General features: G+C 69.9%; 43 protein-coding genes and 3 pseudogenes (1 of these 46 cut by a window edge). 25 read left to right on the forward strand and 21 right to left on the reverse strand.

What is annotated here, in order from left to right:
* Nucleotides 1-330, reverse strand: the 5' end (the start) of a protein-coding gene (locus DLJ49_RS03040) for a tyrosine-protein phosphatase (RefSeq protein ID WP_115392039.1). Its footprint begins 417 nt before the window's first position; only the first 330 of its 747 coding nucleotides appear in the window; its start codon is at nt 328-330; its stop codon lies beyond the left edge, outside the window.
* A 126-nt stretch (nt 331-456) separates the two neighbouring features.
* Here DLJ49_RS03040 and DLJ49_RS03045 point away from each other — a divergent pair, with 126 nt between their 5' ends.
* On the forward strand, nt 457-1683 hold the full coding sequence (locus DLJ49_RS03045) for a pyridoxal-phosphate-dependent aminotransferase family protein (protein ID WP_115392040.1): 1227 nt from the start codon (nt 457-459) through the stop codon (nt 1681-1683).
* Here the strand turns inward: DLJ49_RS03045 and DLJ49_RS03050 are convergent.
* The 3 genes from DLJ49_RS03050 to DLJ49_RS03060 all read right to left on the reverse strand — a co-directional run bounded on the left by DLJ49_RS03050 (nt 1680) and on the right by DLJ49_RS03060 (nt 3322).
* Nucleotides 1680-1877 carry a hypothetical protein gene (locus DLJ49_RS03050; protein WP_115392041.1) on the reverse strand — a complete coding sequence of 66 codons (198 nt, stop codon included), beginning with the start codon at nt 1875-1877 and terminating at the stop codon, nt 1680-1682. The two genes, DLJ49_RS03045 and DLJ49_RS03050, sit on opposite strands and share 4 nt — an antisense overlap.
* A gap of 67 nt (nt 1878-1944) precedes the next feature.
* Nucleotides 1945-2130, reverse strand: a complete 186-nt coding sequence (locus tag DLJ49_RS03055) for a hypothetical protein (protein ID WP_115392042.1) — start codon at nt 2128-2130, stop codon at nt 1945-1947.
* 55 nt (nt 2131-2185) lie between these two features.
* On the reverse strand, nt 2186-3322 hold the full coding sequence (locus DLJ49_RS03060) for a pyridoxal phosphate-dependent aminotransferase (protein WP_115392043.1): 1137 nt from the start codon (nt 3320-3322) through the stop codon (nt 2186-2188).
* 91 nt (nt 3323-3413) lie between these two features.
* On the opposite strand from DLJ49_RS03060, the gene DLJ49_RS03065 reads away from it, so the two are divergent.
* The 3 genes from DLJ49_RS03065 to DLJ49_RS03075 all read left to right on the forward strand — a co-directional run bounded on the left by DLJ49_RS03065 (nt 3414) and on the right by DLJ49_RS03075 (nt 6142).
* Complete coding sequence (locus DLJ49_RS03065; protein ID WP_115392044.1) at nt 3414-4169, forward strand: alpha/beta fold hydrolase; 756 nt, start codon at nt 3414-3416, stop codon at nt 4167-4169.
* On the forward strand, nt 4166-5146 hold the full coding sequence (locus DLJ49_RS03070) for an alpha/beta hydrolase (protein WP_115392045.1): 981 nt from the start codon (nt 4166-4168) through the stop codon (nt 5144-5146). Before DLJ49_RS03065 ends, DLJ49_RS03070 begins: the two co-directional genes overlap by 4 nt.
* Before the next feature lie 285 nt (nt 5147-5431).
* The gene (locus DLJ49_RS03075) at nt 5432-6142 is read left to right on the forward strand and encodes an alpha/beta fold hydrolase (RefSeq protein ID WP_115392046.1); all 711 of its coding nucleotides are present in this window, start codon (nt 5432-5434) and stop codon (nt 6140-6142) included.
* Between the two features lie 6 nt (nt 6143-6148).
* Here DLJ49_RS03075 and DLJ49_RS22710 read toward each other — a convergent pair whose 3' ends face one another.
* The 5 genes from DLJ49_RS22710 to DLJ49_RS03095 form a co-directional block, all read right to left on the reverse strand.
* Nucleotides 6149-6271: a cupin domain-containing protein gene (locus DLJ49_RS22710; protein ID WP_255566529.1), complete on the reverse strand. Its 123-nt coding sequence runs from the start codon at nt 6269-6271 to the stop codon at nt 6149-6151.
* Between the two features lie 19 nt (nt 6272-6290).
* Entirely contained in the window at nt 6291-6482 is a 192-nt protein-coding gene (locus DLJ49_RS22300; RefSeq protein WP_233488650.1) for a hypothetical protein, read from the reverse strand.
* A 13-nt stretch (nt 6483-6495) separates the two neighbouring features.
* A complete protein-coding gene (gene phaR, locus DLJ49_RS03085) occupies nt 6496-7047 on the reverse strand; it encodes a polyhydroxyalkanoate synthesis repressor PhaR (RefSeq protein WP_115392094.1) in 552 nt (183 codons plus the stop codon).
* A gap of 220 nt (nt 7048-7267) precedes the next feature.
* On the reverse strand, nt 7268-7711 hold the full coding sequence (locus DLJ49_RS03090) for a phasin family protein (RefSeq protein WP_115392047.1): 444 nt from the start codon (nt 7709-7711) through the stop codon (nt 7268-7270).
* Nucleotides 7712-7982: 271 nt separating this feature from the next.
* Nucleotides 7983-9788 carry a PHA/PHB synthase family protein gene (locus DLJ49_RS03095; RefSeq protein ID WP_115392048.1) on the reverse strand — a complete coding sequence of 602 codons (1806 nt, stop codon included), beginning with the start codon at nt 9786-9788 and terminating at the stop codon, nt 7983-7985.
* A gap of 115 nt (nt 9789-9903) precedes the next feature.
* On the opposite strand from DLJ49_RS03095, the gene phaZ reads away from it, so the two are divergent.
* On the forward strand, nt 9904-11166 hold the full coding sequence (gene phaZ, locus DLJ49_RS03100; protein ID WP_115392049.1) for a polyhydroxyalkanoate depolymerase: 1263 nt from the start codon (nt 9904-9906) through the stop codon (nt 11164-11166).
* Nucleotides 11167-11193: 27 nt separating this feature from the next.
* Nucleotides 11194-12147, forward strand: coding sequence for a LysR family transcriptional regulator (locus DLJ49_RS03105; protein WP_115392050.1), 954 nt, complete (start codon nt 11194-11196; stop codon nt 12145-12147).
* Nucleotides 12148-12251: 104 nt separating this feature from the next.
* Here the strand turns inward: DLJ49_RS03105 and DLJ49_RS03110 are convergent, their stop codons facing one another.
* The 3 genes from DLJ49_RS03110 to DLJ49_RS03120 form a co-directional block, all read right to left on the reverse strand.
* Entirely contained in the window at nt 12252-13478 is a 1227-nt protein-coding gene (locus tag DLJ49_RS03110) for a DegT/DnrJ/EryC1/StrS family aminotransferase (protein WP_115392051.1), read from the reverse strand.
* A gap of 78 nt (nt 13479-13556) precedes the next feature.
* Nucleotides 13557-14603, reverse strand: coding sequence for a tRNA 2-selenouridine(34) synthase MnmH (mnmH, locus tag DLJ49_RS03115; RefSeq protein ID WP_115392052.1), 1047 nt, complete (start codon nt 14601-14603; stop codon nt 13557-13559).
* Between the two features lie 37 nt (nt 14604-14640).
* On the reverse strand, nt 14641-15048 hold the full coding sequence (locus DLJ49_RS03120; RefSeq protein ID WP_115392053.1) for a DUF4149 domain-containing protein: 408 nt from the start codon (nt 15046-15048) through the stop codon (nt 14641-14643).
* A 93-nt stretch (nt 15049-15141) separates the two neighbouring features.
* On the opposite strand from DLJ49_RS03120, the gene DLJ49_RS03125 reads away from it, so the two are divergent.
* On the forward strand, nt 15142-15777 hold the full coding sequence (locus DLJ49_RS03125; RefSeq protein WP_115392054.1) for a hypothetical protein: 636 nt from the start codon (nt 15142-15144) through the stop codon (nt 15775-15777).
* A 158-nt stretch (nt 15778-15935) separates the two neighbouring features.
* On the opposite strand, the gene DLJ49_RS03130 is transcribed toward DLJ49_RS03125, so the two are convergent.
* Entirely contained in the window at nt 15936-16337 is a 402-nt protein-coding gene (locus tag DLJ49_RS03130; RefSeq protein WP_115392055.1) for a RidA family protein, read from the reverse strand.
* 229 nt (nt 16338-16566) lie between these two features.
* On the opposite strand from DLJ49_RS03130, the gene DLJ49_RS03135 reads away from it, so the two are divergent.
* From DLJ49_RS03135 to DLJ49_RS03175, 9 genes are all read left to right on the forward strand, one after another.
* Nucleotides 16567-17577: an ABC transporter substrate-binding protein gene (locus DLJ49_RS03135; protein WP_115392056.1), complete on the forward strand. Its 1011-nt coding sequence runs from the start codon at nt 16567-16569 to the stop codon at nt 17575-17577.
* A gap of 90 nt (nt 17578-17667) precedes the next feature.
* Entirely contained in the window at nt 17668-18483 is an 816-nt protein-coding gene (locus DLJ49_RS03140; protein WP_369932448.1) for an ABC transporter ATP-binding protein, read from the forward strand.
* A 250-nt stretch (nt 18484-18733) separates the two neighbouring features.
* On the forward strand, nt 18734-19612 hold the full coding sequence (locus tag DLJ49_RS03145) for an ABC transporter permease (protein ID WP_115392057.1): 879 nt from the start codon (nt 18734-18736) through the stop codon (nt 19610-19612).
* Entirely contained in the window at nt 19612-20904 is a 1293-nt protein-coding gene (locus tag DLJ49_RS03150) for a cytosine deaminase (RefSeq protein WP_115392058.1), read from the forward strand. Before DLJ49_RS03145 ends, DLJ49_RS03150 begins: the two co-directional genes overlap by 1 nt.
* The gene (locus tag DLJ49_RS03155; protein ID WP_115392059.1) at nt 20901-22319 is read left to right on the forward strand and encodes an FAD-binding oxidoreductase; all 1419 of its coding nucleotides are present in this window, start codon (nt 20901-20903) and stop codon (nt 22317-22319) included. Before DLJ49_RS03150 ends, DLJ49_RS03155 begins: the two co-directional genes overlap by 4 nt.
* Nucleotides 22320-22658: 339 nt before the next feature.
* Complete coding sequence (locus DLJ49_RS03160; protein ID WP_115392060.1) at nt 22659-23240, forward strand: NAD(P)H-dependent oxidoreductase; 582 nt, start codon at nt 22659-22661, stop codon at nt 23238-23240.
* 3 nt (nt 23241-23243) lie between these two features.
* On the forward strand, nt 23244-23882 hold the full coding sequence (locus DLJ49_RS03165; protein WP_115392061.1) for an NAD(P)H-dependent oxidoreductase: 639 nt from the start codon (nt 23244-23246) through the stop codon (nt 23880-23882).
* Nucleotides 23879-24829, forward strand: coding sequence for an isopenicillin N synthase family dioxygenase (locus tag DLJ49_RS03170; protein ID WP_115392062.1), 951 nt, complete (start codon nt 23879-23881; stop codon nt 24827-24829). The genes DLJ49_RS03165 and DLJ49_RS03170 overlap by 4 nt, the downstream gene beginning before the upstream one ends.
* Nucleotides 24826-25617: a creatininase family protein gene (locus DLJ49_RS03175; protein WP_115392063.1), complete on the forward strand. Its 792-nt coding sequence runs from the start codon at nt 24826-24828 to the stop codon at nt 25615-25617. The genes DLJ49_RS03170 and DLJ49_RS03175 overlap by 4 nt, the downstream gene beginning before the upstream one ends.
* Nucleotides 25618-25889: 272 nt before the next feature.
* Here DLJ49_RS03175 and DLJ49_RS03180 read toward each other — a convergent pair whose 3' ends face one another.
* The 4 genes from DLJ49_RS03180 to DLJ49_RS03195 form a co-directional block, all read right to left on the reverse strand.
* On the reverse strand, nt 25890-26387 hold the full coding sequence (locus DLJ49_RS03180) for an NUDIX domain-containing protein (RefSeq protein WP_115392064.1): 498 nt from the start codon (nt 26385-26387) through the stop codon (nt 25890-25892).
* Between the two features lie 8 nt (nt 26388-26395).
* On the reverse strand, nt 26396-26635 hold the full coding sequence (locus DLJ49_RS03185) for a hypothetical protein (RefSeq protein WP_115392065.1): 240 nt from the start codon (nt 26633-26635) through the stop codon (nt 26396-26398).
* Between the two features lie 70 nt (nt 26636-26705).
* On the reverse strand, nt 26706-27887 hold the full coding sequence (argE, locus tag DLJ49_RS03190; protein ID WP_115392066.1) for an acetylornithine deacetylase: 1182 nt from the start codon (nt 27885-27887) through the stop codon (nt 26706-26708).
* The gene (locus DLJ49_RS03195; protein WP_115392067.1) at nt 27884-29068 is read right to left on the reverse strand and encodes a M24 family metallopeptidase; all 1185 of its coding nucleotides are present in this window, start codon (nt 29066-29068) and stop codon (nt 27884-27886) included. The genes argE and DLJ49_RS03195 overlap by 4 nt, the downstream gene beginning before the upstream one ends.
* 236 nt (nt 29069-29304) lie before the next feature.
* Here DLJ49_RS03195 and DLJ49_RS03200 point away from each other — a divergent pair, with 236 nt between their 5' ends.
* From DLJ49_RS03200 to DLJ49_RS03235, 8 genes and pseudogenes are all read left to right on the forward strand, one after another.
* Nucleotides 29305-30678, forward strand: coding sequence for an aminotransferase class III-fold pyridoxal phosphate-dependent enzyme (locus DLJ49_RS03200; protein ID WP_115392068.1), 1374 nt, complete (start codon nt 29305-29307; stop codon nt 30676-30678).
* 255 nt (nt 30679-30933) lie between these two features.
* The gene (locus DLJ49_RS03205; protein WP_115392069.1) at nt 30934-32040 is read left to right on the forward strand and encodes an ABC transporter ATP-binding protein; all 1107 of its coding nucleotides are present in this window, start codon (nt 30934-30936) and stop codon (nt 32038-32040) included.
* Between the two features lie 86 nt (nt 32041-32126).
* Nucleotides 32127-33236: an extracellular solute-binding protein gene (locus DLJ49_RS03210; protein WP_115392070.1), complete on the forward strand. Its 1110-nt coding sequence runs from the start codon at nt 32127-32129 to the stop codon at nt 33234-33236.
* A 119-nt stretch (nt 33237-33355) separates the two neighbouring features.
* Nucleotides 33356-35014 (forward strand): ABC transporter permease, encoded by a 1659-nt coding sequence (locus DLJ49_RS03215; protein WP_115392071.1) that lies wholly within the window; start codon nt 33356-33358, stop codon nt 35012-35014.
* A gap of 59 nt (nt 35015-35073) precedes the next feature.
* Nucleotides 35074-35889 (forward strand): annotated as a pseudogene (locus DLJ49_RS03220) (ABC transporter permease); the annotation flags it as partial.
* A gap of 532 nt (nt 35890-36421) precedes the next feature.
* Nucleotides 36422-37393 (forward strand): TAXI family TRAP transporter solute-binding subunit, encoded by a 972-nt coding sequence (locus DLJ49_RS03225; RefSeq protein ID WP_369932455.1) that lies wholly within the window; start codon nt 36422-36424, stop codon nt 37391-37393.
* 84 nt (nt 37394-37477) lie between these two features.
* Nucleotides 37478-40132: a TRAP transporter permease gene (locus DLJ49_RS03230; protein ID WP_115392073.1), complete on the forward strand. Its 2655-nt coding sequence runs from the start codon at nt 37478-37480 to the stop codon at nt 40130-40132.
* Between the two features lie 13 nt (nt 40133-40145).
* Nucleotides 40146-40577 (forward strand): universal stress protein, encoded by a 432-nt coding sequence (locus DLJ49_RS03235; RefSeq protein ID WP_115392074.1) that lies wholly within the window; start codon nt 40146-40148, stop codon nt 40575-40577.
* A 119-nt stretch (nt 40578-40696) separates the two neighbouring features.
* Here the strand turns inward: DLJ49_RS03235 and DLJ49_RS03240 are convergent, their stop codons facing one another.
* From DLJ49_RS03240 to DLJ49_RS22305, 4 genes and pseudogenes are all read right to left on the reverse strand, one after another.
* On the reverse strand, nt 40697-43165 hold the full coding sequence (locus tag DLJ49_RS03240; protein ID WP_115392075.1) for a methyl-accepting chemotaxis protein: 2469 nt from the start codon (nt 43163-43165) through the stop codon (nt 40697-40699).
* 109 nt (nt 43166-43274) lie between these two features.
* Nucleotides 43275-44594 carry an MFS transporter gene (locus DLJ49_RS03245; protein WP_115392076.1) on the reverse strand — a complete coding sequence of 440 codons (1320 nt, stop codon included), beginning with the start codon at nt 44592-44594 and terminating at the stop codon, nt 43275-43277.
* A 367-nt stretch (nt 44595-44961) separates the two neighbouring features.
* A complete protein-coding gene (locus DLJ49_RS03250) occupies nt 44962-45378 on the reverse strand; it encodes an integrase core domain-containing protein (protein WP_115392077.1) in 417 nt (138 codons plus the stop codon).
* Nucleotides 45320-45673, reverse strand: a pseudogene (locus DLJ49_RS22305) (IS21 family transposase); the annotation flags it as partial. The gene DLJ49_RS03250 and the pseudogene DLJ49_RS22305, both read right to left, overlap by 59 nt.
* 1 nt (nt 45674) lies before the next feature.
* Here DLJ49_RS22305 and DLJ49_RS03255 point away from each other — a divergent pair.
* A pseudogene (locus DLJ49_RS03255) lies at nt 45675-45998 on the forward strand (hypothetical protein); the annotation flags it as partial.
* Nucleotides 45999-46071: the final 73 nt, after the last annotated feature.

Consider the following 46071-nt stretch of genomic DNA (forward strand, 5'->3'; position numbering starts at 1 on the left):
GCGGCACGCCTCCTCCTCGAAGAGCCATGGCGCGTAGCCGTCGTCGCCACGCAGGTTCAGCACGGCGCGAATGCCCATGCGCTTGTAGCGCGCCAGCCGCCTCGGGCCGGGGTGGTTGGAGCGATAGACACCCTCGGCCACCTTGTCGAAATTGGTCCACGGGCCGCGCAGCCAGGCATGGTCGAACAGGTGGAAGTGCAGCCACGACAAGGCCCGCGCGGCGGGCGTGCTGATGTCGCGCCCGAAGGAGCGGCGCGCGCGCTTCTCGGCCGATTTCAGCGCGCCGTGCAGACGCTCGCCCAGGGGCTCTTTGACCGTGTCTCTGGCCATCCTCTCCTTCCGGTGCAGGCTCGGCAGGTCAGTGCCCCAGGCGACGCGGCGGCGCAAGGGCGCGGCGATTGACGGCCCCGCCGACCGGGCCTAAGCCGCCCACGCCCCAACCGCAGGAGACGCCCGATGTCGCTCGCCGCCGGCACCCATTACCTTGCCATACCCGGGCCCTCGGTGATCCCCGACGCGGTGCTCCGGGCGATGCACCGGCCGGCGCCCAACATCTACACGGGCGAGCTGCGCGAGGTGGTCGACAGCCTCCTGCCCGACCTGCGCTGGGTCGCCCGCACCCGGCATCATGTGGCGATCTACATCGCCAACGGCCATGGCGCGTGGGAGGCCGCTCTCGCCAACGTGTTCTCCCGCGGCGAGCGGGCGCTGTCGCTCTCGACCGGCGTCTTCGCCGATGGCTGGGCCGACATGGCCGAGGCGATGGGCATCGCGGTCGACCGGCTCGACTTCGGCAAGCGCGCGGCGATCGACCTCGCCCGCGTCGAGGAGCGGCTGGCGGCCGACACCGCCCACGAGATCCGCGCGGTGATGTGCGTGCAGGTCGACACGGCGAGCTCGGTGAAGAACGACATCGCGGGCCTGCGCGCGGCGCTCGACCGGGTGGGACACCCCGCGCTGCTGATGGTCGATTGCATCGCCTGTCTCGGCGTCGACCCGTTCGAGATGGACGATTGGGGCGTCGACGTGATGGTGACAGGCAGCCAGAAGGGGCTGATGACGCCGCCGGGCCTGTCCTTCGTGTTCTTCAACGGCAAGGCGGATGCGGCGCGCGATCGGGCCGACTGCGTGACCCGCTACTGGGACTGGCGGCCGCGCGTCGAGCCGCAGGGCTTCTACCAGTTTTTCTGCGGGACCGCGCCCACGCACCACATCTACGGCCTGCGCGCCGCGCTCGACCTGATGAAGGCCGAAGGGCTCGAGCGGATCTGGGAGCGCCACGCCATTCTCGCCAGCGCGGTCTGGGCGGCGGTGGATGCCTGGGGCGCGGCCGGTCCGCTGGAGCTGAACATTCGCGAGGCGCGCCTGCGCAGCCACGCGGTGACGGCGCTGCGTATCGGGGCGCCGCACGGAACGGCCCTGCGCAACTGGGTGAGCGAGAACGCGGGCGTGACGCTCGGCATCGGCCTCGGCATGGCGAGCCCCGACGACCCCAATTCCGACGGGTTCTTCCGGATCGGCCACATGGGCCACGTCAATGCGCAGATGGTGATGGGCGCGCTCGGCTCGATCGGCGCCGGCCTCGCGGCGCTCGACATTCCTCATGGGCGGGGGGCGCTCGACGCGGCGGCAGAGGTGCTCGCCGGCGGCGCACAGGGCGGTAGGGGAGGCGCTCGCGCCTAGCGGCGGAAGATGCGGCGCAGAATCGGCCACTGCCGCAGCGGGCGGGGGCCGCCGCGTGTGACCTGCAGGCCGCCGTAGATCATCATGGCGAGGCCGATGACACCGATCAGCCCCGCGGCCATCCAGAGCACGAAGACCGTGTAGGTCAGGCCGAGGCCGGCGCCGGTGCGCACGAGAAGGGGGACAAGCCACATCGGGGTGACATAGGGCCGCAGAAAGGGCCGCGCAACCCCACCCGCGGCCCGTCGGCCGGCGGCAAGCTCAGCCCCGCCCCCGCCGCGCCGCGAGGCGGCCGATGGCGAGGTTGAGCACGAGGCCCGCCGCCGGCACCGCCCAGAAGCCGAACACCGCCCAGAGGACGAAGAACAGGTAGATCAGCAGCATCAGCCCCGTGACGAGCGTCGTGTCGGTGTAGTCCGGGGCTTTCTTCCGCTCTCTTTCGTGCATGGCCGCCCGCCCTCCACGCTGTCAACATATCGCGGACACGGCAACGGTGAAGGGGTCAGGCGCCTGCGTCGGCGCCTTCCCGCGCGGCGTCGAGTGCCTCGGGCAGGGCGCGGGCGAAGGCGGCGAGGTCGGCCTCCGGCCCGGCAGAGACACGGATGCAGCGGTCGAGCGGCGCGACGCCGGGCATCCGCACGAAGACATCCCGTGACACCAGTTCACGCAGGAGCGCGTGGGCGAAACCGCCGTCGGCCCCGCAATCGATGGCGACGAAGTTGGTCGCCGAGGGCAGGGCGCTCAGCCCGTGCGCCGCCGCGATGCGGCCGAGCTCGGCCTTGGCCGCGTCGATCTTCGCCACGGTCGCGGCGAGGTGCTCGGGGTCGGAGAGGCTGGCGAGGGCGGCCGTCTGCGACAGGCGGCACATGCCGAAATGGTTGCGCACCTTGTGGAACGCCGCGATCAGGTCGGGGTGGCCGATGGCGTAGCCCACGCGCATGCCGGCCAGCCCGTGCGCCTTGGAGAAGGTGCGCATGCGGATCACCCGCCGGTCGGCCGGGTCGACCGGGGGAATGGCCGCGGCCGGCGCGAAATCGGCATAGGCCTCGTCGAGCACCATGAGCGCGCGGGCCGGCAGCGCGTCGAGCGCCGCCGCGATCTGCCCGGCCTCGTGCCAGCTGCCCATCGGGTTGTCGGGGTTGGCGAGGTAGACGAGCTTCGCCCCCGTCTGCGCCGCCGCCGCCACGAGCGCCTCGGTGTCTTCGAAGTCGCCCCTGTAGGGAACGGCATGCAGGGCGCCGCCGTAGCCCGCGACGTGATAAGCGAAGGTCGGGTAGGCGCCGGCCGAGGTCACGACCGTCTCGCCCGGTGCCACGAGCAGCCGCACGAGATAGCCCAGCAGGCCGTCGATCCCCTCGCCGACGATCACGCTCTCCATCGGCACGCCGTGATGGGCGGCGAGCGCCTGGCGCAGCTCCCAGCTTTCGGCGTCGCCGTACATCCACGCCTCGGGCGCGGCGGCGCGCAGGGCCTCGATCACCCGCGGCGAGGGGCCGAAGCCGCATTCGTTGGCGCCAAGGCGCGCGGCGAAGGGGCGACCGCGGGCACGCACCTGCGTTTCGGGCCCGACGAAGGGCACCGCGAAGGGCAGCGAGGCGGCGAGCGGGGTCAGGCGGGGGTCGTTCTGCGGCTCGGACATGATCGCGGGCCTAGCCCGTTCGCCCCGTCTCCGGCAAGGGTTGCAGGGGCTGCCGCGCCCGCTAGGCTGCGCGCGACCGAGGGGAGGGAGCATGGCAGAGCCGCAGTATCTCGACACGCCGCAGGGCCGCCGCATCGCCTATCACCGGACGGAGGGCGCCGGCCCGATGGTGGTTTTCCTCGGCGGCCTGCGGTCGGACATGGACGGGACCAAGGCGCTCCACCTCGAGGCGTGGGCGCGCGAGACGGGGCGCGCCTTCCTGCGGTTCGACTATTCCGGGCACGGGCAGAGCTCGGGCACCTTCGAGGAGGGGGCGATAGGCGACTGGGCAGAGGATGCCGGCGCCGTGCTGGCGTCGCTCACACGCGGCCCTCTGGTGCTCGTCGGGTCGTCGATGGGCGGCTGGCAGGCGCTTCTGGCCGCGCGCGCGCAGCCCGACCGGCTGTCGGGCCTGGTGACCATCGCCGCCGCGCCCGACTTCACCGAGGACGGGATGTGGGGCACCTTCACCGAGGCGCAGAAGCGCGAGGTGACGGAGGCGGGGCGCACGGCGCTGCCCTCGGACTACGGAGCACCGATGCTGGTGACGCGCCGGCTGATCGAGGACGGGCGGCGGCATCTCGTGCTGCGCACGCGGCTTTCTCTGCCGATGCCAGTGCGGATGCTGCAGGGCACCGACGACGCCGATGTCGACATGTCGGTGGCGCTGCGCCTGCTGGCCCATGCCGAGGGGCCAGATATCCGCCTGACGCTGGTCAAGGGGGCCGATCACCGCTTCTCGACGCCCTGCTGCCTCGCCATGATTGTCGCGGCGGTCGAGGAGGTGTTGGGCGAGGCCATGGCATGAGGGCGCTCGCCCGCGCGCTCGCCGCCTTGGCGCTGGTGCTGGTGGCCGGCGCGGCGCTCGCCCTCGCCTTCGGCCCGCGCGAGGTGGTCGGGGGGCCGGGCGCCTTCGATGCCGCTGACCTGCCGGACGACCTCGACGCCTGGATCGCTGGCCGCGAGGCGGCGGTGCCCGACCTGCGCCCGGGGGCCGAGGCGCGGATCGTCTGGGCCGGTGCGGCGGGCGAGCGCACACCGCTCTCGATCGTCTACCTGCATGGCTTCTCGGCCTCGCCCGAGGAAATCCGGCCGGTGCCTGACAGGGTGGCCGAGGCGCTGGGCGCGAACCTGCATTTCGCGCGGCTCACCGGGCACGGGCGCGACGGGGCCGCGATGGCGCAGGCGAGTGCCGATCACTGGATCGCGGACGTGGCCGAGGCGCTCGCCATCGGCCGGCGGATCGGCGAGCGGGTGGTGGTGATCGGCACCTCGACGGGCGGGACGCTTGCCAAGTTCGCCGCGCACGACCCCGCGCTCTCCGACCGGCTGTCGGGGATCGTGTTCGTCGCGCCGAACTTCGCGATCAACAACCCGGCCGCGCCCCTCCTGACGCTGCCCTGGGCGCGGGCGTGGCTGCCGGCCGTGATGGGCGAAGAGCGGGGGTTCGTGCCGCGGAACGACGAGCACGCCGCGCACTGGACGATCCGTTATCCTACCGTTGCCTTGCTGCCGATGGCGACGCTGGTGGCGCATGTCCGCGGCCTCGACCCCGCCCGCGCCGAGGTGCCCGCGCTGTTTCTCTGGTCGGAGCACGACCGCGTCGTCTCGCCCGCCGCGGTGGCGCGGGTGGCGCGCGGCTGGGGCGGGCCGGCCGTGCTGCGGCCCGTCGTCGTGGGGCCGGGCGACGACCCGGCGTCGCATGTCATCGCCGGCGACATCCTGAGCCCCGGCATGACCGCGCCGGTGACCCGCATGATCGTCGACTGGGCCTCGGGCCTCTGAGCCGGCGCCGCTGGCGGGCGGATGACGGGTGGCGCCCGCCCGAAAGCCCGCCCGCTCACCCGCGTCGGCCGGGCGCCGCTCGTCACCGACGCTTGTCCGCCGGCGGAAACCGGCTGACGGTGCCGTGGCGCTCTTCTGGTGCTGGACGCGGGCGCGCCGATCTGGAAACGTCCGGCTCAGACGGGGCAAACCCGCGCAGCAAGAGGCAGAGTGCAGGATGACGGCGATCCGATCGGGCGGCCGGGCGCAGGCGATTAACGCGATCCCGCAGGGCCTGGGCTAGCGATGGCCGAACCGCTCGTGCTGCTGCCGGGGCTGATGTGCGACGCCCGGCTGTGGTCGCACCCCTTCCTCGCGCTCAACGACATGCGCGCGATCATGGTCGCACCCTTGACCGGGGCGACCTCTGTCGGCGCTCTGGCACAGGCGGTGCTCGAGGCTGCGCCGCGGCGCTTCGCGCTCGCGGGCCATGCGCTCGGTGGGGTGGTGGCGATGGAGATGCTGTCGCGCGCGCCCGACCGGGTGACGCGGATCGCGCTTCTCGACACGTCGCCGCTGGCCGAGACCCCGCAGGATGCCGCAGCCCGCGAGCCGCGCATCATCGGCGCGCAGAACGGACGGCTCGACGAGGTGCTGCGAGAAGAGATCCCGCCCGCCGCGCTCGCGCCGGGCCCCGGTCGGATCGAGGTGGGCCAGACGGTGCTCGACATGGGCCGGTCGCTCGGGGCGGACACCTTCGTCGCGCAGTCGCGCGCCATGCAGCGTCGGCCCGACCAGCAGAAGACGTTGCGCGACTGCAGGGTGCCGGCCCTGGTGCTCTGCGGCGCGCACGATTCCGTCTTTCCGGTCCGGCGTCACGAGACGATGGCCGAGCTGATACCGGGGGCCGTGCTGAAGGTGATCGAGGATGCGGGCCACCTGCCGCCGCTCGAACAGCCCGACGCGACCACAGAGGCCCTGCGCGAGTGGCTCGCCGCGCCGCTGGTGCTGCGCTAGCGCCGCTCAGGCGCGGACCGGGTAGCGATCGGCCTCTTCGAAGACATCGAGCACGACCGGTCCGGCGGCGACACGCGCGGAATGCACGACACCCGCCGCGATCACGGAGCTCTCGCCGGGGCGGAACACACGCTCCCCCCGTCGCGGGTCAGCGCAACCTGCCCGGCGAGCACGGCGCCTCCCGCGCGCCGTGGCTGTGCGCGGGCAGTTCGACATCCTCGTGAAAGGTGAAGAACACGGCGAGGCCCTGCCCGGTCTGCATGGCGTTGGCGCTGACGGCGGTGTCGGGGAGCGGCAGGTCGAGGGCGGGGAAGGCGCGGATGAAGGCGGGCAAATCCAACGCCGAGGCCGTCCTACTTCTGCATCTTGTCGAGCTTGGCCTGCAGTTCGGCGAGCTGGCTCTTGATCTCGTGCAGGTCGTCGCCGCCCTTTTCGTCGTCGCGGTCGGGCGCCTTCCAGTTGCCCATCCCGCCCATGCCGCCCGTCATCGCCTTGAGGAACGCCTCCTGCTGGGCACGCATCGCGTCGTAACCCGGCATGGCGGTCATCGGGTTCATCTTTTCCATGTTCTCCATCATCTTCGACTGCCCGTCGCGGAGCATCTCGAAGGACATGGCGAGGAACTGGGGCACGACCGACTGCGCGGAAGTCGTGTAGGTGCGCACGAGGTCGGTCAGCACGTTGATGGGCAGCACGTTCTCGCCCTTGCTCTCGTGCTCGGCAATGATCTGCAGCAGGTATTGCCGGGTCAGGTCGTCGCCCGACTTGAGATCGACGATCTGCACCTCGCGGCCCGCGCGGATGAAGCCCGCTATATCCTCGAGCGTGACGTAGTCGGAGGTCTCGGTGTTGTAGAGCCGCCGCGACGCGTAGCGCTTGATGAGAAGGGGAGAGGTCTCGGCCACGGGCTGCCCTTTCGTCTTGCGGCGCAGCAGAGCGTAGAACACGGGTTTGCAAAAAGAAAGGGCAGGTTGGAAACGGCGCGGCACGTCTTGCGCGCCGGCGCCATGCCGTGCCGCGCATGCCCCGCGCCCCTGACGGAAAAAGGGCGGGCCGCGCTGCGACCCGCCCGATGATCCGCGCCGGCAGGGAGGAGGAGGCCGGCGCGAAACTCGTGATTCTGCCTTACTTGGCGGCGGCGGCCTTCTTGGCGGCCGTGGTCACCTCGGTGGTCGCCTTCTTGACGGCGGCCGAGGCGTCTTCGGAGAAGTCCTTGCCGGCGGCGAGCATCAGCTCGACCGTTTCCATCTGCACCTTCTTGGCGACCTCGGCGTAGGCGGCCATCATCTCGGCCGCCATCTCGGCCTGGGCCGACGCATAGTCGGTCATCGCCTTGGTGTAGTCGGTGGGCTCGTCCTTGACCTTGGTCATCTCGCCCATCTTCGACAGGGTGTCCTTCGTCCACTTGGCCGAGATCTCGTTCGACTTGTCGGCGGCCTCGAGGAACACCTTCGACATCTTCTCGCCGAGGGCGGCCTGGGTCTTGAAGGCGTCCTGCATCGCCGAGGCGTCCATCGGGAAGGCAGCCATCATGTCCTGCATCATCTTGCTGTAGTCGGTCGTGGTCATGGTCTCTCTCCTAGAGTTTTATGCCCAGGAGCCGGCTGTTTCCGTTACTGGGCGCCCCGTTGCCGATTGCAGGGGAGAGATACATGCTGCAGTGCAGCAATTCAACCCCTCATGCTGCGGCGCAGCAAAAAATCTGACTGTGCGGTAGCCACGGTCGGCCGCCCGCGTCGGGCGGAAAGACGCGGGACTCACTCCCCTTGCGAGCCGCATCGGAGCGCGCGGAACGACAAGGGCGCCGCGCCACAACCCGGCCACGGCGTCGCGCGTCGCTTCAGAGATCGCTGTCGCCGTGAACGTAGGTGCCGGGCGCGGGCACCAGCGGCGGGTGCGCCGCGTTGCCGGGCGTGCGCGCCTTGACCAGTGGGCCGGAGCGCTTCCTGAGCCACTCGTGCCAGCGCGGCCACCACGAGCCCTCGTTGAAGGTCGCGCTCTCGCGCCATTGCTCGGGGGTGCCCGACAGGTCGTCGTTGGTGTAGTGGCCGTATTTCTTCTTCGAGGGCGGGTTGATGATGCCCGCGATGTGCCCCGACTGCGAGAGCACGAAGGTCTTGCTCCGGCTGCCCATCTTCTGGATGCCGCGATAACTCGACCGCCACGCGGCGATGTGGTCGGTCTCGCAGGCCACGGCGAACACGGGCAGGTCGATGTCCTTCAGGGCCGCCGTCGTGCCGCAAAGGGGGAACGCGCCCTGCGCGAGCTGGTCGCCCTGGCAGAGGCCGCGCAGGTATTCCACCGCCATGCGCGCGGGCAGGTTGGTGCCGTCGCCGTTCCAGTAGAGCAGGTCGAAGGCGGGCGGCGCCTGCCCCATCATGTAGCTCTTGATCGCGGGGCCATAGATCAGGTCGTTCGACCGAAGGTAGGAGAACGTCGCCGACATGTAGAACTTGTCGAGGATGCCCTCGCGCGTCACCTCCTCCTCGATCGCGTCGACGAAGTCGTCCTCGAGGAAGACGCCCACCTCGCCCTGGTCGGAGAAGTCGGTGAGGGTGGTGAAGAACGTCGCAGACTTGACCGAAGTGTCGCCCCGCTGCTTGAGCACCGAGAGCGTCGCGGCGAGCGTCGTGCCGGCGATGCAGTAGCCCACCGCGTTGACCTGGGCCTCGCCGGTGATCGCCTTCACCTGCTCGAGCGCCGCGAGGTAGCCTTCCTCCACGTAGTCGTCCATGCCGGTGTCGCGGTAGGAGGAGTCCGGGTTGACCCAGCTCACGACGAACAGGGTGTAGCCCTGGTCGACGATGTACTTGATCAGCGAGTTCTGCGGCTTGAGATCGAGGATGTAGAACTTGTTGATCCAGGGCGGGAAGATCACGAGCGGCGTCTTGCGCACCTTCTCGGTGGTCGGCGTGTACTGGATCAGCTCGATCATCCGGTTGCGATAGACGACCTGGCCCGCGGTCGTGGCGAGGTTCTCGCCCACGCGGAAAGCGTCGCGGTCGGCCAGCGTGACGACGAGATCGCCCTCGTTCGCCTCGAGGTCGCGCACCAGATTCTCCAGGCCGTCGACGAGGCTCTGCCCGTCTGTCTCGACCGCCCGGCTCAGCGCATCCGGGTTGGTGCCGAGGAAGTTCGCGGGGCTGAACATGTCGACGATCTGCTTGGAGAAGTAGCGCAGGCGCTGCTTGTCCTTGGGGCTGAGGTGGTCGACGTCCTCGACGGCCTGCTCCACCGCCTCGGAGGCGAGCAGGTACTGCTGCTTGATCCAGTTGAAGTAGGGATGCGTCTGCCACAGCTCGTGGGCGAAGCGGCGGTCGCGCGGCGTGTGGTCCTCTGGCGCGACGAGCTTGCCGCTCGCCAGCGCCTGCTGCGCCTCGACGTAGTGCTTGAGCGTCTTGCCCCAGTAGCTGACCTGGTGCTCGATGATCTTCGCGGGGTTCTGCATCATCTCGGTGACCATCGCCGTGGCCGCCTTGACGTAGAGATCCTGACCCGGCCCCTGCAGGCCGGGGTCGATGTCGCGCTTGTGCGAAAGGGCGGCGACGAGGCGCTGGGTGAGCTCCTCGATGCGGTGGAGGTTGGCGTTCAGCTTCTCCAGGTCGCCGCCGGTGGGCTTTTCGTCGCTGTCGGGTTCCATTGCCATGCTGACTGCGCCCCCCTAACCTGCCGCCTCACTAAGTTGCCTGTCCGGGGGGAGCAAGCGACGAAGTGTCCGGGCCACGGCCCGGTTCGGCCGCCGAAGACGGGGAAGCGCGCACATGAAATACATGATGACCTACGACATGATGGAGTCGATCCGGGTGACCAACGAGTGGCTCGGCTCCACCGCCAAGGCGGCGTTTTCCTACCCGGTGTTCGGCCTCGCGGCCAACCCCGTCGTGCAGTGGACGGCCGCCTGGGGCGAGGTGACCGAGCGCAGCTTCGCCCGGATGGTGGCCAAGCCCGACTGGGGGATCGCCCATGTCGTCGGCGAGGATGGCCGCGACCACCTCGTCAATATCGAGACGGTCCTGGAGAAGCCCTTCGGCGATCTCGTCCACTTCCAGGTGCAGGGCCGCCACGAGCTGCCGCGCAAGGTGCTGCTGGTGGCGCCCATGTCGGGCCACTACGCGACGCTCCTGCGCTCGACCGTCACGAGCCTCCTGCCCGACTGCGAGGTCTACATCACCGACTGGCACAACGCCCGCGACATCCCCGTCTCGGTCGGCAAGTTCGACGTGGAGGACTATACCCTCTATCTCGTCGACTTCATGCGCCATCTCGGCCCCGACACCCACGTGATCGCGGTCTGCCAGCCCGCGCCGCTGGCGCTGGCCGCCACCGCCTATCTCGCCGCCGAGGATCCGGCCGCGCAGCCCAACTCGCTGACGCTGATCGGCGGCCCGATCGACCCCGACGCCGCGCCGACCGAGGTGACCGATTTCGGCAGCCGCGTCACGATGGGCCAGCTCGAGCGGCACGTCCTTCAGCGCGTCGGCTTCAAGTACAAGGGCGCGGGGCGGATGGTCTATCCGGGCCTGCAGCAGCTCGCCAGCTTCATGGCGATGAACGCCGAGACCCACGCCACCGCCTTCAAGAACCAGATCCTTGCCGTGGCCAAGGGCGAGGCCGGCGACCACGACCGGCACAACCGCTTCTACGACGAGTATCTCGCGGTCATGGACATGACGGCCGAGTTCTACCTCTCGACGGTCGAGCGGGTGTTCAAGGAGCGCGAGATCGCCCGCAACGCCTTCACGGTGGGCGGCACGTGGGTCGACATCTCGGCCATCACCGACGTCGCCGTGAAGACGGTCGAGGGCGCCGAGGACGACATCTCTGCCCCCGGCCAGTGCGTCGCCGCGCTCGACCTGCTCACCGGCCTGCCCGACAGCAGGAAGGCGAGCCATGTCGAGCCCGGCGCCGGTCATTACGGCATCTTCGCCGGCCGGTCGTGGCGCAACAACATCCGCCCGCTGGTGCTCGACTTCATCGACGCCAACATGACCCACGAACGCCGCACCATGCGCCGCAGCGCCTGAGGGCGGGTGCGGCGCGCGGGGCGGGACATGGGCGAACAGGCGGGCCGGATCTCTCTCTGGGGGATCGAGGTGTTCCTCGCCTGCGCCGAGGAGGGCTCCGTTTCGGCCGCGGCGCGGCGGCTCGGCGTTTCGGTCTCGTCGGTCAGCCAGCAACTCACCAACCTCGAGGCGGCGCTCGGGGCCGAGTTGATCGACCGCGCCCAGCGGCCGGCCCGCCTGACGCCCGCCGGCGAGACGTTCCGCCGCCGTGCCGCCCGGATCGCGCAGGAGGCGGCCGAGGCCAGGGCCGAGCTCGCCGCGCCCGACCTTTCCGCGCTTACCCGCCTGCGCCTCGGCATGATCGAGGATTTCGACGCCGACGTGACGCCGCGCCTGCTCTCGGCCATGTCGGCCGAGCTCGCCCGTTGCCAGTTCCTGCTCGAGACGGGCGCCTCGCACCGCCTGCTCGACCAGCTCGACAACCGCGCGCTCGACGTGGTCGTGGCCGCCGAGACGGGAGAGCCGCGCGCCGACTGGATGGAGGTGCACCCGCTGATGGACGAGCCGTTCGTCGCCGCTGTCGCCCGCGGCACGCCCGCGGGCGCCGACCTGCCGGCGCTGCCGCTCATCCAGTATACCGAGCGGCACCTGATGGGGCGCCAGATCACGGCGCATCTCGCCCGCCACGACCTGCGCCTCGCCCATCGCTTCGAGCTCGACAGCTACCACGCGATCCTCGCCATGGTGGCCGGCGGCGCGGGCTGGACGATCCTCACCCCGCTCGGCTACCTGCGCGCCCGACGCTTCCGCGACGAGGTGGAGTTGCGCCCCCTCCCCGTTGCGCCCTTCTCGCGCCGCATCGGCCTGACCGCGCGCCGCGGCGGTCTGCGCGACATGCCCGAGCGGCTGACGGGCATGCTCAAGCCGCTGCTGCAGGAACTCATCGTGGCACCGGCCACCGCCCGCATGCCGTGGCTCGCGGGCGATCTCCGGGTGCTCTGACGCCTGCTCGAGCGGCGCCCGCCCCTTCTTCTTGCTCGAAATATCCTGCGGGGGTCCGGGGGTGCAAAACCCCCGGCGGCGCGTCGGTGGCAGCGGCGCGACGGTCAGGTGCCGTAGGCGCGCTCCTCCTCCATGGCCTGCGCGGCAGCGCCCACCAGCGCGTCGGCGATGAAGTCGAGCTCGGCCTCGGTCAGCCGCGCGGGCAGACGCACGTCGCAGGCGCGCATCAGCATGGCGCGGGTCTGCGGCAGGTCGGCCGGGGCCGCCCCGTGCTCGCCATCGATGAATCGCCAGTTCCAGAAGGCGCGGGCGTTGTCGCGCGACCGGCCGAAGACCTGCACCTTCACCCCGCCCGCCTCGGCGGCCGCCGTGAAGGCGTCGACTTCGGCATCCGACATGCCGACGAGGTTGAACTGGATCGAATCGGGCGCGCGCAGCTCGGGGGCGAGCGGCGGCGGCACCTCGAGCCAGGGCGAGGCGTTCAGCCGCTCCGCCACCCGGTCGTGGCCCGCGCGGCCGTCGCGCACCCGTCGGTCGATCTCGCCGATCTGCGACCGGACGATGGCGGCCGACAGGTTGTTCATCCGCATGTTGTAGAGCGGAAGCCGGTTCTGCCAGCGCTCGAAGGCGGCGGTCAGCGTGCCGTTATGGCCGTCGTGCTTCTTCCAGTTGTGCTCGTAGGCGCCCGACATGATGACGGCGCGGGCGGCCACCTCCTCGTCGTCGGTGATCAGGATGCCGCCCTCGCCCGCGTTCACCAGCTTGTAGGACTGGAACGAGAAGCAGCCCACCTTGCCGATCGTGCCGATCCTGCGGCCCGCCCAGGTGGTGCCGAGCGAATGCGCGGCATCCTCGATCACGGGGATGCCGGCGCGGTCGGCGGCCGCCATGATCGCGTCCATGTCGGAGGTGTGGCCGCGCATGTGGCTGATCATGACCGCGTCGGCGCCCTGCGCCAGCTTTGCCTCGAAGTCGGCCAGGTCGATGCGATAGTCCGCTCCGACCTCGACCAGCACGGGCTGGCAATCGGCGTGGACGATGGCCGAGGGCACGGCAGCGAAGGTGAAGGCGGGGATCAGCACGCGCGCCCCGCGAGGCAGGCCGAGCGCCTTGAGCGACAGGAACAGAGCCGCCGAGCACGACGAGACGGCCAGCGCGTATTTCGCGCCCATCAGCGCGGCGAAGTCGCGCTCGAGCAGGGCCACGGGGGCATCCTGCGGGGCGGTGTAGCGGAAAAGGTCGCCGCTCGAGAGAAGACGCTCGATCTCGGCACGGGCGGCCTCGGGGATCGGCTCGGCATCGTAGACATTGGGCGGCGTGGTGACGGTCATGGGCCCTGCTCCCGCTTACTTTCGGGATTTCCGTAACACACCTTCGGATTTTCCGATAGCCCTAATCGACCGGGGCGATCAAAGGTGGTTCAGGTGGTGCATCAGCGTGTCGGCGGCACGCGCCAGCCCGCCCGGGTCGAGCGTCAGCGGGATCTCGGCGGCGGGCGCCTCCTTGCCTTCGCGGTGCTTGGCATACCGGCTGTCGTAGTGGCGGCCGATCAGGTCTCGCACCAGCGTCTCGAAGTCGCCCGCCTCTGCCAGCGCGTGCCATTCGTCGATCTTCGCCCTGCCCTGCTGCGGGGTCAGCAGCGCGAGCTGCCGCTTGAACAGCGGCAGGTCGGCGAAGAGGTCGGCATAGGTCTGGCAGAGGTAACGGGCGCGATCCTCGGCTCGCGCCGTGACCCGCAAGCGGGGCGCGGCGCGCATCGCCTTCCACAGCGCCGGCGGCACGAGTCGCTCGCCCACCTTGCTGCTCTCGGCCTCGACCAGCACAGGCCGGGTCGGGTCGAGCGCGGCGAGGGCGGCCGAGACCCGCGTCTCGAAGCCCTTCTGGCTGGGCTGTCCGCCGGGGCGCAGGCCGAGCACCGAGCCGCGGTGGTTGGCCATCCCCTCGAGGTCGAGCATCTGGCCTCCCCGCTCGGCCACCAGCGCAAGCAGCTCGGTCTTTGCAGTGCCGGTGTTGCCGTCGAGCAGGACGACACGGTGCGGCAGCGCCCCCTCGTAGAGCTGGCGCACGACGGCCCGGCGATAGCTCCGGTAGCCGCCTTCGAGGGTGCGCACCCGCCAGCCCACCTCGCGCAGCCACAGCCCGAAGGCGCCCGAGCGCTGCCCGCCCCGCCAGCAATAGACCAGCGGCTGCCAGCCGCCCTCCTTGTCGGCGAGCGGCCCCTGCAGGTGGCGGGCGATGTTCTGCGCCACCAGCGCGCCACCGATCTTGCGCGCCGTGAACGGGCTCTGCTGCACGTAGATCGTGCCGACACGCGCGCGCTCCTCGTTCGAGAGCACCGGCAGGTTGATCGCGCCGGGGATGTGGTCCTCGGCGTATTCCGCCGGCGAGCGGGTGTCGATGATCGTGTCGAAGGGCAGGCGCGGCAGGTCGGCCAGCGGGGGCAGGGGGAACTTCATGGCGTCCGCCTAGCCGAAGGCGCCCGGCAGAGGAAGGTCAGAGGAAGCGCACCAGCACCCAGCCGATCAACCCGAGCTGGACGAAGTTTATCGCCACAGACACCCCGTGCAGCGCGGCGAAGCGCGACCGTGCCACCGTCTCGCCCGCCAGCTCGGCGTCGCGTGCCGCGTTGATCTGCGGCATCAGCACCTGCCGCGACAGCACGCCGAGCGCGGCGACCCACCCCATCAGCGCGACGGCGCGGGTATCGACCGCCGTCAGCACGAGCCCTGCCGCCAGCGCGCCCATGATCACGAACAGGTAGTAATGCGGAAAGGCCGCCCGGATCAGCGGGCCCGCCTGCGCGGGCGAGAGTTCGCGGAACAGGAACGGCGCGAAGCCGAACGAGTAGAGCACCATGCCGCCGAACAGCGTGGCGGTGAGCAGAAGGGCCGCGATCTCCATGTCCGTCCTCCCCGTTTCGACGTGGGGGAGGATAGCGCGCCAGGGCGGCAGGCAAGGCGGAACAGGGCCGCGCCTCACGGGCTTGAGAGAGCGATGCTCGCGTGGCTCAGCGAATACTCCGGCGCCCTTCAGGTCGTTCTGTCCGCCCTGACGGCTGTGGTCTGGCTCGCCTACCTGCAACTCCTGCTGACGAACCTGCGCCACCAGCGCCGGCCCGTGCTGCTGATCAACACCGGCGCCGGGCGGGGCCTGCGGCAATCGTGTTTCCTGTCCAACCTCGGGATGGAGCCGATCTACGTCATGGACGTGGCGATCCGTGTCGAGGCAGGTGATCGCGTCGCCGTGGCGGCAATCACCGACGTCGAGCCGGAACACACCAGCGACGACACCGACGCGCTTCGTGCGACGAACCAGGGACCGCTCGAGAGCGGGGCGATCCAGAACCTGGGAACCTTCGACACTCTGATCCGCCGCGCCCTCGGTCGCGATAGCGGGATCGGGATCGAAGAGGTCGACCGCTTCGACCTCGTGGCGATCTTCGCCGTGGCCGCGCGCAACAAGATCTGCGCCTCCCGGCGCGGGTTCTCGATCGACCCGGACCATCCCCGCCTGATGGTGCCCGAGAGCGTCCGCGCGAGGCAGGTGACGGGATGGCGTCGGCGCCGCGCGCTCAACCGCTGGCTCGAGGCGCGCCGGCAGGGGCGCGCCGCCGACGGCGAATTGCCGTAGGCGGGGGCGGTCGTGCCCGGTCCGGCCCCTGTTCGGCCGGCGACCGAGGGGCGGGCCGGGAGGGGCCGACACATGAAGCTCGCGCGGGCCGCAGGCGCCGCGTGCTGCCCGTCCGAGGGAGGCCGCCGGTCGAGCCGGCGCCCGATCCAGGGGCCGTGCTAGGGCGCCGCCGCCGTCACCTCGACCTCGACGAGGAACTCCGGGCGGGTGAAGCCTGCCACGATCACCAGCGTCGACGCGGGAAGGGCGTCGTCGGGGCGGGTCGACAGCCAGCGGTCGCGCGCCGCCATGTAGCCCGCCATATGTGCCCGGTCGGTGACGAAGGCGTTTATCCGGATGACATCGCCCGGCCCCATCCCCGCCTCGGCGAGGATCGCGCCGCAGGCGGCGAAGCAGAGATCCGCCTGCGCCTCGGCGCCCTCGGGTATCGTGTCGTCGCTGGCGATCCCGAGCTGGCCGGAGGCGACCACCAGACGCTGGCCCGCCGGCACCTCGACGCCATGGGCGTAGCGCGCAAAGGGCGGCCGAATCGCGGAGGGCGCGAGCATCCTGTGGGGCATCGTTCGGGCCTCCTTCCTTCCCGCCCTGTCTGCCGCGCACCGCCGCCCGGCGCCAGACCCTCCCCCCTTGCCGAGGTCGGATGCCTGGAAATTCGGCAGAGGGGCACATTTCTGCTGTCCTGTTACGCAATTTGCCGTAGCCTTTCGGCCGGGCCGGGCCTCCTCCCTGCGCGCGGGCGGGCCGCCCGCTAGCTTGTCGGCCAAGATCGACGCCAATGGGGAGACGACGATGAAAACGACCACCTCCGCGGCCGCGCTGCTCGCCGCGGCCCTTGTCACCGCGACCGCCGCTCAGGCGCAGGACGACCTGACGCCGGTGGTGTTCGGCACGAACTGGCTGGCGCAGGCCGAGCACGGCGGCTTCTACCAGTCGGTGGCCGACGGCACCTATGCCGCGTGCGGCCTCGACGTCGAGATCATCTCGGGCGGCCCGCAGGTGAACAATCGCGCGCTGATGCTCGCCGGGCGGATCGACTTCCACATGGGCGGCGACATGCTGCAGGCCTTCAACGCGGTGAAGGAAGACATTCCCGTCGTCGCCGTCGCCGCCATCTTCCAGAAGCACCCGCAGGTGATCCTTGCCCATCCCGGCGAGGCCGACAGCTGGGAAGAGCTGAAGGACCTGACGTTGCTCATCGGCGACAACGGCTTCACCAGCTACTACCAGTGGATGATCGCCGCCCACGGCTTCACCGAAGAGCAGCGCGAGCCCTACACGTTCAACCCCGCCCCGTTCATCGCCGACCCGCGCAAGGGCATGCAGGGCTATCTCTCGTCCGAGCCCTACGCCGTCGAGAAAGAGACGGGCTGGGCGCCCAACGTCTTCCTCATCGCCGACAACGGCTATTCCTCCTACGCCACGACGATCGAGACGATGCAGGCCACGATCGACGAGCGCCCCGAGGTGGTCGAGTGCTTCGTCGACGGCTCGCTGACGGGCTGGTACAACTACCTTTACGGCGACAGCGCCGCGGCCGACGAGCTGATCAAGGAAGCCAACCCCGACATGACGCAGGACAAGATCGACTTCGCCAAGAACATGATGCGCGAGCAGGGCATCGTGGACTCGGGCGACGCGATGGAGCTTGGCGTCGGCGCCATGACCGACGCGGTGATCGGCGACTTCTACCAGAAGATGGTCGATGCCGGCGTGATCGAGGACGGTCTCGACTGGCAGGCCGCCTACACGCTCGACTTCACCAACAAGCAGGTCGGCATGGACCTGCGCCCGACCAACTGACGGAGAGCGCCTTCGTCGAGGCGGGCGCCCGCGCGGCGCCTGCCTTCCCCTCTTCTCCCGCCGCGCGCCCCCAGCCCCCGAAGCAGTGCGATGACAGCCCAGCCCGCGCCCCATTCGAGACCGCAGCACGCCGCCCGGGCCGTCTCCGGCCGCTCCCGCGTTCTGACCATGTCGGGCGTCGACAAGGTGTTCGGCGCCGACGTGGTGGCGCTCGAGGGCATGGAGCTCGAGGTGCGCGAGGGCGATTTCATCTCGCTCCTCGGTCCGTCGGGCTGCGGCAAGTCCACCGCGCTGCGCCTGATCGCCGACCTGATGCCGCCCACCGCGGGCCGGATCGAGTGGCAGGGCGGCTTTCACCCCGGCGACCTCGGCGTGGTCTTCCAGGAGCCGACGCTGATGCCCTGGGCGACCGTGGCCCAGAACGTCTGGCTGCCCTTCCGCCTTCGCGGCAAGTCCTTCGCCGCGGCCAGGGACGAGGTGAAGGAGGCGCTCGACCTCGTCGGCCTCGGGCGTTTCATGAACGCCTACCCGCGCGAGCTGTCGGGCGGCATGAAGATGCGCGTGTCGATCGCGCGGGCGATGGTCACCCATCCCCGCCTGATCCTCATGGACGAGCCCTTCGCCGCGCTCGACGAGATCACCCGCTTTAAGCTCAACAACGACCTCCTGCAGCTGAAGGCCAGGATCGGCTGCACGGTGATCTTTGTCACCCATTCCGTCTTCGAGTCGGTCTTCCTCTCGGACCGGATCGTGGTGATGGCCGCGCGCCCGGGCCGGGTGATCCGCGAGCTCGGGGTCGACGAGCCCTATCCCCGAGACGAGGACTTCCGGACATCGGCCGACTACGCCGCCCATTGCCGCGCCGCCTCGGCGGCGCTGCACGAGGCGATGGGAGACGCCGCATGATGCGCGCCGACCCGCCCGCCGGGGGCGCTCCCGCCTCCGCTCGGCGCCGTCCGGCGCCTCGCGTCGTTGGGCCCGGCGCGCACCCCGCCAGGGCGGGGCGCGCGCGGCCGCGCCCGGCGGCGCCCGACCGCGCTCCGACCCAACCACCGCAGCCGTTCTCCGCGGGCCTCGGTCCCGTCCGCCTCGCGCCCCCGGCTTCTTTCTGTTCCAAATACGCACGGCTCCACGCGCGCCACCGGAGGGCGGCCCCATGAGCATTGCCGAAGACGCCCGCCACGTGCCCGACGGCAATGCCCCCCCGGCGCAGATCGATGCCGAGGAAGCCCGCCGCGCCCGCACCCGACGCATCGAGAGGATCGCGCGGTGGACGCTGCCGGCGCTCGTCATGGTCCTGGCGATCTGGGGATGGCACCGGGTCGTGACCGTCAACGAGATCCCGCACTACATCCTGCCCGGCCCGGGCCTCGTGTGGGAGAGCCTGGTCAACGACCGGGCGATGCTGATGGATGCGGCGTGGCTCACCTTCCGCATCACCTTCATGGCGCTGATCCTCGCCGTGCTGGGGGGCGCGGGGCTGGCGATCCTGTTCAACCAGTCTCGGATGCTCGAGATGAGCTTCTACCCCTACGCGGTGATCCTGCAGGTGACGCCCGTCGTCGCCATCGCGCCGCTGATCTTCATCTATGTCGAGAGCAAGATCGCCGGCATGCTGATCTGCGCCTGGATCGTGGCGTTCTTTCCGGTGCTGTCGTCGACCACGCTGGGGCTGAACTCGGTCGACCACAACCTGCGCGACCTATTCAAGATCTACCGAGCGAGCCGGTGGCAGCGGCTCGTCCACCTGCAGCTCCCCTCGGCGTTGCCCTACTTCCTCGGCGGCCTGCGCATCGCGGGCGGCCTGTCGCTGATCGGCGCGGTGGTGGCAGAGCTCGTGGCCGGCACGGGCGGAATCGGCTCGGGCCTCGCCTTCCGCATCCAGGAGGCGGGCTACCGGCTCAACATCGCGCGGATGTTCGCGGCCCTCTCCCTCGTCGCGGCGATGGGCGTGTTCATCTTCGCCGCGCTGTCGCTCGTCTCGCACCTCCTGCTGCGCAAGTGGCACGAGAGCGCCGTCAAGCGCGAGACGTGATGGCCCCCTTCCGCACCCTCCCCGACGGCCCGCTGCGGCTGACCAACCTGACCGTGCCCGCCTGCCTGCTCGGCCAGCCGGGCGGGCTGACCCGCATCGACCTGTCGATCGCGGGCGGCCGGATCGCCGAGGGAGGGGGCGCCGAGGTCGACATGGGCGGCGCGATGGTCTTTCCGGCCTTCGTCGACATGCACACCCATCTCGACAAGGGCCATATCTGGGGCCGCGCACCCAACCCCGACGGCACCTTCATGGGCGCGCTCGAGACGGTGCGCGCGGATACCGAGGCCAACTGGTCGGCCGACGACGTCGCCCGCCGCGCCGACTTCTCCCTCCGTTGCGCCCATGCCCACGGCACGCGTGCCATCCGCACCCATATCGACTCGCGCGCCCCGCAGGACGACATCTCGTGGCCCGTCTTCCGCGACCTGCGTGCCGAGTGGGCCGGGCGGATCGAGCTGCAGGGCGTCTGCCTGATCGGGATCGACAGCTTCTCCGAGCACGGCGCCTTCGCGCACACTGCCGACCTCGTGGCGGCGGCGGGCGGCGTGCTCGGCATGGTCACCTACCCGGTGCCGGGCCTGCGCGATTCGCTCCGCGCCTTCTTCCGCATGGCCGAGGCCCGGGGGCTGTCGGCCGATTTCCACGTCGACGAGACGATGGACCCCGGCTCCGAGACCCTGCGCGCCATCGCCGAGACGGTGCTCGAGACCGGCTTCGCTGCGCCCGTGGTGGTGGGCCATTGCTGCTCGCTCTCCGCGCAGGACGAGGCGCGCGCGATGGACACGCTCGACCTCGTGGCCGAGGCGGGGCTGCACGTCGTCTCGCTGCCCATGTGCAACCTCTACCTGCAGGACAGGCAGGCCGGCCGCACCCCGCGCAACAGGGGCATCACGCTCGTCCACGAGATGCGGGCGCGCGGCATCCCCGTCGCCTTCGCCTCGGACAACACGCGCGATCCGTTCTACGCCTACGGCGACATGGACATGCTGGAGGTGATGCGTCAGGCGACCCGCATCGGCCATCTCGACCACGCGCGCGACGACTGGCCCGAGGCGTTCCTGGCCGCTCCCGCCCGCGCCTGCGGCGTCGACGCGCCCTCTCTCGCCCCCGGCGCACCGGCCGACCTCGTGATCTGCCGCGCGCGCGAGTGGACCGAGCTCTTCGCCCGCCCGCAGGCCGACCGGATCGTGCTGCGCGCGGGCCGCGCCATCGACACGACCCTGCCCGACTATTCCGAACTGGACGACCTGATGCAGAAGAAGACCCACGTGACGGAGACCGCCCGATGAGCCCGCTCGACCTGTCCCCGAACGTCGCCGCGGCGAAGGCCGCGCTGTCGCATCTCGAGATCGACGAGAACCCGACCTCGGTGAAGGCCAAGAGCCGCGACTTCTTCTGGTACTCCCCCGTGCTGAAGGACCGGCTCGATCACGTCGCGGGGGATTTCGCCGTGGCGCCCCGCTCCGAGGCCGAGGTCATCGAGGTGCTCAAGGTCTGCTACGCTCACGACGTGCCGGTCACGACGCGCGGGGCAGGCACCGGCAATTACGGGCAGGCCATGCCGCTGGCAGGCGGCTGCATCCTGCACCTCAAGAACATGGACAGGGTGAAGGAGGTCGCGCCGGGCCGCGTGATCTGCGAGCCCGGCATCCTGCTGAGGGATCTCGACGCCCACTGCATCGCCGACTCGGGGCAGGAGCTGCGCATGTTCTCCTCCACCTGGGCCACGGCCACGATCGGCGGCTTCATCGCCGGCGGCTCGGGCGGTGTCGGCTCCTGCACGTGGGGATCCTTGCGCGATCTCGGCAACATCATCCGCCTGCGGGTGGTGACGATGGAGGAAGAGCCGCGCGTGCTCGAGTTCCGCGGCGAGGAGCTGGCGCGCGTCTCCCACGCCTACGGCACGAACGGGATCATCACCGAGATCGAGATGCCGCTCGCGCCCGCCTACGACTGGACGGGGCTGTTCGTGGCCTTCGACGACTTCCCTGCGGGGGCGAAGTTCGCCCAGGACGTGGCGAACGAGGACGGCATCCTGATCAAGCTCGCCACCGTCTTCGAGGCGCCCGTGGCGCACGACTACTTCCAGCGCGTCCGCCCGCACGTGGGCGAGGGCACCCACCTTGTGGCGCTGATGGCCGCCCCGCACTCGATGGATGGCTTCCTCACCTTCCTCGGCCGCCGGCCCGAGGCGCGGCTGATCTATCGCTCGGATGACGAGACGGGCTGGGCGAAGTCGCCCGGCCCGGTCTTCGAATACGGCTGGAACCACACGACCCTGCGCGCGCTCAAGGTCGATCCCTCGATCACCTATCTGCAGGTGCGCTACGGTTACCCGACCCATCTGGAGAAGGTCGAGGAAATCCGCCGCCGGTTCTCGCCCGAACTCCTTCAGCACCTCGAGGTGATCCGCGAGGGCGGCAAGTGCATGTTCGCCGGGCTGACGCTGGTCAGGTTCACCACCGAGGAGCGGCTCGACGAGATCGTGCGCGCCCACGAGGAGGCCGGCGCGATGATCTTCAACCCGCACCGCTACACGCTCGAGGAGGGCGGGCGCCAGACGGTCGACGACCGCCAGCTCGCCTTCAAGCGCGAGGCCGATCCCAAGGGCCTGCTCAACCCCGGCAAGATGATCGCCTGGGACGACCCGGATTGGGATTTCGCCCGCATGTATGCCTATCCCCGAATGCAGGCGGCGCAATGAGCGTCAGCCGTCGCCGGGGGGCCGTCTGCCCCCCGTCGCCCGTTCCGGGCGACTCCCCCGAGAATATTTCGGCCAAGATGATGGAAGGGGGGCGCCCCGGCCCCGAGGGGGTGGTCGCTCGGCGCTGCCCGAGGGGGCCGGAGCGCGGCATGTCCGGCCGGGGGCTGCCCTGTGCCGGTCCATCACCTTGGGCGGTCATCGGCTCTCCAGCCTGTACCGCGCTGGCGAAAATGGCGACTGTTGGTTAAGGAAACCTTGCGCGAGCTCCATCATCTTGGCCCAAATACTCCCGCCGGAGGCGTCCGCCCTCGCGGCCCGGGCAGCGGCCGGGGGCGGGGCATGACGCGGGCGCTCGTGCTCTTCGCCCATCCCTGTCCGGAGAGCTTTTCGGCGGCGCTGCACGGGCGGGTGGTCGAGACGCTCGCGGGGCGCGGCTGGGAGGTGGACGATTGCGATCTGAACGCCGAAGGTTTCCAGCCGGTGCTGACCGAGGCGGAGCGGCGGGGCTATCACGAGGTGGGGCCGAACATCGCGCCCGTGGCCGGGTATGTCGAGCGCCTGCGGGCGGCCGAGGCGCTGGTGATGGTGTTTCCGGTGTGGAACTTCGGCTATCCGGCGATCCTCAAGGGGTTCCTCGACCGGGTGTTCCTGCCCGGGGTGTCGTTCCGGCTGGAAGACGGCAGGGTGCGGCCGAACCTGACGCATATCCGTCGGCTTGCGGCGGTCACGACCTATGGCGGCACGCGGGTCAGGGCGCTGCTTGCGGGCGACCCGCCCCGGCATTGCGTCACCCGGGCGGTCTGGCATGTTTGCCGCCCGCGCAAGATGCGATATCTCGCGCTCTACGACATGAACCGGGCGAGCACGGCGCGGCGGGCCGCCTTTCTCGACCGGGTCGGGCGGGAGATGGAGGTATTCTGAGACATGCGCGCGCTGGTCGTCCATTGTCACCCGCGGGAGGGCAGCTTCACCGCTGCGGTGCGCGACACCGTCGTGGCGCGGCTCGAGGCGGCGGGCGCCGAGGTACGGGTGAGTGACCTGTACGCGCGCGGCTTCGCGCCCGTCCTGACGGGTGCGGAGTGGGAGGCATATCTCGACAGCCCCGCCAATGCCGAGGCCGTGGCGCGCGACGTGGCCGACCTGCGCTGGTGCGACACGCTGGTGTTCGTCTACCCCACCTGGTGGTATGGTCTGCCCGCGGCGCTCAAGGGCTGGCTCGATCGCGTGCTTCTGCCCGATGTCGCCTTCCTGATGCCCGACGAGAGCCATCGCGACATCCGGCCCGCGCTCACCCACATCCGCCGGCTCGGCGTCTTCACCACCTGCGGGGCGAGCTGGTGGCTGACGCGCTGGGTAGGGGCGCCGGGGCGCCAGACGCTCCTGCGCGGGGTGGGCCTGCTTTGCGCCAAGCCTCTGCGCACGGCCTTCGCCGCGCATTACTCGATGGACAGCTCGACGCCCGAGAGCCGGGCGCGGCACCTTGCGCGGGTCGGCCGCGCGGTGGACCGGCTGGCACGGCGCGGCCGGCGCGCGGGGGTGCGGCGGCAGGAGGTGCCGGCATGAGCGGCGGCGCGGCGGCGATCTCGCCGATTCCGGTGCTCGACTGGCGCCGCTTCGCCGGGGGGGACGACCCGTGGGGGTTCGTCGCCGACCTGTCGGCCGCCTGCCGCGGAACCGGCTTCTTCCTGTTGCGCCATCACGGGATAGACCACGGGCTGATCGCCGACGTCTTTGCCCATGCCGACGACTTCTTCGGCATGGCCGAGGCGGACAAGGCGAAGCTGTCGATCGCCACCAACCCGCACAACCGCGGCTGGGCGGCCATGGGTTCGGAGCGGCTCGACGAGACGAGCGGGCAGGTCGACCGCAAGGAGGCGTTCAACATCGGGTTCGACCTGGCACCGCGCGACCCGCGGGTGCTGGCGGGCGAGCCCTTTCGCGGCGTGAACCTCTGGCCTCCCATCCCGGGGTTTCGCGACGTGATGCTGCGCTATTACCAGTCGGTGCAGAACCTCGGGGTGGTGCTGCACAAGGCGCTCGCGATCGACCTCGGGCTCGAGGAGACGTTCTTCGACGACAAGTTCACGGCGCCCATGGCGACCCTGCGCCTGTTGCACTACCCGCCCGCACGGGGCGAGGCGGGCGAGATCGGCGCCGGGGCGCATACCGATTACGGCTCGGTCACGCTGCTGCTGACCGACGGGGAGCCGGGGCTGCAGGTGCGCCTGCGCGGCGGCGACTGGGTGGACGTGCCGCATGTCGAGGATGCCTACGTGGTCAACATCGGCGACTGTCTGATGCGCTGGTCGAACGACACCTACATCTCGACGCCCCACCGCGTGTTGCCGCCCGCGCGGCGGCGCCGGTCGGTCGCCTTCTTCCTCGACCCCAATCCGGACGCGCTGATCGCGGCCCTGCCGGGCACGGGGACGCCGAAATACCAGGCGGTCACAGGGGCCGACTACCTGCGCTCGCGGCTCGAGGCGACCTATGCGGAGGGGCAGGGGTGAGGCGGCTGGACTGGGCCGAGTATCGCCGGACGGAGTTCGCGGGGCTCGACCCCGAGCGAGTGATCGCGGTGCTGCCCACCGCGGCGATCGAGCAGCACGGGCCGCACCTGCCGGTGGGGGTCGACACGATGATCGCGCACGGCATGCTGGGCGAGGTCCGGCGGGTCTGCCCCGACGATCTCGACCTGCGCATCCTGCCGGTGCAGGCGGTGGGCAAGTCGAACGAGCATCTCGACGCGGCGGGCACGCTGACGCTCGACGCGCCCACGGCGCTCGCGGCGTGGACGCAGATCGGGCTGTCGGTCGCGCGGGCGGGCGTGCGCAAGATCGTGATCGTCAATTCGCACGGGGGGAACCTCGACCTCGTGTCGATCCTCTCGCGCGAGCTCCGGGTGCGGGCGGGGATGCTGGCGGTGAAGTGCCAGTGGGGGGCGTTCGGACACCCGGAGGGGATGTATTCGGAGCGCGAGACGACCTACGGAATTCATGGCGGCGACGTGGAGACGTCGCTGATGCTTCATTTCCGGCCCCACCTCGTGGACATGGCGGCGGCCGCGGATTTCCGCTCGGCGGCGGAGGGGGCGGCGATCTCTCCCGTCGGGCCGATTTCGCATGGCTGGATGGCGCGCGACCTCAACCCCGAGGGCACCGTGGGCGACGCGCATCTGGCGACCGCCGAGAAGGGCGCGGCGACCTGCGCCCACCATGTGGCGGGGTTCGTCGAGTTGCTGCGCAAGGTGCGTGACATGCCGCTTGACCGGTTCGCGCCGGTCGTCCCGCCGGTCTGAGGAGCCAGGAGCCAGGAGCCAGGAGCCAGGAGCCAGGAGCCAGGAGCCAGGGGTCTGGGCCAACCGGGTGCGCCCGGCCGCTCGGTGCCGGTGCCCCTCGGTTCCGTCGGGCCTGGCGCTGCCGCAGGTGCGAGCGGGCACCCCCCCCTCCTGCGGCCGTGGCGTGACCGTCAACGAGGCCACTCTGCCCTCGCCGGCCGCGATGCGGCGGGTCGGGACAGCGCCGGACCCGGGCCGGGCTCGCCGCGAAGGCGGGCACGCTGGCGCGCGGGTCATTCTTGCAGCAGTTCGAGCGGATCGTAGCCGACCCCCGCGCCGAAGGCGATCTCGGCAAGGCTGTCGGGCTTGTGGCGCAGGCGCGCCAGCTCGGCGCGGCTCGCCCAGCGTGCGCGGTCGACCACGCCTTCGGGGTCGCGCCAGCCCGACGGGAGTGACGTGCTGCCCGCAAGGCGGCAGCGGAAGAAGATCTCTACCTGGTGGAAGCCGCTGGCGGGGTCGTGGAACTCGTTCACGAGGCACGGCGCGTCGACCACGATGTCGAGCCCCGTCTCCTCGTGCACCTCGCGGGCGAGATTGTCGGGCAGCGCCGCGCCCGCCTCGACACCGCCGCCCGGCGCGCACCACAGGTCGCTCTGGCCGCCGGGCCATGCGTTGACGATCAGAAGCCGCCCGCATGACACGATCACGGCCCGCACCGCGAGCCGTGGCCCGGGGCGCCGGTCGATCCCGGTGGGATGCGACAGGCCCTGTCCTCCTGTCTCCCCGCTCATGCTGCCGCTCAGCGGCGCGCGGGGCGCAGGCGATAGACGCCTTCGGGCAGGTTCATGGCCGCGCGCAGATCCTGCAGCTGGCGCATCGACAGCGTGACTTTCTGCACCCGGTCGGTGCGCGGGTCGAGCTGCTCGACCGTCACGCATTCCTCGAAGGCGTGGATCGTCACGTCCTCGCCCAGGGGCGCTGACCCCTCGTCGACCAGGGTGATCACGGTCGCGTCGAATTCGTGCTCTATCGTGAACATGGCCGCAGCCTAGCGGCCCGCCCGCGCGCTGTCATACCCCTTTTGCAGGAGGCCCCGGCGCTGCCGGTCGTCACACCTTGGCCGCGATGCCGTGCAGCAGGCTCAGCGCCCGCTCCAGCTCGCTCACCGCGATCCATTCGTCGGGCTTGTGGGCCTGTTCGATCGACCCCGGGCCGCAGACCACCGCGTCGAGCCCGATCTCCTGGAACAGGCCTGCCTCCGTGCCGAAGGAGACGAGCTCGGTTCCGTTCGCGCCGAGCACGCTCGCCACGAGGTCGCGCGCGCCGTTGGCCTCGCGCGGTTCCAGCGCCGCGACCTCGCCGATCACGTCGGTTTCGATGCCGGCCGCGGGGGTGACGGCCTGCATCTCGGGCAGAAGCTCCTCGGCGCAGTAGCGCTCCAGCACCGTCTTGACGCGGACCGCGTCATCCCAGGCCACCGGGCGCATCTCCCAGTCCACCTGCGCGTGGCCTGGGATGACATTGTGCGCGACGCCCCCCGTCAGCGCGCCCACGCTGATCGTGGTGTGCGGCGGCAGGAAGGCCGAGCCGGCGGGCGGGCTTGCCGCCAGCTCGGCCCGCAGCGCCATCAGGCGGGCGACGTAGCGCGCGGCGTATTCCACCGCGTTGACGCCCAGCTCGGGGCGCGAGCCGTGCCCCTCGGCGCCGTTGAATCGCGTGGTGTATTCGCAGCAGCCCTTGTGCCCGTCGACGATGTGCATGAGCGTCGGCTCGCCGATCAGCGCCATGCCGGGTTGCGCGCCGACCGCCCTGAGATGCTCGACAAGGTGCCGCGCGCCGACGCATCCGACCTCCTCGTCGTAGGTGAAGGCGAAGTGGATCGGGGTGCGCCGCTCGCCCGACGCGAAGGCGGGCAGCGCGGCGATGCAGGCGGCGATGAAGCCCTTCATGTCGCAGGTGCCGCGCCCGTAGAGGCGCCCGCTCTCCTCCCGCAGGATGAACGGGTCCGACGACCAGTCCTGGTCGTCGACCGGCACCACGTCGGTATGGCCCGAAAGCACGAGGCCGCCCGGTTCGTCGGGGCCGAGCGTGGCCCAGAGATTGGCCTTGGCGGCCGAGGCGTCGGACAGGATCTCGACGCGCGCGCCCGCCTCCTGCAACAGCTCGGCGAGATAGGCGATCAGCGCGTAGTTGGAGTCGGCCGATACGGTGGGGTAGGCGACCAGACGCTCCAGCGTGGCGATGCAGACCTCGAGCGGCGCCGCCCCCTCGCGCGGGTGGGGCCAGCTCATGCCGACCCCTTGACGAAGAGCTGCCGGGGCATCGAGCAGAAGGTCTCGGCCGGTCCGTCCTCGCGGATCAGGATGCTCTCGGTGATCTCGAGGCCCCAATCCTCGACCCAGAGACCGGGCATGAAGTGAAAGGTCATGCCAGCCTCGAGCACCGTCTCGTCCTCGGGGCGCAGCGAGATGGTGCGCTCGCCCCAGTCGGGCGGATAGGACAGCCCGATGGGATAGCCGCAGCGCGCGGCGCGCTCGATGCCGGCACGCTCGAGCTCGGCGCCCAGCGCGTTGGCCACGTCGTAGGCGCGGTTGCCGGCCCGGGCGGCGTCGATCCCGGCCTCCATGCCGGCGAGCAGCGCCTCCTCGGCTCGTCGGAAATGGTCGGGCGGATCGCCGAGGAAGACGGTGCGCGCGATCGGCACGTGGTAGCGGCGGTAGCAGCCGGCGAGTTCGAAGAACGTCGCCTCGCCCTCGCGCATCGGGTCGCCGTTCCAGGTCAGGTGCGGCGCGGCGGCGTCCGAGCCCGAGGGCATCAGCGGCACGATGGCGGGGTAGTCGCCCCAGTCCTCGCCGACGCCGAGCAGGCCGGCGCGGGTCACCTCGGCGGCGACTTCGTTCTTGGCGATCCCGGGAGCGGCCATGTCGATGGCCACCTGGCAGACCCGCTCGGCGATGCGCGCGGCGCGGCGCATGAAGTCGAGCTCCTCGTCGGATTTCACGGCGCGGCACCAGTTCACGAGGCCCGTGCCGTCGACGAGGGTGGCGGCGGGCAGCGTCTCGAAAAGGACCTGTTGCGCCTTGGCGGAGAAGTAGTAATTGTCCATCTCCACCCCGATGCGGCCGCCGCCGAGGCCGAGATCGGCCAGGGTGCCGGAGAGGTGCTGCATCGGGTGGCGCTCGGTCGACTGCACGTAGTGGTCGGCGTAGCCCACGATGCCGGTGCGCTCGATGTCCACAGTACGGCGGGCGCCGCCGGTATCCTGCATCCGGCCCCACCAGACCGGCTGGCCCTCGGCCGGCAGGATCACCGCCTGGTGCACGTAGAACGACCAGCCGTCGTAGCCGGTCAGCCAGGCCTGGTTGGAGGGATCGGTGACGATCATGGCCTCGAGGTCGCGCTCGTGCATGGCGGCGCGGGCGGCTGCGAGGCGGCGGTCGTACTCGGCGGACGAGAAGGGCGGAATCTGCATGCAGGGCCTTTCGAGGGGTGGCCTGTCGACCGGTAGCGGCGTGCGCCCGCGCCGGCAAGACGGGCAACGCCGTTGGAACGGCGTTGAACGCGCGGTGCCGCGCGTTTAAGGCGTTTGCAAACGCCTTGTGCCCGGCCTGCGGCCGGCCCGCCCCTCGAACGTGTCGCATCGCAGCTCTGCGCGGGGGCGGTTAGGGCAGGGCCGACATATCTACACAGCCGGACAGGGACCCCGCCATGCTCGACAACGACATTCTCGACGCCTGGGACCGCGAAAGCTTGTTCCACCCCTCGACGCATCTGGGCAAGCATACCCGTGGCGAGGGCACGGGGCGGATCATGGTCGGCGGCGAGGGCGCGTTCGTCACCGACCGCGACGGCACCCGCCTGCTCGACGCCTTCGCGGGCCTCTACTGCGTCAATGTCGGCTACGGGCGCACGCAGATCGCCGAGGCCATCGCCGCGCAGGCGCGCGAACTGGCCTACTACCACGCCTATGTCGGCCACGGCACCGAGGCCTCGATCACGCTGGCCCACATGGTGATGGAGCGCGCGCCCGATCACATGGCGCGGGTCTATTTCGGGCTCGGCGGGTCCGACGCGAACGACACCAACGTCAAGTTGCTGTGGTATTACAACAACATCCGCGGCCTGCCCGAGAAGAAGAAGATCATCACGCGCGAGCGGGCCTATCACGGCTCGGGCCTGATGTCGGGCTCGCTGACGGGGCTGAAGGCGTTCCACGCCAAGTTCGACCTGCCGCTCGAGCGGGTGCTGCGGACCGAGGCGCCCTACTACTACCGCCGGGCCGAGCGCGACATGACCGAGGCCGAGTTCACCGCCCATTGCGCGGCCGAGCTCGAGGCGCTGATCGCCCGCGAGGGGGGCGACACCATCGCCGCCTTCATCGCCGAGCCGGTGCTGGGCACGGGCGGCATCGTGCCGCCGCCCGAGGGCTACTGGGAGGCGATCGCGCCGATCCTCAAGCGCCACGACATCATGCTGATCGCCGACGAGGTGGTGACGGGCTTCGGCCGGCTGGGGAGCATGTTCGCCTCGCCCGCGTTCGGGCTTGAGCCAGACTTCATCACCATCGCCAAGGGCCTGACCTCGGCCTATGCGCCGCTGTCGGGCTCGATCGTCTCGCAGCGGGTGTGGGACGTGCTGGTGCAGGGCAACGACGAGTTCGGGCCGCTCGGGCATGGCTGGACCTATTCCGCCCATCCCATCGGCGCGGCGGCGGGCGTGGCGAATCTGAATCTCGTGGACGAGCTGGGGCTGGTGGCCAACGCTGCCGAGGTGGGGCCGTACCTGACCGCGCGGATGGAGGAGGCGCTGGGCGCGCACCCCCATGTCGGCGAGGTGCGCGGCATCGGCATGCTGACGGCCGTCGAACTGGTGCAGGACCGGACGGGGCCGGTCTTTTTCGAGAAGGTCGGCGCGGCGGCGGGCGAGGTGATCGCCGCGATGGGCCGGCGCGGCGTGATCGCGCGCGCCATGCCGCAGGGCGACATCCTCGGCTTCGCGCCGCCGCTCTGCCTGACGCGCCAGGAGGCCGATACCGTGGTCGAGGCGACCGCTGGCGCGGTGCGCGAGGTGCTCGGCGGCTGAGCGCCGCCAAGCCGCCTTTCGCCCGAGCGGCGAGCTCTCGCACAGGCTGCATTCGGACAGCCCCGCTCCCGCCAAGGTAGTCGAGCGCGCGCGGCCCAAAGCGGCGGTGTGCCCAGAATTTAATCGCGCGCTCAATGAGTTGGCTTGGCACCCGGTCAGCGGGCTTGAAACCCTGACCGAGCCTGATACGGTCTTTTGCCAACAAAGGAGGGTGCGCCGACCCCGGCAGCGCCCCGCTCCAACAGGGAGACATGCGTGGCGCTTGACGCAGGCAACCGCAAGACGGACTTCGTCGTCTTCGACCGGGTCCAGAAAAGCTACGACGGCGAGACGCTTGTCGTGAAGGATCTCAACCTCGACATCGCTCAGGGCGAGTTCCTGACGATGCTGGGGCCGTCGGGATCGGGCAAGACCACCTGCCTGATGATGCTGGCGGGGTTCGAGACGGCGACCCACGGCGACATCCGCCTCGACGGCAAGCCGATCAACAACATCCCGCCCCACAAGCGCGGTATCGGGATGGTGTTCCAGAACTACGCGCTGTTCCCGCACATGACGGTGGAGGAGAACCTCGCCTTCCCGCTCGAGGTGCGCAAGATCGGCAAGGACGAGCGCGAAGCCAAGGTCCGGCGTGCGCTCGACATGGTGCAGATGGCCGATTTCGGCGGTCGCCGCCCCGCCCAGCTTTCAGGCGGCCAGCAGCAGCGTATCGCCCTCGCCCGGGCGCTCGTGTTCGAGCCCGAACTCGTGCTCATGGACGAGCCGCTGGGCGCGCTCGACAAGCAGTTGCGCGAGCGGATGCAGTTCGAGATCACGCGCCTCGCCCACGAGATCGGCATCACGGTGGTCTACGTCACGCACGACCAGACCGAGGCGCTGACGATGTCCGACCGGGTGGCGGTGTTCAACGACGGCAAGATCCAGCAGCTGGCCGAGCCGGACGTGCTCTACGAGAAGCCCGAGAACAGCTTCGTCGCCCAGTTCATCGGCGAGAACAACACGCTCCAGGGGACTGTCCAGGACATCGACGGCAAGGTTGCCACGGTCCGCCTCGACGACGGCGAGATCATCGACTGCACGCCGGTCAATGTCAGCCAGCCTGGCGAGCGCACGCAGGTCTCCATCCGGCCCGAACGGGTGGAGTACAACCGAGAGCGGCTGTCGCCCGACGCGCACACGATCCACGCCGAGGTGCTGGAGTTCATCTACATGGGCGACATCTTCCGCACGCGGCTGCGCGTGGCGGGCAACGAGGATTTCGTCATCAAGACCCGCAATGCGCCCGACCAGCGGCGCCTGCAGCGGGGCGAGAAGATCGAGATCGGGTGGCTGCCGGAGGATTGCCGGGCGCTCGACGCCTGAACCTCGGCGCGCCCGCACATCCGCGCGCCTTGCCCGGGGGCGCGGAGATCACCCTAAGGGCATCAAGGAAAACAGGAAGGTAACCCATGAAGCTGAAGACAGTGCTGCTTTCGACCGGTGCCGCCCTGGCCATCGCGCCAGCGGCGATCGCGCAGGAGATGGCCGACTCCATGACGCTCGTCTCGTGGGGTGGCGCTTATCAGGCCAGCCAGGTCAACGCCTATGCCTCGCCGTATCAGGCGATGCACCCCGACGTGGAGATCACGTGGGACGAGTCGTCGCCCGAGGCCGTGGCCAAGCTGCGTGCCCAGAACGAGGCCGGCAACATCGCGTGGGATCTCGTCGACGTGGTCGCGGCCGACGCGATGCGCCTCTGCGACGAAGGCCTCGCGATGGAGGTCGATCACGACGAGATCCTCGCGCCCGCGCCCGACGGCACCCCCGCCTCGGACGATTTCGGCGACCTGATCGTGTCGGATTGCTACATCCCGCAGATCGTCTATTCGACGACGCTCGCCTACCGCAACGACGTCGAGGACTGGACCGGCACGCCCGACACGGTCTGCGCGCTGTTCGACACCGAGAACTTCCCCGGCACCCGCACGCTGGAGCGGCGCCCGATCAACAACCTCGAATGGGCCCTCTACTGCGACGGCGTCGCCAAGGAAGACATCTACGACGTGCTCGAGACCGAGGAAGGGCAGGACCGCGCCTTCGCCAAGCTCGACACGATCAAGGACCAGACGATCTGGTGGTCGGCCGCCGCCGAGCCGCCGCAGCTGCTGGCCGACGGCGAGGCCGTGCTCGGCTCGTCCTACAACGGCCGCTGGTTCTCGGCGATCGAGGAACAGGATCAGCCGATCTCGATGCTCTGGGACATGCAGGTCTTCGATCTCGACGGCTGGATCATCCCCGCGGGCCTGCCCGAGGATCGCCTGGCCCGCGTGAAGGACTTCGTCTACTTCGCGACCGACACGCAGCGCCTTGCCGACCAGGCCAAGTGGATCAGCTACGGCCCGGCGCGCGAGAGCTCGGCGCCGCTCGTCTCGACCCATGCCGAGCTCGGCATCGAGATGGGGCCGCACATGCCGACCGACCCCGAGAACGCGGCGAACACGCTTCTCTACAACTACGAGTGGTGGGCGGATTACCGCGACGACCTGGACGCCAAGTTCCAGGCCTGGCTCGCCCAGTGATCTGATGTCCGGGCGCGCGGCCCCCGTCGCGCGCCCGGATCCGCGCCTCTTGCGGGGAGGCGACCGCAAGGCGGCCGGCCGCACGGCACCGCCCCCAAGCGCAGCGGGAGACGATCCAGATGACCGATGCCGCCGCCGACGCGCCGATCCCCAAGCCCGACGCGGGCGACCGGGCCCGGCCCGAACGGCAGGAGCCCCTCCTCGCCGCCGACGGAAGTCCGCTCAAGAAGTCTCTGCAACGCTCGCTGCGCCGGCAGAAGCTGCGCGCCTTCGGTCTCGTGGCGCCGCTGCTGCTTTTCGTGCTCGTCACGTTCATTGCCCCGATCGCGGACATGCTGTTCCGCTCGGTCGAGAACCAGATCGTCTCCGAGACGCTGCCGCGAACGGTCGTGGCGCTGGAGCAGTGGGATCCCGAGCAGGACGAACTGCCCTCGGAGGATACGTTCCTCGCGATGGCCTACGACCTCGTCGAGGCGCAGGAACTGAAGATTCATACCCGTCTGGGCACGCGGCTGAACTACGAGACGACGGGCATCTCGTCGCTCTTTCGCCGCACGGGGCGGGGGGTCGACGACTTCGGCGAGATCTATCTCGACCAGTTCGAGGACCTGAACCCCAACTGGGACGAGGCCGGCCCCTGGGTGGACCTCGTGGCGGACGAAGGGTGGGAGCACCCTGCGCCCTTCGAGCCGTCCGAACGCTTCGCCGCGCTGATGTCCGAGACGGCTGCCGCCTATGCCTCGTTCGCCCGCGCCATCCAGCAGGGCAGCGACGATAATCCGCGCGAGGAAGAGCCGTGGGCGCCCGTGCACATGGCGCTCTATCACGACCTGATGCGGACCGACCCCGGCGCCATCGCCGCCTACGAGGGGCCTCGGGCCGAGATGCTGCGCGAGGCGCGCGCGGCCGTGGAGGGGTTCGAAAGTCAGCCGGTCCGCGAGATGTTCGTCGCCGAGGAGGAAGACTGGCTCGACCCGGAGGTTTGGGCCACGATCAAGACCTTCTCGCCCCCCTACACTCCAGGCTACTTCCTGACATCCGTCGACCTGAAGCTTTCGCCCGACGGTGAGGTTGTCGCCCAGGACGAGGACCAGCGCATCTACATGCTGCTGTTCCAGCGCACCCTGTTCATGTCGCTCATGATCATGGGCTGCACGATCCTGCTGGGCTATCCCATCGCCTACCTCATCTCCAACCTGCCCCTGCGCACGGCCAACCTGCTGCTCATCCTCGTGCTGCTGCCGTTCTGGACATCGCTTCTGGTGCGCACGAGCGCGTGGAAGGTGCTGTTGCAGCAGCAGGGGGTCATCAACGACACGCTCGTCTGGATCGGGCTCGTGGCCGACGACGCACGCCTGACCATGATCAACAACCAGTTCGGCACGATCGTGGCGATGACGCACATCCTGCTGCCGTTCATGATCCTGCCGCTCTACTCGGTGATGAAGACGATACCGCCGTCCTACGTGCGGGCCGCCAAGTCGCTTGGCGCGACCAACTGGACAGCCTTCTGGCGGGTGTATTTCCCGCAATCGGTGCCGGGGATCGGGGCGGGCTGCATCCTCGTCTTCATCCTGTCGATCGGCTACTACATCACGCCGGAACTCGTCGGCGGCACGACCGGGACGTTCATCTCGAACCGGATCGCCTTCCACATCTCGTCGTCGCTCAACTGGGGCCTCGCGGCCGCGCTCGGGACGATCCTGCTCGTGGTCGTGCTGGTGCTCTACTGGGTCTACGACCGGATCGTGGGCATCGACAACGTGAGCCTCGGATAGGGGCGGGGGAGAGCAGAGCCATGTCTGGACCGCCGATCTACGCCACTACACCGCAGCGCATCTGGTACTACGGCTTCCGCGTGCTGTGCGGGGTTATCTTCTTCTTCCTGATCGCCCCGATCCTGATCATCATCCCGCTCAGCTTCAACGCCGAGAACTTCTTCACCTTCACGCCCGAGATGCTGAGGTTCGACCCCGAGGGCTACTCGCTGAAGCACTACCGGGATTTCTTCACCAATCCCGACTGGCAACAGGCGCTGTGGAACTCGGTGCGCATCGCGCCGGCGGCGACGCTCCTCGCGGTGACGCTCGGCACGCTGGCGGCCATCGGCCTCAGCCAGCCGCACGTGCCCTATCGGCGGGCGATCATGGCGATCCTGATCTCGCCCATGATCGTGCCGCTCATCATCTCGGCAGCGGGGATGTATTTCTTCTACTCCCGCATCGGTCTGCAGGGCACCTATGTGGGCGTGGTTCTGGCCCATGCCGCGCTTGGCATCCCGTTTGTCATCATCACGGTCACGGCGACGCTGGTGGGCTTCGACAGGTCGCTGACGCGGGCCTCGGCGTCGCTCGGGGCCGACCCGGTCACGACCTTCTTCAAGGTGCAGATGCCGCTGATCCTGCCCGGCGTGATCTCGGGCGGCCTGTTCGCCTTCATCACGTCGTTCGACGAGGTGGTGGTCGTGATCTTCGTCGGCTCCGCCAACCAGCAGACGCTGCCGTGGCAGATGTTCACCGGCCTGCGCGAGCAGATCTCGCCGACGATCCTCGCGGTCGCGACGATCCTGGTCGCGATCTCGATCCTTTTGCTGATGACGGTCGAGTTGCTGCGCCGCCGCTCGGAGCGGTTGCGCGGCATGTCGCCCGGCTGAGACGCCGCAACCGAATTGATCGCCTTGGTGACGCGGATCGCCTGCGGCAGCACGACGATGCGCATCGTGTCACCCTGTGAGAGCCCCGGCGCGACGGCGGTCGCGCGCTGGGTGTGGTGGATCGAGTAGATGCCGGACCGGATCAGCCCGGAACGCGCCGAAGATGGCGACGTCGAGCCGGAAGGCCGGCAACAGGCCCCCGGTAGGCCGGCCCGAAGACCTCGCCGTCAATCAAGCTGAGCTGCCCTGCCTCGCCGCCCGACGCCATGGGGGCAGGGCGCCCAGCGCGAGGTTGACCGCAGCCGTCGAGGCGCCCGCCGGGGCGAGCGAGCGGCGCCGTTGCCGCGCCCTCGTGGGGCGCGCTCGGGCTCGAAGTGCCGGCTCAGCATCGGCACGGCGCATCCGCGTCGGCGCCGCGATTGTCCAGTGCCCGGCGCGCCGCCGGCAGAGGGTTGACCATCTGCGCGAACCGGGCGCACCTTTGCGCGTCTGCCGCGACCCGACGCGGCGACCACCGATAGGGAGCACTACCATGAACATGCGTATCACCGCTGCCGTCGCGGCGCTGTCTGCGGCCGTGGCCGCGGCGCCGGCCGCGGCGCAGGAGGAAACCTTCATCACCATCGGCACCGGCGGCGTGACCGGCGTCTACTACCCGACAGGCGGCGCAATCTGCCGTCTTGTCAATCGCAACCGCGCCGAGCACGGCATCCGCTGCGGCGTCGAGTCGACCGGCGGCTCGGTGTTCAACATCAATGCCATCCGCGGCGGCGAGCTGGAATTCGGCGTGGCCCAGTCGGACTGGCAGTATCACGCCTACAACGGCACCTCTCGCTTCGAGGAGCAGGGGCCGTTCGAGGAGCTGCGGGCGGTGTTCTCGGTTCACCCCGAGCCGTTCACCGTGGTCGCCCGCGCCGATGCCGGCATCGAGACCTTCGAGGATCTGCAGGGCAAGCGCGTGAACGTCGGCAACCCCGGCTCGGGCCAGCGCGGCACGATGGAAGTCCTGATGGACGAGATGGGCTGGACGATGGACGACTTCGCCGTCGCCTCCGAGCTTCAGGCCGCCGAGCAGAGCCAGGCCCTGTGCGACAACAACATCGACGCCATGATCTACACCGTGGGCCACCCCTCCGGCTCGATCCAGGAAGCCACCACGGCCTGCGACAGCGTGCTGGTCGACGTCGACAACGCGGCGACGCAGGCGCTGGTCGAGGCCAACCCCTTCTACCGCGTCGCCACGATCCCGGGCGGCATGTATCGCGGCAACGACGAGGACACGACGACCTTCGGCGTCGGCGCGACCTTCGTGACCTCGACCGCGGTGTCGGAGGACGTGGTCTACGAGGTGGTCAAGGCGGTGTTCGAGAACTTCGACCAGTTCAAGAGCCTGCACCCGGCCTTCGCCGTGCTCGAAAAGGAGCAGATGGTCAGCGACGGCCTGTCGGCACCGCTGCATGCGGGCGCCGAGCGCTATTATCGCGAGGCCGGCCTGCTCGAGTGAGCGGGGCCTGAGACAAGGGCGGGGCGCGCAGGCGCCCCGCCCCTTTCGCCCGAGGGGCGATGCGGGGACAGCGAGGGGGTGCAGATGTCCGACCCGTCTGGTCAGGAGCCTTCGGGCGGGCGCGGGACGCGCCAGTATTCCGACGAGGAACTTCAGGATCTCGTCGCCAGCACCGACTCGGGCGCGCGCAATCCGAGCAATCGGGCGGTCGCGCTTCTGATCTCGGGCACGGCGCTGGTGTGGTCGCTCTACCAGCTCTGGATCGCGCAGCCGCAGCTGTGGTTCGGCGAGTATCTGCCGGTGCTCAACAGCTCGCAGACGCGGCCCCTGCACCTGATGTTCGCGATCTTTCTCGCCTTCCTCGCCTACCCGGCGCTGAAGTCGTCGCCGCGCGACCGCGTGCCCCTGATCGACTGGGCGCTGGCGCTGGTGGGGGCGGCGTGCTGCTTCTATGTCTTCGCGTGGTCCGACCGGCTGGCGATGACGGCGCGCTCGGGTCTGCCGACCGAGTTCCAGGTGATCCTCGGCGCCGTCGGGCTCGTGGTGCTGCTCGAAGCTTCGCGCCGGGCGCTGGGGCCGGCGCTGACGATCGTGGGATCGCTGTTCCTCCTATACGCCTATTTCGGCACGGGCTGGCTGATCCCCGAGCTGATCGAGCACGAGGGCCTGTCGTTCTCGGCGCTCATCAACGCGCAGTGGCTCGACACGTCGGGCGTGTTCGGCATCCCGCTGGGCGTGTCGACGGCCTTCGTCTTCCTGTTCGTGCTGTTCGGCTCGCTCTTGGACAAGGCCGGTGCGGGCAACTACTTCATCAAACTGGCCTTCGCGGGGCTGGGGCACCTGCGGGGGGGGCCGGCCAAGGCGGCCGTCGTCGGCTCGGCCATGACGGGCGTGATCTCGGGCTCGTCGATCGCCAACGTGGTGACGACCGGCACCTTCACCATCCCGCTGATGAAGCGGGTCGGCTTCACCAGCGAGCAGGCGGGCTCGGTCGAGGTGGCCTCGTCGGTCAACGGGCAGATCATGCCGCCGGTCATGGGCGCGGCCGCCTTCCTGATGGTCGAGTTCATCGGCATCTCGTATCTCGAGGTCATCAAGCACGCCTTCATCCCGGCGGTGATCTCGTACATCGCGCTCGTCTACATCGTGCATCTCGAGGCGCTGAAGAAGGACATGCCGGCGCTGGGCGAGGCGAAGTCGTTCGCCTCGATGATCCTGAAGTTCCTGATCGGCTTCGCGATCACCGGCGTCGCCTTCACCGCCCTGATCTACGCCGCGAACGCGCTGCAGGCCGTGGCGCCGGGGCTGACCGGGCCGGTCTTCATGGCGGCGCTGCTCGGCGTCTACCTGCTGCTGGTCGCCGTGGCCGCGCGCCGCCCCGACCTGGAGGTCGACGACCCCAACGACCCCAACATCAGGCTGCCCACCGTGGGCGAGGTCTATGCCACGGGGCTGCACTTCATCCTGCCGATCTTCGTGCTGATCTGGTTCCTGATGGTCGAGCGGCAGAGCCCGGCGAAATCGGCCTTCTACGCCACCTCGCTGATGCTGTTCATCATCGTCACCCAGCGACCGCTCAAGGCGCTGTTCCGCGGCGAGGGTGGGCGGCTGGCCTCCGAGTTTGCCGCCGGGTTCGTCGACCTGCGCGACGGGCTGATCGCCGGGGCGCGCAACATGATCGGCATCGGCGTGGCCACCGCTGCCGCGGGCATCATCGTGGCGACCGTCACCAAGACGCCCATCGGTACCGAGCTCGCCGGGCTGGTGGAGCAGCTGTCGGGCGGCGTGCTGTTCCTGATGCTGGTCTTCGTGGGGCTGTTCTCGCTCATCCTGGGCATGGGGCTGCCGACGACGGCCAACTACATCGTGGTATCGTCGCTCATGGCCTCGGTCGTGGTGAGCCTCGGCGCGCAGGAGGGGCTGATCGTGCCGCTGATCGCGGCGCACCTCTTCGTGTTCTACTTCGGGATCATGGCCGACGTGACGCCGCCCGTGGGGCTGGCGAGCTTCGCCGCGGCGGCGGTGTCGGGGGGCGACCCGATCCGGACAGGCTTCACCGCGTTCTTCTACTCGCTCCGCACGGTCGCCCTGCCGTTCCTGTTCGTCTACAATCCCACGCTGATCCTCTACGGGGTCGACCTGGGCACGGCGGCGGGCATCGTGCAGGCGATCTTCGTCTTCGTGGTGGCGACCTTCGCGATGCTGCTCTTCGCCGCCGCCACGCAGGGCTATTTCCTCGCCCGCTCGCGTCTGCACGAGTCGCTCGCGCTGCTGGCGGTGGCCTTCACCCTGTTCGTGCCGAACTTCTGGCTCGACATGGTGCAGCCGCCCTTCCGCGAGATCGCGCCGGCGCAGTTCGAGGAGGCGGTAGCGAACGCCCCCGAAGAGGCGCGGCTGCGCCTGCTGGTGCGCGGCCCCGACTTCAACACCGGCGAGATGACCGAGACGACGCTGGTCATGGACATCGAGGGCGCGACCGCGCAGGAGCGCATCCGGAACTCCGGGCTGCTGCTCTTCCCCGAGGGCGACGCGGTGCGGCTGGACGAGCCGATGTTCGGCACCGACACTGCCGAAAAGCTGTCGAACTTCGACTTCTACGCCGAGACGCCGGTCACGTTGGCCGAGGTGCAGGCACCGGCCGACCGGCTGCCGGCGCAGGTCTTCTACGTGCCCGCCCTGCTGCTCCTGGGTCTGGTCATCCTGCTGCAGCGCAGGCGCCAGACGAAACCGGCCTTCTGAGGAGGCATGCCCGATGTTCACCTCCATCCTCCTGCCCGTCGATCTTTCGGCCCCCGAAAGCTGGCGCAAGGCGGCGCCGGTGGCGATCAAGATGGCCCGCGACGACGGCGCGGCGCTGCACGTGGCCACCGTGATGCCGGATTACGGAATGTCGGTCGTGGGCAGCTATTTCGAGGCCGATTTCGAGCAGAAGGCGCTGCACAAGATCGGCGAGGAGCTGTCGGCCTGGGTGGTCGAGCATGTGCCTGAAGGCGTGGAGGTGCATCCGCACGTGCTTCACGGCACGGTTTACGACCAGATCATCGGCGCGGCCGACCGACTGGGCTGCGACGCCATCGTGATGGGCTCGCATCGTCCGGAACTGAAGGATTACCTGCTCGGCCCCAACGCCGCCCGCGTCGTGCGTCACGCACGACAGTCGGTCTTCGTGGTCAGGGGGGAGTGATGTGAGGGGGAGCGACGTCAGGGGAGAGTGACGTCAGGGGGGAGTGACCTGAGGGGAGAGTGGCCCAGGACCCGGCACTCGCGCCCAGGGGCGCCGCCTCTCCGGCCGGCGGTGCCCCCTCACGACACCGGTCGCACCTCCACCCCGTGCACGGCGGTCGCCGCGGCCGCGGCGGCCCCATGGTCGGGCGCGTCGAGCCGGAAGGCCTCGACCGCCTGCTTGAGCCGCAACGCCTCGGCCTTGAGCTGCCTCGCCGCATCGGCGGCGCCCTCGATCACGGCGACGTTGCTGCGCGTCGCGCTGTCGAGTTCCGTCGTGGTGCGCGAGATTTCGGAAACTCCCGACGACGTCTCGACGGTGGCCGAGGCGATGTCGCGGATGCGGGTCGCGGCATCGGCCACGCCGGCGGCGATCTCGTGCAGGGCGGCGCCGGAGCGGTTGACGAGATCGACCCCGCCCTCGACCGTCGTCGCCGATGTCTCGACGAGTCCGGCGATCTCCTTGGCCGCTTCCGAGGAGCGCTGCGCGAGCCCCCGCACCTCGGAGGCGACCACCGCGAAGCCGCGCCCGGCATCGCCGGCGCGCGCGGCCTCGACGCCGGCGTTGAGCGCGAGCAGGTTGGTCTGGAACGCGATGTCGTCGATCAGCTTGAGCACCTTGCGGATCTCGTCGGACGACGACTTGATGCCATCCATCGCCCCGACCGCCTGCTCGATCACCTCGCTTCCCTCCGCGGCCTTGCGCGAGATGTCGTCGACATCGGTGCGCGCCTCCTCGGCCGAGGCGGCGGCGGCGCGCACGTGATCGGTCATCTGCGCGAGCTGCGTCGCCGTCGCCTCGATCTGGCCGGCGCTCGCCTCGTATCTGCCCGACAGGCTGCCGGTGGACTCGGCGACCATGACAGAGGCGGATTCGACGGCGGCGGCCGAACCTGAGATCGACAGCAGCGTGTCCTGCAGGCTTTCGGCGGTCTCGTTCATCGAATGCGCGATCTCGGTGAAGACCCCGTCGAACGCCAGAGGCATCCGGTAGGTCAGGTCTCCGCCCGCCATCCTTTCGAGGGCCAGCCTGACGGCGCTCAGCCCCGCATCCGTGACCTCGCCGATGCGGTTGACGCCCTCGCAAATCTCGCGGAACAGGCCCTCCTTGCCGGCGAGGTCCAGGCGGCGGGAGAAATCGCCCGCGGCGCAGGCCTCGACCACGCGGGCGATCTCGGCCGCGGTCTGCCGCTCCCGCTCCTGCCGCGCCTGCGCCTCGGCCCGATCGGCTTCGGCCTGACGGGCCCGCGCGGCCATGTCCTCGCGCTCCCTTTCCGCGGCCCGCGCCTCGGTCCGTTTCTGGCGCTCGGCGGCCTCGCGCGTCTCGTTTTCCTGCCTCTGCATGTTCCACAACGCCTCGCGGAAGGTCTCGACGGTGGAGAAGAGCTGCTTGATTTCCACGAGTTCCGACCGGTTCTCGCGGATCTGCACGTCCAGGTCACCGTTGGCGAGGCTCGTAAGCAGGCGCGTGGCGCCGCCGAGCAGGCCCAGGACGCGGATCCGCAGCACCAGGAAAATGGCCACGAGCGAGAGGATCGCCGCCGCCGCGAAGGCGCAGATCACCGCGGCGTTCGTGATGGCGCGGCGTTCGCGCTCCTGCCAGTAGGCAGCCAGCGCAGTGCCCGCGTTCTGCGAAAGCGCCTCCATCGCGCCGAGCGCGGCATTGGAGAACTGGAAGAAATCCATGAATCCCATGCCGTAGTCGGGCGTCTCGCCCAACGCTGTCCTGCGAGACACGTCGAGCATGCGGTCGATCTCGGGCACGTATTGGCCGAAGTAGAGCGCGTCGGCGGCGTCTATCTCGGCCTGCAGATCCGCCGGCAGGCCCGGCACCGAGGTGACCGCGTTGGCAAGTGCCGTCCAGGCCTCGCGGGCACGCGAATTGTCGAGGGTCAGCACCTCGATGTCGGATGGGTCGATAATGGCGCCGTTCAGGGTCGCGATGGCGAAATAGGTGCGCGCGCGGCCGCCGAATTCGCGGACCTCCCACGCCTTGAGCTGGACCGTGCCGAGCGCGCCCGCGAGCTGGCTCGAGATGCGCGTACGGTTGCGCAGAAGCGCGGTCGCGTTCTTGAGGGCGACGACCTCCTCCTTCAGCTCGTAGGGCAGCGCGTAGGCGCGCCCGGGGTCGCGCTCCCCGATCGGGACGGACAGGAGCGCGTCGATCTCGGATCGCAACTCGGCGACCCGCGCCAGCGCGGCGCGCGTCTGGGCGAGGTAGGCGTCACGCGTTTCGAGCCAGCCGATGCGCTCGATCTGCGCCAGCGCGTCGGCAAGGCCCGAATCTGCGGTCGCACGCTGCTCGGTCACGAGGTCGCGGAACGTCTGCGGCAAGGGATCGGGGTAGGCGAGGCCGACCTGGATCACACTACGCTCCAGCGACATGGCCACGGTTGCAGCCATCGCCGTGCTGTCGGCCGTGCCCAGCACGGCCGTCGCCCGGATGTCGCGCAGCTCGCGGAGCGACTGGGTGGCAAGGATGCCGCCGAGCACAGCCATGACCGCCCCGATGAAGGCGAAGGCGCAGAGAAACAACGTGGAGAGCCGCATGATGCCCCGATCCGGCAAGCCTTGACGCAGCGTCGACTACAGGGCGGAGGTAAACGTTCGCCTTATGGTCGCCCCCAGCGGGACGCTGTGGGCCACCCCGCGCCGCCGGTCAGGCAGGGCGGCTGGGCCCTGATTGCGGCTCTGCCTCCGGCTCTGCCTCCGTCTCTGCCTCCGTCTCGGCCTGCTCGGCGGCCCAGGCTCCGGCGGCCTCCACGGCCACGACCGACGAGGTGGGGACGACGCCGAGATAGCTCTCGGTTTCCGCGGCCGGAGCGGCGGTGCGCTGCGTCATGCGGTAGAGCGCATAGAGCGCGAGACAAATGAAGGTTGCCGCGAGAACGAGCCAGAACGCCGACGGTGAGAGCCGCTCCATCGCCCAGCCGGTCGCGAGCGGCCCGAGAATCGCGCCGAGACCGAAGGTGAACACGAGGCCGCCCGAGGCTGCGGGCATGTCCTCGGCGGAAAGGTAGTCGTTGGTATAGGCCAGAAGCAGGGCGTAGAGGGGCGTCGTCACGCCGCCGGCGAGGAAGGCGGCGCCCATCAGCGGCCAGAGGGTCGTGCCGTCCACGGCGAGGCCGGCGGCGACCCAGCCAAGGCCGCAGGAGGCGGCGCCGATCACGGCGCAGCCGAGGATCACCGCCCGCCGGTCGAGCCGGTCGGACAGCCAGCCGACCGGGTATTGCAGCGCGAGTGCGCCTGCGAACAGCATCGCCACGAAGAGCGCCACCTGCGCGGCCGTCATGCCGATCTCGGTGCCGAAGACCGCGCCCATGCCGGATTGGGTGGCGTAGACGCCCCCCAGCAGGAAGATGCCCACCGTGCCCAGCGGCGAGCTCGCGAACAGCCCGCGCAGCGTCATCGGCCGTGCCATCTCCACCGCAGGGACGGGGGTGACCGACAGCAGGATCGGCGCGAAGGACACCGAGACGAGGATCGAGGCGCCGATGAACAGCGCCGAGGTCGCCGCGTCGCCCAGCGTCAGCAGGCCCTGCGCCCCGATGATGCCGAGCGTCTGCGCGAGCATGTAGGCCGACAGCACCTTGCCGCGCGTCTCGTTGGTCGAGGCGTTGTTGAGCCAGCTCTCCGCTGCCACGTAGATGCCCGATATGCAGAACCCCACCAGCACGCGCAGGATGGTCCACGCCCACGGCTCGGTCAGCAGCGGGAAGGCGATCAGCCCCGCCGACATGAAGCTGCCGAGCGCGGCGAAGACCCGCACGTGACCCACCCGCCGGATCAGGTTGGGCGTGAGGCGCGCGCCCGACAGGAAGCCGAGAAAGTAGCCCGAGGTGACGACGGCGAGTTCGGCGGCCGAGAAGCCCTCGATGCCGCCGCGCAGACCGATCAGGGTAAAGTGCATGCCGTTGCCGAGCATGATCAGCACGATGCCGAGCAGCAGGGCCCAGACCCCGGAGAGGACTTGGATCATCGCGCGAAGCCTTCGTGCCGTGAGTTCGCCATGTGCCTGCCCCGCCTCACACGGAGGCGTGCCCGACGTCTTCGCTGCAGCGCCGCATGCGGTGCCGTTTGCGACACCGGCCGCACCGCGCGCGCACGGGCGCGACGGCGGCTGCGTCTTTGGGGTGTCATACGCCCCTAGGTCGGCACGGCAACAGGCGCGAGAGTGCCCGCAGAGGCCGAAGCGGCCCGTGTACGCTCCTGCAGCCGCGACGGCGGCACGCGGAAGGGCTGCCCCCCGTACTCATGGCGATGCGCGTCAATCGACATCCTGTTTTCCTCGAGGGGTGGTCGAGTTCCGACGGTCACGTGGAGTGCGCCCCTGCGGTTGGACACGATCACGCGGCGGTTTTGACAGGGGCGCGGGCGTTGCGGTCCTCGAACATGGCGGGGCTGAGAGACCCCAGGGCTGAGTGCAGGCGTCTTTCATTGTAGGCGTCGATGAAGCGGGGCACGCCGGCGGCGACGTCCTCGAAGGCCTCGTACTCCATGAGGTAGACGTCCTCCACCTTCAACGTCTTCATGAGGCTCTCGGCCTGCGGGTTGTCGTAGGGGTTGCCATGCCGGCTCATGGAGCCGACGAAGCCATACTCCTTCAGCAGGTCGCGGTGGAGCTCGGAGGCGTATTGGGATCCGCGATCGGAGTGGAACACGCACCCCGGCAGCGGCCTTGCGCCGCGCGATCGCGCGGCGCAAGTGGTAATGGCGCTGGCCGCGGATGTTGCCGTGGCGGATGGGCGAGGCTTCCGGCGCATCCTCGAGGAAGGCGCGGTCGAGGCCGTTCCTGAGGATCGAGCGGATGGAGGCGACGGAGTGGGCGCGGAGGTCGAGGCCGCGGCGGCAGGCGGCGTCGACGCGTGCGGCACCGTAGGTCTTCACCAACGCCAGCACGCCGAGGCAGGTTCGGAAGCCCTGCTCGGGATGGGGGCGCGCCGCCATCACCGCGGCGCTCGAGCAGGCCGTGGACGGCCCGACCTTCTCGGCCGAGGCCATCAGGCGCGCGGGCGTCCATTCCCCGAAGCGGCGATGCGCGCTCGGCATGTGCTCGGAGAAATCCGACATCGAGATCGCACCGGTCCATCATCGCCTGCCGGACCGCATCCGGGCCCTCGCCCTGATCTGTTTCCTCGCTCTCGTGCTCCACCGCGTCATGCGCATGAGGCTCAAGGCGAGGGACCATGCCGCCAGCCCGCGCACCGCGCTCGATTTGCTGGGCCGCATCCAGCGACACCAGGCAAAGATCGGCGAGCGATCGGTAGACGGCCTCTCTTCCACGACCCCCGAACAGTTGGAGCTCTTCGAGAGCCTGAACCTGCCCAAAGGCGGTGTCAGCAAACCGTGTTGGTGGGGTGGCCTGAAGCGAGGAGCTTCCTGAGGACGTCGCGGTAGCTCCGGTCGGCGTTGTCACGGGCGGCGTGCCAGCGGCCGTAAGCGGCGAGGTTCTTCGA

Origin of the sequence: Rhodovulum sp. 12E13 (genome assembly GCF_003340565.1) — a bacterium.
GTDB lineage: Bacteria > Pseudomonadota > Alphaproteobacteria > Rhodobacterales > Rhodobacteraceae > HLUCCA09.

Excerpts from the sequence above, each read along its gene's own strand:
- DLJ49_RS03045 (WP_115392040.1), top strand. The coding sequence starts at position 457 with ATGTCGCTCGCCGCCGGCACCCATTACCTTGCCATACCCGGGCCCTCG.
- DLJ49_RS03050 (WP_115392041.1), bottom strand. The coding sequence starts at position 1,877 with ATGTGGCTTGTCCCCCTTCTCGTGCGCACCGGCGCCGGCCTCGGCCTG.
- DLJ49_RS03055 (WP_115392042.1), bottom strand. The coding sequence starts at position 2,130 with ATGCACGAAAGAGAGCGGAAGAAAGCCCCGGACTACACCGACACGACG.
- DLJ49_RS03060 (WP_115392043.1), bottom strand. The coding sequence starts at position 3,322 with ATGTCCGAGCCGCAGAACGACCCCCGCCTGACCCCGCTCGCCGCCTCG.
- DLJ49_RS03065 (WP_115392044.1), top strand. The coding sequence starts at position 3,414 with ATGGCAGAGCCGCAGTATCTCGACACGCCGCAGGGCCGCCGCATCGCC.
- DLJ49_RS03070 (WP_115392045.1), top strand. The coding sequence starts at position 4,166 with ATGAGGGCGCTCGCCCGCGCGCTCGCCGCCTTGGCGCTGGTGCTGGTG.
- DLJ49_RS03075 (WP_115392046.1), top strand. The coding sequence starts at position 5,432 with ATGGCCGAACCGCTCGTGCTGCTGCCGGGGCTGATGTGCGACGCCCGG.
- DLJ49_RS03090 (WP_115392047.1), bottom strand. The coding sequence starts at position 7,711 with ATGACCACGACCGACTACAGCAAGATGATGCAGGACATGATGGCTGCC.
- DLJ49_RS03095 (WP_115392048.1), bottom strand. The coding sequence starts at position 9,788 with ATGGCAATGGAACCCGACAGCGACGAAAAGCCCACCGGCGGCGACCTG.
- phaZ (WP_115392049.1), top strand. The coding sequence starts at position 9,904 with ATGAAATACATGATGACCTACGACATGATGGAGTCGATCCGGGTGACC.
- DLJ49_RS03105 (WP_115392050.1), top strand. The coding sequence starts at position 11,194 with ATGGGCGAACAGGCGGGCCGGATCTCTCTCTGGGGGATCGAGGTGTTC.
- DLJ49_RS03110 (WP_115392051.1), bottom strand. The coding sequence starts at position 13,478 with ATGACCGTCACCACGCCGCCCAATGTCTACGATGCCGAGCCGATCCCC.
- mnmH (WP_115392052.1), bottom strand. The coding sequence starts at position 14,603 with ATGAAGTTCCCCCTGCCCCCGCTGGCCGACCTGCCGCGCCTGCCCTTC.
- DLJ49_RS03120 (WP_115392053.1), bottom strand. The coding sequence starts at position 15,048 with ATGGAGATCGCGGCCCTTCTGCTCACCGCCACGCTGTTCGGCGGCATG.
- DLJ49_RS03125 (WP_115392054.1), top strand. The coding sequence starts at position 15,142 with ATGCTCGCGTGGCTCAGCGAATACTCCGGCGCCCTTCAGGTCGTTCTG.
- DLJ49_RS03130 (WP_115392055.1), bottom strand. The coding sequence starts at position 16,337 with ATGCCCCACAGGATGCTCGCGCCCTCCGCGATTCGGCCGCCCTTTGCG.
- DLJ49_RS03135 (WP_115392056.1), top strand. The coding sequence starts at position 16,567 with ATGAAAACGACCACCTCCGCGGCCGCGCTGCTCGCCGCGGCCCTTGTC.
- DLJ49_RS03140 (WP_369932448.1), top strand. The coding sequence starts at position 17,668 with ATGACAGCCCAGCCCGCGCCCCATTCGAGACCGCAGCACGCCGCCCGG.
- DLJ49_RS03145 (WP_115392057.1), top strand. The coding sequence starts at position 18,734 with ATGAGCATTGCCGAAGACGCCCGCCACGTGCCCGACGGCAATGCCCCC.
- DLJ49_RS03150 (WP_115392058.1), top strand. The coding sequence starts at position 19,612 with ATGGCCCCCTTCCGCACCCTCCCCGACGGCCCGCTGCGGCTGACCAAC.
- DLJ49_RS03155 (WP_115392059.1), top strand. The coding sequence starts at position 20,901 with ATGAGCCCGCTCGACCTGTCCCCGAACGTCGCCGCGGCGAAGGCCGCG.
- DLJ49_RS03160 (WP_115392060.1), top strand. The coding sequence starts at position 22,659 with ATGACGCGGGCGCTCGTGCTCTTCGCCCATCCCTGTCCGGAGAGCTTT.
- DLJ49_RS03165 (WP_115392061.1), top strand. The coding sequence starts at position 23,244 with ATGCGCGCGCTGGTCGTCCATTGTCACCCGCGGGAGGGCAGCTTCACC.
- DLJ49_RS03170 (WP_115392062.1), top strand. The coding sequence starts at position 23,879 with ATGAGCGGCGGCGCGGCGGCGATCTCGCCGATTCCGGTGCTCGACTGG.
- DLJ49_RS03180 (WP_115392064.1), bottom strand. The coding sequence starts at position 26,387 with ATGAGCGGGGAGACAGGAGGACAGGGCCTGTCGCATCCCACCGGGATC.
- DLJ49_RS03185 (WP_115392065.1), bottom strand. The coding sequence starts at position 26,635 with ATGTTCACGATAGAGCACGAATTCGACGCGACCGTGATCACCCTGGTC.
- argE (WP_115392066.1), bottom strand. The coding sequence starts at position 27,887 with ATGAGCTGGCCCCACCCGCGCGAGGGGGCGGCGCCGCTCGAGGTCTGC.
- DLJ49_RS03195 (WP_115392067.1), bottom strand. The coding sequence starts at position 29,068 with ATGCAGATTCCGCCCTTCTCGTCCGCCGAGTACGACCGCCGCCTCGCA.
- DLJ49_RS03200 (WP_115392068.1), top strand. The coding sequence starts at position 29,305 with ATGCTCGACAACGACATTCTCGACGCCTGGGACCGCGAAAGCTTGTTC.
- DLJ49_RS03210 (WP_115392070.1), top strand. The coding sequence starts at position 32,127 with ATGAAGCTGAAGACAGTGCTGCTTTCGACCGGTGCCGCCCTGGCCATC.
- DLJ49_RS03215 (WP_115392071.1), top strand. The coding sequence starts at position 33,356 with ATGACCGATGCCGCCGCCGACGCGCCGATCCCCAAGCCCGACGCGGGC.
- DLJ49_RS03225 (WP_369932455.1), top strand. The coding sequence starts at position 36,422 with ATGAACATGCGTATCACCGCTGCCGTCGCGGCGCTGTCTGCGGCCGTG.
- DLJ49_RS03230 (WP_115392073.1), top strand. The coding sequence starts at position 37,478 with ATGTCCGACCCGTCTGGTCAGGAGCCTTCGGGCGGGCGCGGGACGCGC.
- DLJ49_RS03235 (WP_115392074.1), top strand. The coding sequence starts at position 40,146 with ATGTTCACCTCCATCCTCCTGCCCGTCGATCTTTCGGCCCCCGAAAGC.
- DLJ49_RS03240 (WP_115392075.1), bottom strand. The coding sequence starts at position 43,165 with ATGCGGCTCTCCACGTTGTTTCTCTGCGCCTTCGCCTTCATCGGGGCG.
- DLJ49_RS03245 (WP_115392076.1), bottom strand. The coding sequence starts at position 44,594 with ATGATCCAAGTCCTCTCCGGGGTCTGGGCCCTGCTGCTCGGCATCGTG.
- DLJ49_RS03250 (WP_115392077.1), bottom strand. The coding sequence starts at position 45,378 with ATGCGCCGGAAGCCTCGCCCATCCGCCACGGCAACATCCGCGGCCAGC.